General features: G+C 67.3%; 56 protein-coding genes, 1 tRNA gene and 4 pseudogenes (1 of these 61 running past the window's edge). 31 read left to right on the top strand and 30 right to left on the bottom strand.

Going from position 1 to position 55682, the window contains the following annotated elements; translation table 11 throughout:
- A protein-coding gene (gene mshD / locus E1286_RS09175) for a mycothiol synthase (protein ID WP_132610679.1) crosses the window boundary here: on the top strand, positions 1–93 show its final stretch. 789 nt of this gene lie to the left of the window's left edge; the window shows 93 of its 882 coding nt (coding positions 790–882); its start codon lies beyond the left edge, outside the window; the stop codon is at positions 91–93.
- Position 94: 1 nt separating this feature from the next.
- Here mshD and E1286_RS09170 read toward each other — a convergent pair whose 3' ends face one another.
- The 3 genes from E1286_RS09170 to dcd all read right to left on the bottom strand — a co-directional run bounded on the left by E1286_RS09170 (position 95) and on the right by dcd (position 2544).
- A complete protein-coding gene (locus E1286_RS09170) occupies positions 95–1099 on the bottom strand; it encodes an inorganic phosphate transporter (RefSeq protein WP_132610677.1) in 1005 nt (334 codons plus the stop codon).
- 4 nt (positions 1100–1103) lie between these two features.
- The gene (locus E1286_RS09165) at positions 1104–1721 is read right to left on the bottom strand and encodes a DUF47 domain-containing protein (protein ID WP_090770239.1); all 618 of its coding nucleotides are present in this window, start codon (positions 1719–1721) and stop codon (positions 1104–1106) included.
- A gap of 247 nt (positions 1722–1968) precedes the next feature.
- Positions 1969–2544 (bottom strand): dCTP deaminase, encoded by a 576-nt coding sequence (gene dcd / locus E1286_RS09160; RefSeq protein WP_132610739.1) that lies wholly within the window; start codon positions 2542–2544, stop codon positions 1969–1971.
- A 100-nt stretch (positions 2545–2644) separates the two neighbouring features.
- Here dcd and E1286_RS09155 point away from each other — a divergent pair.
- Positions 2645–2715: transfer RNA gene (locus E1286_RS09155), tRNA-Gly, on the top strand.
- A gap of 116 nt (positions 2716–2831) precedes the next feature.
- Here E1286_RS09155 and E1286_RS48800 read toward each other — a convergent pair.
- The 5 genes from E1286_RS48800 to E1286_RS09125 all read right to left on the bottom strand — a co-directional run bounded on the left by E1286_RS48800 (position 2832) and on the right by E1286_RS09125 (position 8036).
- Positions 2832–4154, bottom strand: a complete 1323-nt coding sequence (locus E1286_RS48800; protein WP_187368142.1) for a tyrosine-type recombinase/integrase — start codon at positions 4152–4154, stop codon at positions 2832–2834.
- Positions 4154–4360: a helix-turn-helix domain-containing protein gene (locus tag E1286_RS09140; RefSeq protein WP_246074613.1), complete on the bottom strand. Its 207-nt coding sequence runs from the start codon at positions 4358–4360 to the stop codon at positions 4154–4156. Before E1286_RS09140 ends, E1286_RS48800 begins: the two co-directional genes overlap by 1 nt.
- Before the next feature lie 12 nt (positions 4361–4372).
- A complete protein-coding gene (locus E1286_RS09135) occupies positions 4373–5908 on the bottom strand; it encodes a replication initiator (protein WP_132610735.1) in 1536 nt (511 codons plus the stop codon).
- A 178-nt stretch (positions 5909–6086) separates the two neighbouring features.
- Positions 6087–7496 (bottom strand): FtsK/SpoIIIE domain-containing protein, encoded by a 1410-nt coding sequence (locus E1286_RS09130; protein ID WP_132610673.1) that lies wholly within the window; start codon positions 7494–7496, stop codon positions 6087–6089.
- A 123-nt stretch (positions 7497–7619) separates the two neighbouring features.
- A complete protein-coding gene (locus E1286_RS09125; RefSeq protein ID WP_132610671.1) occupies positions 7620–8036 on the bottom strand; it encodes a plasmid replication, integration and excision activator in 417 nt (138 codons plus the stop codon).
- Positions 8037–8638: 602 nt separating this feature from the next.
- On the opposite strand from E1286_RS09125, the gene E1286_RS09120 reads away from it, so the two are divergent.
- Positions 8639–8980, top strand: a complete 342-nt coding sequence (locus tag E1286_RS09120) for a DUF5713 family protein (protein ID WP_132610669.1) — start codon at positions 8639–8641, stop codon at positions 8978–8980.
- A 142-nt stretch (positions 8981–9122) separates the two neighbouring features.
- Here the strand turns inward: E1286_RS09120 and E1286_RS50020 are convergent, their stop codons facing one another.
- Both E1286_RS50020 and E1286_RS50015 read right to left on the bottom strand, forming a co-directional pair.
- Entirely contained in the window at positions 9123–9572 is a 450-nt protein-coding gene (locus E1286_RS50020; protein WP_246074621.1) for a UTRA domain-containing protein, read from the bottom strand.
- A gap of 75 nt (positions 9573–9647) precedes the next feature.
- A pseudogene (locus E1286_RS50015) lies at positions 9648–9854 on the bottom strand (GntR family transcriptional regulator); the annotation flags it as partial.
- Between the two features lie 793 nt (positions 9855–10647).
- Between E1286_RS50015 and E1286_RS09110 the strand changes: the two are divergent.
- From E1286_RS09110 to E1286_RS09100, 3 genes are all read left to right on the top strand, one after another.
- Positions 10648–11517 (top strand): DUF5919 domain-containing protein, encoded by an 870-nt coding sequence (locus tag E1286_RS09110; protein ID WP_132610665.1) that lies wholly within the window; start codon positions 10648–10650, stop codon positions 11515–11517.
- Complete coding sequence (locus tag E1286_RS09105) at positions 11514–12338, top strand: inositol monophosphatase family protein (RefSeq protein ID WP_132610663.1); 825 nt, start codon at positions 11514–11516, stop codon at positions 12336–12338. The genes E1286_RS09110 and E1286_RS09105 overlap by 4 nt, the downstream gene beginning before the upstream one ends.
- Before the next feature lie 407 nt (positions 12339–12745).
- Complete coding sequence (locus tag E1286_RS09100) at positions 12746–13342, top strand: Imm21 family immunity protein (protein WP_132610661.1); 597 nt, start codon at positions 12746–12748, stop codon at positions 13340–13342.
- A gap of 273 nt (positions 13343–13615) precedes the next feature.
- Here the strand turns inward: E1286_RS09100 and E1286_RS09095 are convergent, their stop codons facing one another.
- The 3 genes from E1286_RS09095 to E1286_RS09085 all read right to left on the bottom strand — a co-directional run bounded on the left by E1286_RS09095 (position 13616) and on the right by E1286_RS09085 (position 17313).
- Entirely contained in the window at positions 13616–14104 is a 489-nt protein-coding gene (locus tag E1286_RS09095; RefSeq protein ID WP_132610659.1) for a hypothetical protein, read from the bottom strand.
- Between the two features lie 565 nt (positions 14105–14669).
- On the bottom strand, positions 14670–15443 hold the full coding sequence (locus E1286_RS09090) for an NAD(P)H-binding protein (protein WP_223189734.1): 774 nt from the start codon (positions 15441–15443) through the stop codon (positions 14670–14672).
- 985 nt (positions 15444–16428) lie between these two features.
- Positions 16429–17313: a helix-turn-helix domain-containing protein gene (locus tag E1286_RS09085; RefSeq protein WP_132610657.1), complete on the bottom strand. Its 885-nt coding sequence runs from the start codon at positions 17311–17313 to the stop codon at positions 16429–16431.
- 161 nt (positions 17314–17474) lie between these two features.
- Here E1286_RS09085 and E1286_RS09080 point away from each other — a divergent pair, with 161 nt between their 5' ends.
- Positions 17475–18515, top strand: a complete 1041-nt coding sequence (locus E1286_RS09080; protein ID WP_132610655.1) for an SDR family oxidoreductase — start codon at positions 17475–17477, stop codon at positions 18513–18515.
- Between the two features lie 345 nt (positions 18516–18860).
- On the opposite strand, the gene E1286_RS09075 is transcribed toward E1286_RS09080, so the two are convergent.
- Positions 18861–19058 (bottom strand): hypothetical protein, encoded by a 198-nt coding sequence (locus E1286_RS09075; protein ID WP_132610653.1) that lies wholly within the window; start codon positions 19056–19058, stop codon positions 18861–18863.
- Between the two features lie 409 nt (positions 19059–19467).
- Here E1286_RS09075 and E1286_RS09070 point away from each other — a divergent pair, with 409 nt between their 5' ends.
- Positions 19468–20232, top strand: coding sequence for a class I SAM-dependent methyltransferase (locus tag E1286_RS09070; protein ID WP_132610651.1), 765 nt, complete (start codon positions 19468–19470; stop codon positions 20230–20232).
- Positions 20233–20993: 761 nt separating this feature from the next.
- A complete protein-coding gene (locus E1286_RS09060; protein ID WP_132610649.1) occupies positions 20994–23366 on the top strand; it encodes a M28 family peptidase in 2373 nt (790 codons plus the stop codon).
- Positions 23367–23671: 305 nt separating this feature from the next.
- On the opposite strand, the gene E1286_RS09055 is transcribed toward E1286_RS09060, so the two are convergent.
- The 4 genes from E1286_RS09055 to E1286_RS09040 all read right to left on the bottom strand — a co-directional run bounded on the left by E1286_RS09055 (position 23672) and on the right by E1286_RS09040 (position 27052).
- Positions 23672–24085, bottom strand: coding sequence for a type II toxin-antitoxin system VapC family toxin (locus E1286_RS09055; RefSeq protein WP_132610647.1), 414 nt, complete (start codon positions 24083–24085; stop codon positions 23672–23674).
- Positions 24082–24342, bottom strand: coding sequence for a CopG family transcriptional regulator (locus E1286_RS09050; protein WP_132610645.1), 261 nt, complete (start codon positions 24340–24342; stop codon positions 24082–24084). Before E1286_RS09050 ends, E1286_RS09055 begins: the two co-directional genes overlap by 4 nt.
- 316 nt (positions 24343–24658) lie before the next feature.
- The gene (locus E1286_RS09045; protein ID WP_246074611.1) at positions 24659–25267 is read right to left on the bottom strand and encodes a F0F1 ATP synthase subunit B; all 609 of its coding nucleotides are present in this window, start codon (positions 25265–25267) and stop codon (positions 24659–24661) included.
- 309 nt (positions 25268–25576) lie between these two features.
- Entirely contained in the window at positions 25577–27052 is a 1476-nt protein-coding gene (locus tag E1286_RS09040) for a carboxylesterase/lipase family protein (RefSeq protein ID WP_132610643.1), read from the bottom strand.
- Positions 27053–27183: 131 nt separating this feature from the next.
- Between E1286_RS09040 and E1286_RS09035 the strand changes: the two genes are divergently transcribed.
- From E1286_RS09035 to E1286_RS09000, 8 genes are all read left to right on the top strand, one after another.
- Positions 27184–28443, top strand: a complete 1260-nt coding sequence (locus E1286_RS09035; RefSeq protein WP_165969658.1) for a glycosyltransferase — start codon at positions 27184–27186, stop codon at positions 28441–28443.
- A 78-nt stretch (positions 28444–28521) separates the two neighbouring features.
- A complete protein-coding gene (locus tag E1286_RS09030; protein WP_165969657.1) occupies positions 28522–29145 on the top strand; it encodes a TetR/AcrR family transcriptional regulator in 624 nt (207 codons plus the stop codon).
- 648 nt (positions 29146–29793) lie between these two features.
- Positions 29794–30648 (top strand): ABC transporter permease subunit, encoded by an 855-nt coding sequence (locus E1286_RS09025; protein WP_165969656.1) that lies wholly within the window; start codon positions 29794–29796, stop codon positions 30646–30648.
- Positions 30645–31937, top strand: a complete 1293-nt coding sequence (locus E1286_RS09020; protein WP_132610635.1) for an ABC transporter substrate-binding protein — start codon at positions 30645–30647, stop codon at positions 31935–31937. Before E1286_RS09025 ends, E1286_RS09020 begins: the two co-directional genes overlap by 4 nt.
- On the top strand, positions 31930–32940 hold the full coding sequence (locus E1286_RS09015; protein ID WP_132610633.1) for an ABC transporter ATP-binding protein: 1011 nt from the start codon (positions 31930–31932) through the stop codon (positions 32938–32940). The genes E1286_RS09020 and E1286_RS09015 overlap by 8 nt, the downstream gene beginning before the upstream one ends.
- Positions 32937–33818 (top strand): carbohydrate ABC transporter permease, encoded by an 882-nt coding sequence (locus E1286_RS09010; RefSeq protein WP_132610631.1) that lies wholly within the window; start codon positions 32937–32939, stop codon positions 33816–33818. The genes E1286_RS09015 and E1286_RS09010 overlap by 4 nt, the downstream gene beginning before the upstream one ends.
- An 18-nt stretch (positions 33819–33836) precedes the next feature.
- Positions 33837–34307 (top strand): hypothetical protein, encoded by a 471-nt coding sequence (locus E1286_RS09005; RefSeq protein WP_132610629.1) that lies wholly within the window; start codon positions 33837–33839, stop codon positions 34305–34307.
- Between the two features lie 227 nt (positions 34308–34534).
- Complete coding sequence (locus tag E1286_RS09000; protein WP_132610627.1) at positions 34535–36928, top strand: WD40/YVTN/BNR-like repeat-containing protein; 2394 nt, start codon at positions 34535–34537, stop codon at positions 36926–36928.
- A gap of 334 nt (positions 36929–37262) precedes the next feature.
- Here the strand turns inward: E1286_RS09000 and E1286_RS08995 are convergent, their stop codons facing one another.
- Entirely contained in the window at positions 37263–37502 is a 240-nt protein-coding gene (locus tag E1286_RS08995; RefSeq protein ID WP_132610625.1) for a site-specific integrase, read from the bottom strand.
- Positions 37503–37520: 18 nt separating this feature from the next.
- Positions 37521–38267, bottom strand: coding sequence for an SDR family oxidoreductase (locus tag E1286_RS08990; protein WP_132610623.1), 747 nt, complete (start codon positions 38265–38267; stop codon positions 37521–37523).
- A 217-nt stretch (positions 38268–38484) separates the two neighbouring features.
- Here E1286_RS08990 and E1286_RS08985 point away from each other — a divergent pair, with 217 nt between their 5' ends.
- Complete coding sequence (locus E1286_RS08985) at positions 38485–39156, top strand: DNA-3-methyladenine glycosylase family protein (RefSeq protein ID WP_246074619.1); 672 nt, start codon at positions 38485–38487, stop codon at positions 39154–39156.
- A 477-nt stretch (positions 39157–39633) separates the two neighbouring features.
- Positions 39634–40113: a DUF5919 domain-containing protein gene (locus E1286_RS08980; protein WP_132610619.1), complete on the top strand. Its 480-nt coding sequence runs from the start codon at positions 39634–39636 to the stop codon at positions 40111–40113.
- A gap of 288 nt (positions 40114–40401) precedes the next feature.
- On the opposite strand, the gene E1286_RS08975 is transcribed toward E1286_RS08980, so the two are convergent.
- From E1286_RS08975 to E1286_RS08950, 6 genes are all read right to left on the bottom strand, one after another.
- Positions 40402–40923 carry a GNAT family N-acetyltransferase gene (locus tag E1286_RS08975; RefSeq protein WP_223189733.1) on the bottom strand — a complete coding sequence of 174 codons (522 nt, stop codon included), beginning with the start codon at positions 40921–40923 and terminating at the stop codon, positions 40402–40404.
- Between the two features lie 23 nt (positions 40924–40946).
- The gene (locus E1286_RS51695) at positions 40947–41555 is read right to left on the bottom strand and encodes an LLM class flavin-dependent oxidoreductase (RefSeq protein ID WP_132610617.1); all 609 of its coding nucleotides are present in this window, start codon (positions 41553–41555) and stop codon (positions 40947–40949) included.
- Positions 41556–41577: 22 nt separating this feature from the next.
- Positions 41578–42804 carry an MFS transporter gene (locus E1286_RS08965; RefSeq protein WP_342776177.1) on the bottom strand — a complete coding sequence of 409 codons (1227 nt, stop codon included), beginning with the start codon at positions 42802–42804 and terminating at the stop codon, positions 41578–41580.
- Between the two features lie 160 nt (positions 42805–42964).
- Positions 42965–43294 (bottom strand): MafI2 family immunity protein, encoded by a 330-nt coding sequence (locus E1286_RS08960; RefSeq protein ID WP_132610613.1) that lies wholly within the window; start codon positions 43292–43294, stop codon positions 42965–42967.
- Between the two features lie 116 nt (positions 43295–43410).
- Positions 43411–44508, bottom strand: a complete 1098-nt coding sequence (locus E1286_RS08955; protein ID WP_132610611.1) for a hypothetical protein — start codon at positions 44506–44508, stop codon at positions 43411–43413.
- A gap of 182 nt (positions 44509–44690) precedes the next feature.
- Entirely contained in the window at positions 44691–45413 is a 723-nt protein-coding gene (locus tag E1286_RS08950) for a VOC family protein (RefSeq protein WP_132610609.1), read from the bottom strand.
- Between the two features lie 201 nt (positions 45414–45614).
- Between E1286_RS08950 and E1286_RS08945 the strand changes: the two genes are divergently transcribed.
- The 3 genes from E1286_RS08945 to E1286_RS08935 all read left to right on the top strand — a co-directional run bounded on the left by E1286_RS08945 (position 45615) and on the right by E1286_RS08935 (position 47438).
- Positions 45615–46073, top strand: a complete 459-nt coding sequence (locus E1286_RS08945; protein WP_132610607.1) for a hypothetical protein — start codon at positions 45615–45617, stop codon at positions 46071–46073.
- A gap of 49 nt (positions 46074–46122) precedes the next feature.
- On the top strand, positions 46123–46566 hold the full coding sequence (locus E1286_RS08940; protein ID WP_132610605.1) for a GNAT family N-acetyltransferase: 444 nt from the start codon (positions 46123–46125) through the stop codon (positions 46564–46566).
- Between the two features lie 293 nt (positions 46567–46859).
- Entirely contained in the window at positions 46860–47438 is a 579-nt protein-coding gene (locus tag E1286_RS08935) for a DUF6928 family protein (protein ID WP_132610603.1), read from the top strand.
- Between the two features lie 29 nt (positions 47439–47467).
- On the opposite strand, the gene E1286_RS08930 is transcribed toward E1286_RS08935, so the two are convergent.
- Positions 47468–47896: an ester cyclase gene (locus tag E1286_RS08930; protein ID WP_132610601.1), complete on the bottom strand. Its 429-nt coding sequence runs from the start codon at positions 47894–47896 to the stop codon at positions 47468–47470.
- Positions 47897–48145: 249 nt separating this feature from the next.
- Here E1286_RS08930 and E1286_RS08925 point away from each other — a divergent pair, with 249 nt between their 5' ends.
- Positions 48146–48889, top strand: a complete 744-nt coding sequence (locus E1286_RS08925; protein ID WP_132610599.1) for an SDR family oxidoreductase — start codon at positions 48146–48148, stop codon at positions 48887–48889.
- Between the two features lie 429 nt (positions 48890–49318).
- A complete protein-coding gene (locus tag E1286_RS08920) occupies positions 49319–50281 on the top strand; it encodes an SAM-dependent methyltransferase (protein WP_223189731.1) in 963 nt (320 codons plus the stop codon).
- Positions 50282–50348: 67 nt separating this feature from the next.
- Here E1286_RS08920 and E1286_RS08915 read toward each other — a convergent pair whose 3' ends face one another.
- Positions 50349–50810 carry a VOC family protein gene (locus E1286_RS08915; protein ID WP_132610595.1) on the bottom strand — a complete coding sequence of 154 codons (462 nt, stop codon included), beginning with the start codon at positions 50808–50810 and terminating at the stop codon, positions 50349–50351.
- Positions 50807–51382, bottom strand: coding sequence for a DinB family protein (locus E1286_RS08910; protein ID WP_132610593.1), 576 nt, complete (start codon positions 51380–51382; stop codon positions 50807–50809). Before E1286_RS08910 ends, E1286_RS08915 begins: the two co-directional genes overlap by 4 nt.
- 64 nt (positions 51383–51446) lie before the next feature.
- On the opposite strand from E1286_RS08910, the gene E1286_RS08905 reads away from it, so the two are divergent.
- Complete coding sequence (locus tag E1286_RS08905; RefSeq protein WP_132610591.1) at positions 51447–52406, top strand: helix-turn-helix transcriptional regulator; 960 nt, start codon at positions 51447–51449, stop codon at positions 52404–52406.
- Between the two features lie 86 nt (positions 52407–52492).
- On the opposite strand, the pseudogene E1286_RS51950 reads toward E1286_RS08905, so the two are convergent.
- Positions 52493–52642, bottom strand: a pseudogene (locus tag E1286_RS51950) (IclR family transcriptional regulator domain-containing protein); the annotation flags it as partial.
- Positions 52643–52659: 17 nt separating this feature from the next.
- Here E1286_RS51950 and E1286_RS08895 point away from each other — a divergent pair.
- From E1286_RS08895 to E1286_RS08875, 6 genes and pseudogenes are all read left to right on the top strand, one after another.
- Positions 52660–52887: pseudogene (locus E1286_RS08895) on the top strand (aldehyde dehydrogenase family protein); the annotation flags it as partial.
- A complete protein-coding gene (locus tag E1286_RS50010; protein ID WP_246074609.1) occupies positions 52775–53563 on the top strand; it encodes a zinc-binding dehydrogenase in 789 nt (262 codons plus the stop codon). The pseudogene E1286_RS08895 and the gene E1286_RS50010, both read left to right, overlap by 113 nt.
- 17 nt (positions 53564–53580) lie before the next feature.
- On the top strand, positions 53581–54282 hold the full coding sequence (locus E1286_RS08885) for an alpha/beta fold hydrolase (protein ID WP_223189730.1): 702 nt from the start codon (positions 53581–53583) through the stop codon (positions 54280–54282).
- A complete protein-coding gene (locus tag E1286_RS49110; RefSeq protein WP_223189729.1) occupies positions 54276–54464 on the top strand; it encodes an alpha/beta fold hydrolase in 189 nt (62 codons plus the stop codon). Before E1286_RS08885 ends, E1286_RS49110 begins: the two co-directional genes overlap by 7 nt.
- Positions 54461–55231 carry an enoyl-CoA hydratase/isomerase family protein gene (locus tag E1286_RS08880; RefSeq protein ID WP_132610587.1) on the top strand — a complete coding sequence of 257 codons (771 nt, stop codon included), beginning with the start codon at positions 54461–54463 and terminating at the stop codon, positions 55229–55231. Before E1286_RS49110 ends, E1286_RS08880 begins: the two co-directional genes overlap by 4 nt.
- A gap of 91 nt (positions 55232–55322) precedes the next feature.
- Positions 55323–55682: pseudogene (locus E1286_RS08875) on the top strand (hypothetical protein); the annotation flags it as partial.

The following is a 55682-nucleotide window of genomic DNA, read 5'->3' as shown; positions in this document are numbered from 1 at the left end:
GTGGACGAGGCCAACACGGCGGCCATCAGGCTGTACGAGTCACTCGGCTTCTCCCGCTGGGACGTCGACGTGATGTACGCCCCCACCGGCTGAACTATTCGATGATCGCGTGCATGATGAAGTACGAGATCGCGGCGACGAGGGCGGCGGCCGGGATGGTGAGGATCCACGCGGTCACGATGTTGCCCGCCACGCCCCACCGCACGGCGCTGAGCCGCTTGGTGGCGCCCACGCCCATGATCGCCGAGGTGATCGTGTGCGTGGTCGAGATGGGAGCGCCGAACCCGATGGCGGCCACGTACAGCACGGTCGCCGCCGCCGACTCCGCGGCGAAGCCCTGCGGCGGGTCCAGGGCGATGATGCGCCGCCCCAGCGTCCGCATGATGCGCCAGCCGCCCGCGTACGTGCCGAGGGAAATCGCCGCGGCGGCGGCCAGGATGACCCACTGCGGGATGGGGTCGCCCGGGTCGGCGAAGTCACCGACGACGAGGGCCAGGAAGATGACACCCATCGTCTTCTGGGCGTCCTGCAGGCCGTGCCCGAGCGCCATGGCGGCGGCCGAGACCGTCTGCGTGTAGCGGAAGCCGCGGTTGGTCTTGCCGGGCTGGCTGTTGCGGAAGATCCAGTAGATTGCGATCATGATCAACGCCGCGAGGGAGAACCCGACCAGCGGCGAGAGGATCATCGGGATGACGACCTTCTCGAGAACGCCGTCCCAGTGCACGACGCTGGCCGAGGCCAGCGCTGAGCCGACCAGGCCACCGATGAGCGCGTGACTGGAGGAGGAGGGCAACCCGAAATACCACGTGATCAGGTTCCAGACGATCGCGCCGATGAGCGCCGCGGCCACGATCACCAGGCCGTGCGAGCCGTTCGGCGCGTCGATGATGCCGCTGCCGACGGTCTGGGCGACCTGTGTGCCCAGGTGAGCGCCGATGAAGTTCATGGCCGCCGCCATGAACAACGCGGCCCTGGGCGTCAGTGCCCGGGTCGAGACGGAGGTCGCGATGGCGTTCGCCGCGTCGTGGAAGCCATTGGTGTAGTCGAAGACGAGCGCGATGACGACCACACCGATGACGAGGGCGAGCGTGAGGTCCACGGGCCTAGCTTTCCTTGACCGCGATCGACTCGACGGTGTTGGCGACGTGCTCGAAGGCGTCGGCCGCCTGTTCGAGGGCGTCGACGACCTCCTTCATCTTCATGACCGTGAGTGCGTCGTACTCGCCGCTGAACAACTTGGCCAGCAGCCTGCGGTAGACCTGGTCGGCCTGGTTCTCCAGGCGGTTGACCTCGATCCAGTACTCGTTGAGGTTCTTCATCGAACGCAGCCGTGGCATGGCCTCGGCGGTGAGCTCGGCGGCCCGCTCGAGCACCTCGACCTGACGGACGACGTCCTTCGGCAGGTGGTCGAGCTGGTAGAGCACGATCAGGTCGGAGGCGGCCTCCATCGCGTCCATCACGTCGTCGAGGTTGGAGGCGAGGCGGTAGATGTCCTCGCGGTCGAACGGCGTGATGAAGCTCTCGTTGAGCCGGTTCATGATGGCGTGGGTGCGTTCGTCGCCGGCGTGCTCGCAGGCGCGCATCTTCTCGGCCAGGGCTTCCCTGTCCGAGCCGTCACTGATGATCTCCACCAGCAGGCGGGATGCCGTGACCAGGTTGTTCGCCGAGTCGGCGAACAGGTCGTAGTAGCTGTCCTCACGTGGCGTGAGACGCAGGCGCACGTCGTTCTCCAGATGTGCGGGGATGGTCCGTGGAAGAGGGTATGGCCTACCAGGCGAAATGCGAACTTCACATCCCGTTCGCCTTCTGGCTACCCGACGTAGGTTGTGCAACACCGAGGATGTACGTACTTTTGGGGCTTTTTTGGCAGCTCGGACTGCCTTCGACGTCGTTCAGAAGAGTTGCTGGCAGTACGGAAACGAGACTTGGTTACCGCGACGTTCCTCGAACGTTCACCTGATGTTCATCTCAAACCTTCGTGCGGTGGAAGTTGCGGTACGACCGCGACGGGGTGGGGCCGCGCTGCCCCTGATAGCGCGAACCGTACTTGCTGGACCCGTACGGATGCTCGGCGGGGGAACTGAGCCTGAACACGCACAGCTGCCCGATCTTCATTCCCGGCCACAGCTTGATGGGCAGCGTCGCCACGTTCGACAACTCCAGCGTGACATGCCCGCTGAACCCCGGATCGATGAACCCGGCCGTCGAATGCGTCAGCAACCCCAGCCGGCCGAGCGAACTCTTGCCCTCCAGCCGCGAGGCCAGATCGTCCGGCAGCGAGACGACCTCGTACGTGGAGGCCAGCACGAACTCCCCCGGATGCAGGATGAACGGCTCATCCCCCTGGGGCTCGACCATCCGCGTCAGATCCGGCTGCTCCTCGGCTGGGTCGATGTGCGGGTAACGATGGTTTTCGAACACCCTGAAGAAGCGGTCGAGCCGGACGTCGATGCTGGACGGCTGGATCATCTCGGAATCGAACGGATCGAGCGAGAGCCGCCCGGCGTCGATCTCAGCAAGGATGTCACGGTCAGATAGCAGCACGGTGAGCAACTTACCGCCCGCCCGGAAACTCTGCGGGTCCGGGATTGCTGAAGAGCGCCAAGTTTCCGCTACAGTGGTGGACGGCGACCGCGAGTCGCACGCGGGTGTAGTTCAATGGCAGAACATCAGCTTCCCAAGCTGACAGCGCGGGTTCGATTCCCGTCACCCGCTCTCAGCACGAAAGCCCAGGTAGACCGATGGATTCGGTACCTGGGCTTTGATCTTGTCGGGGCCTGTTCGATCTTCACGGGCCATTAACGGGCCATTAGCGGGCCATTAGCGCGTGATCACCCTGCCGGGACCAGTTCATCTGCGTCGCCGTCATCGTCGCGCGTGCCGAGTTGCCGATCGATGGCGTCAGTGATCATTTCGTCGGCTCCTCTCACGGCGTGCTGGTAGATCATGGCCGCCCGGACGTTGTCATGTCCCATGCGCGCCATGAGGTCCTTGAGGCCCGCGCCGGACTCGGCGGCCAGCATGTTGCCCGTGTGCCTCAGGTCGTGGAAATGAAGCCCGGACAAGCCCATCTCGGTGACCACGTCCACCCAGCGTGTACGGCTGTTGAAGCCACTCCGGCGAAGTGGTCCGCCCTTGGCTCCCGGGAACATCAGCGCGCCCGGCTCGTCTCGGACGTAGGTGTCCATGTGCTCTTTGAGGATGGGGACGATGCTCTGCGGGATGCCGACCGTCCGGCGTCCGGCCTTCGACTTGGGTGGTCCCAGCACCAGCCCACCCGCAGAGCGTTCGACGAAGGCGACCCGGACACGGACCGTGCGCGCCTTGAGATCGACGTCCATCCGGCGTAGCGCGCTGACCTCACCCCAACGCAGGCTGGCGAAGGTGGCCAGAAGCACCATCGCGCGGAACCGCCGATCTTGAGTGGAGTCGGCCTTACCCTCCATGCCCATCTTCCACAGCGCCCGGTCGGCCTCCGCCCGCGTGAGAAAGCTCTCCGGATGCGTCCGCATCTCGCCGTGTCGTCGGAAGCGCAGCCGGTACGCGCCGTCCTTGACCTTGCGGACATTGCCGATCGGACGCAGCCCCACCCGGTCGGCCAGCTCGAACACCTGGGAGACGGCGAGCACCGGACGCTCTTCCGCGTGCTCGTCGCCGGCCCCACGGATCCGGCACGGGTTGTGCGGGATGATGCGGTCATCCTCGGCGGCGGTCATGAGTACGGCCCTCAGCAGCCGGTACGCCTTGGCCGTCATGCTCACCGATACGCCGTTGCCGAGCAGATCGGCCCGCCACTGCCGAACGGTTGATGTGCTGATCTTGGCTATCTGAACGTGGCCGAGATAGGGGGCGATGTGCTTCTTGAGCAACCAGCGATAGAGATCGACGGTCCGGGGTCGCAGGCCAGGGCGCTGGGCGATCCAGGTTTCGGCGTAGTCGCTCAGTTTGACCTTGCCGCGTTCTGGATCGTTCCATTCGCCCTTGATGATCTGCGCCTCGATCAACGACAGCGCCCGCTCAGCATCGGACTTGCGTTCGTAGGTCTCGGTGCCGGTCCGCATCCGGCCGTCCGGTCCGGGATAGCGGATCTGGTAGCGGCCGGACTCGCGCTTGCGGATGTTGCCGAAACGGCGGTGGTTGCCCTTGTTCGCCATCAGGCGGCCCTCCCGGATGCGTCGAAGGTCGTCATGGGAGCGACGGTGCCTGCGACGACGAAGGCGACCAGCGCGGACTCACGGATGCGGACGTGCCGCCCGACCTTCACGAACTCGATCCGGCGTTCGGCGATCAGTCGGCGGACGAAGCGAACCGAGGTGTGCAGCAGTTCGGCCGCTTCCGGGACGGTGAACAGTTGGTCCAAGATCTCCTCCTCTCAGGCTGCCTGCGGATTTGCCGAAAGTTCTTCGAGCTGTCTCAGGTGGGCTCGCCATCGCTGGCGTTCGGCGATGGATCGAAGGAGCCGGACGCCGATCGGTGCGAGATCGGGATCGCCCGGTCTGACCGGTTGCCAGACGTAGCGGTGCGGGTCGGGGCGCTCGTCGGGCTGGCCGAGAGCTTCCAGGACCCAGGTACGGCGGTCCTGCTTGTGTTCGGCGAGCGTCTTGTTGCTCCACTTGCGGGAGACGAGGACCCGGCGACCGGCGTAGCCGAGGTGTTCGGGCTTGTGAGCCTTGGACCTGCACCGGCCGGGCATCATGCCGTGCTTGGCGTTCTTGGGCTGCACGCCGTACCGCAGCCAGTTCGGGCAGGTCGGCGAGCACGGCTCGTAACGCAGGGCATCGACGAAGCGGGCCGCGTGCTCCCGCTGAGCCTGACCGTCCAGGGTCTCGCCGAGGCTCTTCGTCAGGTACTTGGACAGGTACCGGATGCACTGGTCGGCGTCCGGCGATCCGGCGAGCACGCCCTTGACGTCCACCTGATCGCCGAAGCGGATCACGTGCATGGGCTCGTCGCCGAGCTCGTCGAGAGCTTCGTCCCACGTGGGCAGGATCTCGCCCGTGGCAGGGTCCGCGTAGCCGATGCCGTCGTTCCAGACGGGCAGGTGGTCACCCTCGAAGCGGGCTTCATCCGCCTGAGGCCACCAGACCTGGTGATAGGTCGCCGCCGCAATCTGCTTCATCTCGGCGCGCGGCAGGGTGCCCCGGATGGCCATGTGAAGATGCGGAGCGAGCCGCTTCTGAGGCTCCACAGTGGCGAAGTACTGCACGTCATAGCCAGCGACGCGGCGAAGGTTCTGCACGAACCGGTCCACGAGCTTGGAGAAGTGCAGCGCGTCACGGGCTGCCCGAACGTAGCCGTACGTGTCCGGATCGACGGGCACGCCGTTCATGACCTTGCCGTAGCTCGGCAGGGTGAGGGTGACGAACAGAGAAGGCCGGTAGGTCCTGCCGTCCGCCGCCTCGAAGGTCCGGCCCAGGGTCGTGCTCGACATCTTCCGCTTGGGTAGGTCGGGCGCGTCCTGGCGGCGCTTGGTCGAGCGGACCCGCTTGGAGCCCGTGCGGCCCACCACGTTCCCGCGCATCCCGGCCTCGTTGATCTCGATGTCGAGCCCGGTGAGCACGGCGTCCAGGTCCGAGGTGTCGCCGCCGGCCTTTGCCTCCTCATCACACTTGGCCTGCATGTCGGCGCGGAACTCGACGAGCCAGCGCTGCCCGTCGGTCGGTTCGTCCGGTGTGATGATCGGCTCCTCGTCGAGGTGCCAGCCCTCGCGGCACTGTGCCATGCGGAGTTGCCGGTTGCGCTTGGCGCACGGAGGACACTTGCTCTCCAGCGGTGAGCCGCACGGGACATCGACGACCTCCGACTTGCCGGTCGTCATGTCGAGCCGCCTGAGTGCCACGGGCCGGATGCAGACGCCGTGAAGCTTGGCGATCTCCTTGGCCACGTCGCGGGCGAGCGGCTGGGCCATGCGGACAGCGCGCGGAGTCTTGCGGTCGGTCAACGGACCTCCTCTCCGACCTCGGGAAACGTGAGCGCGGTCTGTCCGCACTCAGAGCACTCGACCAGGCCACGCACCGTGTCGAGCCACAGGACGTTCAGCGCGCCGCACGAAGCGCAGCGGAGGCCGTCGAGGAAGTAAGCCAGCGTCATCGGACCTCACCGACCATCGCGCGGATGTCGTCGTCGGAGACGTACGCGGCGCGGACACGGATCGGATCGGGGCTGCTCTCCAGCCGCACGTATCCGACGCCAGCGCCACGCTCAGGACGAGGAGAGATGCGGTCGGCCAGCGCGCCGCGATCTCGTGCCCCGTCACCGAGCACCATGTCCACCTGCTCCGACTCGTCCAGCCGTAGAGCGATCTTGTCCGGGAAGAGGTTGCGAATGTTCATGACCTCCTTGCGAGGGTCCTGGAGTGCCGCCAGGACGCCGACGCCGACCGCGCGCCCTTGAGTGGTCAGCGTGGCCAGGGCAGCCGAGATGCGTTGCCTGAGCTGCCTGTCGGACTGGTAGGCGGTCAGGAACGCCACCTCGTCGACCACGACCAGGACGAAGGGATCATCGAGGGTGGGTGTGTGCGACCGCTGAACCCCGGCGAAGCGAGCCGCCCTCTTGTGCATGACGCTCACGGCCTCATCGAGCAGGTCAGCGCACTCAGCGGGATCGGCCGCGTACCGACCGCCGAAGAGAGCCCTGCCGTACGACAGCTCCATCAGCTTCGGGTCGAGCGCCCAGACCTCGACCAGGCCGGCACGCATCGCAGGCATCAGACCGCGAATCGCTGACCAGATGATCGAGCCCTTGCCCGCTCCAGTAGCACCGGCGACGAGGACATGAGTCCCGTGCAGCCGGAGGAGCCACGGTGAGCCGTCCTCTTGCCTACCGATCTCGACCGGCCCGACAGTCGGCGTATCCGGGACTGGAAGCGCTGCTGTCGGCGTAGCCAGTGGATCGTGACGTGGGAAGGTCAGCACGAGGTGACCGGCCTTGGCGACCGAGACGCGGCACGACTCCGACCCGAAGCCATGCGACAGGTTTTCGATCCGGTCGGACCAGTCCTTGACCGCCTGGCCGTCGAGCATGCGAACGGTGAGCCTGTCGGCCCAGGAGTCGGAGGTGACCCTGACCAGCCGCGGAATGTACTCCCGTCCGCGTATGTGCCGAGCGAGACCGGCGACGGCCATGACCGGTTGCCAGTGCCGCCGGTAGATCCAGAACCAGCGGGCGAAGGCGAGCAGCCGCCAGCCGATCCACCGCTTGAACGTCGGCCTGTCGAGCATCGCCCAGGCGCCCATGGCCACGAGAGCCGGAACGACGAGCAGCAGCGCGGCGCGCCAGCCGTACACGAGGCAGAGCCCAGCCGGAAGGGTGATTGCCGCCAGCGCGACTGGATGCCGCCAGACCAGACGGAAAAGACCGGCTACGAACCGGACGAGGAAGAGGACCAGAGTGATGATGGCCGGGGTCTGCACCACGGCCGGTTTGAAGACCACCGCCGTATCGGGGGTGGTGGAGACGATGCGGTGCGGCTCGTCGCCGGGCATCCTCTTGAACATTAGGGTGAAGTCCTTCCAAGCATGTCGCGTGTATGTGGAAGACCGAGGGGCCGCCGGAAGTTGCCGCTTCCTGCGGCCCCGCTGAGTGTCAGGCCGCCTCGTTGCGGGCCTTGAGCCGTCCCATCACGCCGCGTCCTTGGCAGCGGGCGTGGCGGCCTTACCGGTCGGGCGAGGAGCGCGCATCTCGCGAACCTTGATCGAGTACGCCAGCCTCCCGGCCTGGTTGACGTACGGCGTGGCGGTCATCTGGTCGAACTCGACGGGTGTGAACGGCAGCCCGGCCATCGGAGCCGGAGGAACCGGCTGAGTCGGGCTGAGCAGCTTGACGGAGACGGTCTTCTGAGCCGCCTTGAGAGTGGGGTCGGCGTCCATGACGCTGACCTGCCAAACAAGCTCTCCGCTCTGCTTGTCGCGGGTCTGGACGAAGCGCCCGTTGGTCGAAGCGTCGAAGTCCTTGACGGGCTCGACCTCGCCCACGATGTAGCAGCCGTGCGGGAAGACCATGTCGAACGTGACGGGGATGGGACCTTGCAGTGCCATGAGGCTTGCTCCTAGCTAGTTGTCTTGTCGCCAACTCGTCTTGTCGAGTTGTCATGAAGGTACCCGCAGATCAGGGACTCGACAACACGAGTTAGCGGGAATTCTTCAAGATCTTTTTCGGGGTCGCGACAAATACATCCATTAGCCATTGCGGCATTGAGGATGTATCGGTTGAAACGATGACCAACCTCACGGGTGAGAAGCGAGTCAGACGCGACGAGCCTTGGGGCCACCGCCAGGCGGGCCAGGTGGGCGATGTATCGAAGTCGCCAAGAACGAAGCACGCAATTGGCAACTTGCCATGTATAAGTTGACCCACGCGGGAGGAGAAAGCCGTGAGGCGAAGAATCGCCCCGTCTCGGACCGTGCGCTCGGAAAAGGAGCGCCGCCGAAATGGGCTTTTGGTGAGTCTAATGGGCCACTATCGGGGATGCCCTGTGTTGGACCGTTAGATAGGTGTTCGGCAACCGCGTGGCCATTCGGCCTGCGCACTCCACGCCGCCATCGTTCGTCGGATCGATGAGCAAGCCCTCGTTGTCGGAGGTTTGGTGCAGTATCAGCACACCGAATCACACCAAATCACGGCGAGACAGGAGATCAGGATGCCGCCCACCAACCAGCAGATAGCCGGCCACACCTTTCTCAAGGGCATGTATCAGGACGGCTACTACCCCGACCATGTCGTTGACAAGGGCAGGGAGATCCTCCTGCGGCTGTGCGAGCGCATCGAGGCCGATGGGCCATCGGATCTCGCGGCGCTGTACGCCCTTACCCATGCGGCGACGGAGGAGTTCAACGAGCTGGAGGCCGAATTCGAGGCGGCCGACAGCGAGATCGAGACCGTGGCTCGCGAGGTGATCGCCGAGGACTTCTGCTTTGTGGCGACGGCCTACGGGTTCGCGGACGCGGACGTAGAAGAGTTGATCGCGACCCGCGATTGGTGACGCGCCAGCCTCCGGCCAGGGCGGATTCAGGAGCGGACGCCGAGGGTCCGCAGGTCGGCGCGCACCTCCAGGCCCCACAGCCGAGGTCGAGCGCCGTTGCAGCAGCGCCGACCACGACTGCCACATATGGGACGACGCTGTTCTAGAGCGAATAAGAGTCCTCTAGCTCGTGAAGCTCGCCGGGCAGCACCAAGTCCACAACGAGCACAGGTCGCCCTCCGCCGTTGAACACGCTTGCCAGCACCCCAAGGACTGGCGTGGTCTTGCTGATGTCCATGAGCTTGGCCTCGTCAGCTGAAGGGTGCCTGGCACTCAGACGTTCGACGACATGTTGAAGCTTGAGGCCCTTGCTCGCACGAAGATGCTGCCTGATACCAGCGGTTAGCGGCCGCACCTCGCCGAGCTGCGTGCCCTCAGCCCGATGCGCAGGGCACCAGACCATGAACAGATCGGTTGGCCGCTCATCGTCGCGGAACAGGACGCGGCGCCGTACCACCGGAGACCCCTCCGGTATGTCGAGTAGCTTCGCAATCGGGGCGGGCACCGCCAGAGGCCCAGCGTCAATAACTGAGCAGTTCTCCTCGGCTTCCACGCGGTCTAGGACAGCCCGTCCAGGCCGAGCGCTCTGTTCTGCCGAGCCGGGTGGGGGCGCCTTCACAAAGGATCCCTTGCCATGCTCCCGCTCGATAATTCCGCGGAGCTGGAGGACTTGAAGCGCCCGAACGACTGTGGGACGGCTTACCCCGAACTCTCGAACAAGCTGAGTCTCAGAGGGCAGCAGGGAATTGGGAGGATAGGTCCCGTCCGCGATCTTCTGCCTGATCGCCTGCACGATCTGGGCGTACTTCGGTGGCGCGAACTCTTCAGAGGACATGACGACCATCCAACAACTCGACTTGTCGTAAAGACTAGTTCGAGTTGGGCATCCTGTCTTCCCCCTCAGCGAGGGGAAACGTACGAGCTGGTGGAGGAACCATCTGACTGCGCAACAGACAGCTCCTCCACCAGCACCAAGACGCGACCGAACGGCACCCCTGTATTCGCCGACCGCCGCGCCCGCCTATCGAGCCTCACCGTTGAGGAGAGCAATCCAGACGTCTTGCGCCTTCTTGGGCTGCCAGCGATAAGTCTCGTCAACCTGCTGCACCACCCCATCGAGACGCGTAGTCCGACGGATGTAGGCAAGGCCACCCTCGCGACACCGTTCGTAAACCGTGTCCTCGCACTCGCAGGTGTACTCGATCACGCGCGGTGGACCCTGCTCACGGGCCACCTCCCGCCAGAGCAGACGCATGTGGTCCGGCCGAGGCGGACTGACGTGAGGTGCGAAACAGCCGACGTAAATGTTCACAGCGCACCCGCCCGACCGGTCCCGTTGCACCGCCAGCAGTCATCGCGGTGTCGGTCATCGGGAGCGGCATCGCCTGAGTTGTTCTCGGCTACCACCACGGCCCGGCGGAGGCTGATGTATTTCCAGCCTTTCCCCGAGCAGGAGTTACACGGCGCAGTCATGCGACGAGAATTGCCCGAGGAACTGTCACGTCTCGATCGCTCCCGAGTACCTTCTGTGATCGGCTCGTCTCTTTTCGTCTCCTCTTGGTCTCGTCCGAGCCCGTCTCTGTCGCTAACCTGGGCCCTATATGGCACCCCAGCCCGAGGCGCGGATCATGACTGACCAGCCGATTCTGTTGAAGGCCCTCCTGACACAACGCCACTGGCAGACCTACAGCACGTTCTGTAAGGAGTACGACAAAGCCGCTAAGAAGGTGGACCCGTCGTTGCAGGGCGGTTGGCCGAGTCGAGCGCAGCTCCACCGATGGCTGAACGGGGAGCTCAAGGGCTTGCCGTACTCGGGCCACTGCCGTGTCTTGGAGGCAATGTTCCCGGGCAGGTCGGCGCATGACCTGTTCGCCGCGACCGCCGTCGAGATCCCCACGCAGAGATCAGATCCGGAGCCAGCCAGAAGCGCCGGCCCCGCGGCCGCCTGTGCCCTGCCACAGATGGCTGACGTGACTGCCGTCTTCAGTAGCCGCTCGGCCTTCTCCTCTGCTTACCCGGCCTCGTCGATGTTCGACGACGCGAAGGAGATCAACGCGGCAGGCCTCTCGCTCAACATCCTGTGCCAGAGCTACCCCGACCACCAGCTCAAGCGTCTGCTCGACTCCGGCACGCGCATCCGCTGCCTCTTCCTCGACCCGAAGGGCCAGGCGATCCGCGCCCGCGAAGCGGAAGAGGGCTACACCGACAGCACTCTGACGACCCTCACAGTGCTCAACATCAGCATCCTGACCAGGTTGCGCGATCGGCTCGACACCACATCGGCTCAGCGCCTTGAACTCCACGTCTACGACGAGACGATCCGGTTCAACTTGCTCTTCGTGGACCGGGCGTTGTGCGTGGTCCAGCCGTACCTGCCGCAGGCACGTGGGGTCGATTCACCTACCTTTGTGATCACGGACAACACCGCCGCAGAGGGGTTGTTCCCCGTCTTCGACCAGGTGTTCAGGGATATGTGGGAGCGGAGCAAACCTGTATGACCATCGACGCCCGGACTCTTCTCCCGATCGCTGAGCGCGCCGTGTCGATCGCCAGCGAGATCATCCGTACCAAGGCTCCCGGCGTCGTCACGGCCAAGGGTGACCGGGACATGGCGACAGAGGTGGACTACGCCGTTGAGCATGCCGTGCGGGAGTTCCTGTCCCGCGAGAGTCCTGAGATTGGATTTCTGGGCGAGGAAGAAGGCGTCAGCCACCTGGGCGACGGCCTGATGTGGGCGCTGGACCCCGTGGACGGAACAGCCAACTTCCTGCACGGCATCCCGCTCTGCGGCGTCTCTCTGGGTCTGCTCGACAAGGACACGCCCACACTCGGAGTGATCGACCTGCCCTTCCTCAACCTCCGCTACGCGGCGGCCGAAGGTGCCGGCGCTGTCGTCAACGGCTCAGAAATCCGGGTAAGCGATGCCCGCGAGCTGCAGACCGCGATCGTGGCGATCGGCGACTACGCCGTGGGGGAGAACGCTGACGAGCGCAACCGACCGCGGCTTGCCCTGACCGAAGAGCTCGCCGCTCGGGTGCAGCGCATCCGGATGTTCGGCTCGGCCGCGATCGATCTCGCATGGGTTGCGGACGGCAGGGTCGACGCGAACATCATGCTCAGCAACAACCCCTGGGACACCGCAGCCGGAGTCATCATCGCCCGAGAAGCCGGAGCGACGGTGGTCGATCTCGACGGCAGCCCGCACAGCATGACCGCGCACGCGACCATCGCAGCAAGCCCCAAGCTCATAGCCGATCTCGTGGAACTTATTGCCGAGGCCCGCAAGGTCATGGTGTTCGACCGGGAAGTTGCCGAATAGCTCTTGTAAGTATCAAGCGGCGGCGCGCCGCGCCGCCGTACAGCGGCCCGTCGCTTGCCCGCCGCCCGGGCATGCGGCCTGGGGGCCGGTCCCGGGCGGCAGCAGCACGGGCCGCCACGCCGACCGTGGCGCCCGCCGTACTGAGCAAGCTCACCGACCCCAGCGTCACGCCGCCGCACGAATGCAGCCCTACGATCGCCACGTGTGGGCCGGCCTCAGGTAGTGGCTGGGGGCGATCGACGATCCGGTGCTTCGTTCCTCAGCACCGGCTCACCGGATAGCGGTGTCCTCAGGTCGCGAAGCCAGGCATGTGGCCGCTGACTCGGTCATAGGTAGACAGCGGATCGTCTGTGCGCCCTTTCGGGATTTGGCTGCTGCCCATACTCTGTGCCCCAACGACAACGATCATGCATCGAAAGGGGTCATCAGTGCTGCATACCTGGGTCAGCACCGCAGGAGGTCCACTAATCGCCGTTCCCCAGTCCGAGCTAAATACGTGGGCGGGTGTGGACGACAACGATGGTCCCGTTGAGACCTGGGGAGACTACGGCCGCGCCTGTGCCGTTGAGGGCTACATCGGTACCGTCACCGTTGGTGCACAGCAGGCCCTTGTTCTCGGCGACGAACCCGCCATGACCACCTATCTGCCGACCGAACGCCTCTTCCTGCGCTGGGCCGCCGCATACTCCGAAGCCGAGCTGGTAACGGCAGCCAAGCGAGCTCTGGCGGCAGGGCCGGAATGGGACGATGACGAAGACCTGAATTGGGAGGTACGGGAGTCAGTTGTGCTCTTCGACTCCGCCATCCCCGGTGCTGAGCTGGAGCCTGACGACCGACTCATTATTGATCTCGAGTCTGGCCAGTACAGGGTTCGAGCGACCTACACGAAGGACGAGGACAACTGGATGATCCTCGTCCAACTCCAGCCGGCAACCCGGCGCTCCAACTCTGGGATGATCGCCGAGGGCGTGCCTACCATCGCGAGCCCATCAGTGGCTGAGTAAGGTCCCTGGCGCGCCTTGCGCGAGAAACACCAGGTCGCAGGCTGATCGCCGGGCCATTAGCGGGCCATTAAGAGGGGTAACGAGGGGTCAACCATGGTCACTCAGGACCGGCTCTCTGCCCAGCTCAGCGCCCTATCAGGCCGTGATCGATGCAGTTCCCAAGCTGACAGCGCGGGTTCGATTCCCGTCACCCGCTCCAACTGGTGAGGCGCAGGTAGGGACATTAATCCCGACCCTGGCCTCGATTGTCGTAGCCTGAGCGCAGTCCTGAAGCTAGCCCTTGTCCTGCGTGTCAGCGGTGAACGGGAACGCATCGTTGACTAGCAGTTCCGTCACCTTGAGCAGGCGGCGATGGTAGTCATAAGCGTCGTGGAAGGGGGATGGGTAGCCCAGGTGGCGCTCCAGATGCCTGCGGAGTTTGCGCAGGCACCTGAGGAGAGTGGCCTTATGTCCTGAGCCGGCCGTGCCGTTGTTGCGCAGGTAGGCCGATACGCAGTCGGCAAGAGCGGCGTTCAGTTCGACGAGGTCGTCCCTCTCTGAGCTCGGTACGTCAGGGAATGGGACGGGTACATGCTGCGCCCACAGGACCCCAATCTCTCGGACCATCACCCGATGACCTTCTGGCCCAGGCCATCTCCATCCATGCAGGTATCGCACCTCCAACGCCATCGGACTACGGCGATGCTTTCGCTTTTCGAGGCGGCGCCGGTCGGCGAAGGCGTCGATCTCCGCGAGCCAGGCGTTCCGGCTGAGTTCCAGCATGTCCAGCGCCCGGATCAGAGCCAACTCATCGCGTCGAAGGTTTCCTGCCGTGGTCAGGTATGACCAGGTCGCGTTGAAGCCGATCGGGTGGTAACAGCTGACTGCGCACCTCAGTGCGCGGAAGCGCCCTCCGTAAGGAAGATCACGGTCGCGAACGCGTCTGGCGTATGTCCCGAAGCCCACAGCACGATCATCTCTTACCCGAGGCCTTGGCACGCTTCCACTTCGGGTGGGTCGAGGGCAGACGGGATGATCTCAGACGGACGAGATGCGCGCGTCGCGTGAGAAACACCAGGTCGCGGGTTGATCGCCGGGCCATTAGCGGGCCATTAAGAGGGGTGACGAGGGGGCAACCACGGTCACTCAGGACCGACTCGTCGCCCAGCTCAGCGCCTCATCCGGCCGTTATCGATGCAGTTCCCAAGCTGACAGCGCGGGTTCGATTCCCGTCACCCGCTCTCATGGTGAAAGCCCAGGTAGGCCGGTGGATTCGGTACCTGGGATTTGATCTTGCCGGGCTCGGGTCCACGCACAGGTCGGTCACACGGAGTCGGAGCCCTCCTCGTTAGAGAATCTGCGGCGAATGACGGCCCAGGACATGAGAGATGACCGTCTCGGCGGGTCTTCCGAGCACTCGCTCCAAATCAGGGGTCTGCTGCTCCAGCGCGCCTGCGCGTACCTGGGCAGAGATCCAGCTCATGGGGCCCGGTCCGGCGTCCGGCACCTCGCGGTAGGTCACTCCCAGTGCCTCGGCCACCTCGGGATAGCTCCACAGGGGCCCAGTGAAGTCGTACGCCTTGCCCAAATGTCCCTCACCCGTCAGCACGTTCGCTGCCGCCTCGGCCAAGTCCGACCGGAACGCCGTGTTCAGGCTGCGGCCCCCGGTGCTGCTGGTGGTTTCTCCGCCGGAGACCTGCGGGACGAACGCGTCGCTGTAAAAGGGATGACGCAACAGCGTGTACGGCAGACCGCTGTCAAGGATGGCCTGTTCGGTGGCGTGATAGGCCTCAGTCATGCCGGTGGCGACGGTATCGGCTCCCAGGAAGCTGGTGAAGACGATGGCACCGACGCCGACGTCCTTGGCGGCGGTCACGGCGGCCAGGTGCTGCCTGATCCTGCGGGCGGAATCCAGTTCCGGGGAGGAGATCAGAAGGAGACGGCCGGCCCCGTCGAAGGCCTCACGCAGACTTGCCGGGTCGTCGTAGTCACCGCGCCGTACTGGAACGCCTTCGGGAGCCCGTTCGGGATCACGCACCACGGCCACCACCTCCGCCCGGGTACGCAGATTGCTGATGACGAGGCGGCCGAGTGCACCGGAAGCGGCTGAAATTGCGATCACTGAAAAGACTCCTTTTGTGAACAGTCGCACCAGTGAACTCCCGCCGAGTGACGCTGCGCCACTCATTTCCGGCCAGCCTCGGCTAGGCCAGGGGTGCTCAGCTCAGGAGCCCGCGAGAAGCCGGCCGTGCAGTTGGCCGCCGCTTCACAGAGGGCGACGCCCTCGCAGACTGCCCTCAGCTCCGTACCATTGTCGCCGAGTCTGTCGAGAAGAGCAGTTCAGGGTCCTGATCGTGGGCCATTAGCGGGCCATTGCCCAGGGTGACGAAGGGTCAACCACGGTCACTCACGACCGGCCCGACGCCCGGCTCAGCCGCCCTGGCTGGCGTACTCGATGTAGTTCCCAAGCTGACAGCGCGGGTTCGATTCCCGTCACCCGCTCTCGGAGAGCCCTGCTCGCCGCCCCTCCGGGTCGGCTTCGCGGGGCTCTTGTGCTTGTCGGGGGATGACCCGAGCCCCCGCGTGACACCCTCACCGTACGGTGCCACCATCGCAGGTCGCGCTTCTGCTCAGGCATTGGGAGTCATCGATTCGCCGTTCCTCGGACTGCTACTCGGCAGCCGAAGAGGTCGGCGCCCAAGTCAATGGTTCCGACAATCAGGTGAGCGACGCCCGCGAGCTGGACAGCACGCCGCACCGACCACCGGCACGCTGCCGCACTCAGCCCGCCGCTTGGCTGGACACTCTGTCCGACCGGGATCACGCCGCTGTCGAACGGCTCGCTGAATGCGGCGACCGGATGCCGTACGGTCATGCCCGCGACTTGGGTGACGGGTTGTGGGAGTTGCGTTTGATATAACACACCACTCGGTGCGCCTCACCTACTGGCTGGCCGAGGGTCGCCGGGCGGTGCTGCTGACCGCCTTCTACAAGACGCGAGATAGGCAGCCACGCGATGTGGAGCGCGCCCGCAAGGCGATGGCTGAGTGCATGGTCGGCGCTTGCCCCCTCGTCTTTGGAGACCTGGACGGATGCAGAGCGCGGGTTCAGGCAGAGCTTTCACCGTTCTGCGTGTCGTGCCTGTTGGCCGCGGCCGGGATGTGGGGGACCACGGGGGTCAGCATTGCGGAGCCGAGGATCGCCAGTTTGTCCGCGTCGTCCGTGCCGGGATCGGGGTGATAGACGACGAGCATGATGCCCTCCGTCCCGGCGATGAGAAGTTTCTCCCTGTTAAGAGTTATTTCGCCCACCTGGGGGTGGTTGAAGGGCACTGCCGCGCCGGCCCGGGGCCGCACGTCGTGGCGGGCCCACAGCTGCCGGAAGAGCGGACTGGCCAGGGAGAGCTCGCCGACGAGTTCGATGACGCGCGGATCGTGGGTGTCGGTGCCGACTGCCTCGCGGAAGCCGGCGACCAGCCCGGCGGCGGCTCCCTCCCAGTCGGGGAAGAGAGCCTGCTCGCCGGGGTCGAGGAACACGTCCCGCAGCCGGTTGGCACCCGCGACGAGGCGCGGCGAGAGGGCCGTGGCCAGCGGATTGGCGGCGAGGACGTCGAGGTAGCGCCCCTCGACGAACGCGGGCACGGGGAGCATCGCCACAAACTTGGCAGTGCTGGGCGGGACGGTCTCCCTCCGCTGGCGCTGCTGGCGGCGGGGCTTTTCGGCGGCGAGGCCGAGCAGGTACGCCCTCGTGTCGTCGTCGAGGCGCAGAACGCGGGCGAGAGATTCGAGGACCTGCAACGACGGGTTGCGGTCGCGACCACGTTCCAGGCGCAGGTAGTAGTCGGCGCTGATGCCGGCCAGCATGGCAACTTCCTCGCGGCGCAGGCCCGGTACGCGCCGCACGCCCAGGACGGGCACGCCCGCCTCTTCGGGGGTGACGAGCTCACGGCGAGCGCGGAGGAAGGCGCCCAGCAGGTTCGGCTCCTCGGTCATAATCCACACGGTAGGCCGCGAGGGACGCCCGTGTGGGGGCCCTGTCAGACCCCTGGCTCGCAGGGGCTCTGGCTCGGCTTGGTCGCCAGCCGGATCGTTGTCGACGGCGCTGACATGTCGCGAAGCCGCCTGACCATCCCAACGATCATCGGAGCGAGCAAATGATCACAAACAAGCAGCGCGTCCTCGTCACCGGCGGGTCCGGTTTCATCGCCGGCCACTGCATTCTCCAACTCCTCGAGCAGGGCTACCTCGTGCGCACGACTGTGCGGTCACTGAAGCGTGAAAGCGCAGTGCGGGCCGTGCTCGCTGACGCCGGCATGGTGAACGGCGACGCTCTGAGCTTCGTCGCAGCCGATCTCACGAGCGGCACGGGATGGGCCGAAGCCGTCAGCGGGTGCGACTTCGTGCTGCATGTCGCTTCTCCTGTGCACACCGAGAACGTCAAGAACGAGGATGACGTCATCGTCCCCGCTCGTAACGGCACTCTGCACGTGTTGCGAGCCGCCCGCGGCGCTGGCGTCAAGCGGGTCGTGCTCACCTCAGCATTCCACGCCGTCGGCTTCGGTCACCCCCACACCGACCACACCTTCACCGAGGACGACTGGTCCGTCCTCGACGGACCGGGCGTGGACGCTTACGGCAAGAGCAAGATCCTCGCCGAGCGCGCCGCATGGGATTTCATGTCGGCCGAAGGCGGTTCGATGGAGCTCACCACGATCCTGCCCGTCGCAGTCATGGGGCCCGTGATGGGCAAGGAGATCTCCGGCGCGAACCACATCGTGCAGCGAAGCCTTGACGGGCAGATGCCGGGCTACCCGAACATGTGGGTCCCGATCGTCGACGTGCGTGACGTGGCAAGTGCCCACGTGGCGGCTATGACGGTTCCCGGCGCCGCAGGGCAGCGATTCCTCATCACCGGCGGGCCCGCGATCGCGATGAAGCAGATCGGGGCGACCCTGAAGGCACATCTCGGTGACGCCGCCAGGCGGGTGCCGACCCGGACCATCCCGAACGTTGTCGTGCGGATCGCCGCCCTGTTCTCGCCGGAGTTCCGCTCCGTCGCGGCTGATCTCAACTACGTCAAGAAGGTCTCGAATGAGAAGGCCCGCCGCGTGCTGGGCTGGCAGCCGCGCAAGTCGGAGGACGCTATCATCGCCTCCGCCGAAAGCATGATCGCGAAGTCGCTCGTCAAGAACTGAGTCACCTCATCGGCCGCGGTCGCGGATGATTTGAGTACGACAAGGCGGCCAAGTAGGTGGCCCCCTTGTTCATTGCCGTGTGCCCGTTGCGTGCCCGTTCGTAGGGTGGCCGACGGGGAGTCACGGGTACTCACAGTCACTCGGCCAAAATCTGCCCAGTTCGGCGTTTCCCCTGTTCAGAGGCCATGATCTTGAAAGAGTTCCCAAGCTGACAGCGCGGGTTCGATTCCCGTCACCCGCTCTCAGTGTGAAGGCCCAGATGGGGACATGAATTCCGACCCGGGCCTTAGTTGTTTCCTGCCTGGTTCGATCTTCGCGGGCCATTGACGGGCCATTAGCTCTTGATCAGCCTGCTGGGACCAGTGCGCCCGCCGTGCCCTTGTCGTCGTCATCATCGCGTGCTTCGAGTTGCCGATCGATGGCGTTGGTGATCGCCTCGTCGGCTCCTCTGACCGCATGCTGGTAGATCAGATCTTTCTGGTTGTACCGGCCTAACCAGATGGCGCCGCAGGTCAGAAGCATGGAATCGATAGGAACGGTCACGCGCTGTAAACTGTAGGCCTTTCGTCGTGGCCCGGGGCGACATGCTCACGAAGCGCGAGGAGAGGCCGCTCGTCAGAGCCTGCGCGTCATCGGGGTCGTGCCGCCCACGCAGCTGCTACCTAGTTGCAGAGCTAGTTGCAATCCAGCGCCGTCCTGCTCTGTTCCAGGCAGACCGGACGGGCCTGTTTGATCCAGGTTGAACGGATCTGTACGGCCAAGATCCGAGCTGCTCATGCGGTTTGGGTGGAGGCTCTGGCGTCGTGCCTGTTGCGTGCTTGTTAGAAGGGTGATCGACTTCAGCGCAACGTAAGCAGACCATTACTAAACAGCGTGGCGATTTCGCCAATCGAAGCGCTCAATCACGGCAACCAGGCCGTACGCCTCCGCCGCCCGTGACCGATGGACCACAATGGCCCGCATGTCTGCTATGCCCAAGAAGCATGTTGAGGCCGCACCTTCGTCGCGATTCAACGACTACGACAGGATCGCCGAAGGGTACACGACTGAGAACGAGACCAGCCTCCTCAACGCGTACTACGAACGGCCCGCGATGCTGGATCTCGCCGGGGATGTGACCGGAAGGCGCATCCTCGACGCCGGCTGCGGCTCGGGTCCCCTGTTCTCCGCGCTGCGCGATCGAGGCGCCATCGTGACCGGCGTCGACGCGAGCGCCGGGATGCTGGAGATGGCCCGACGACGCCTGGGCACCGACGCGGATCTGCGGGTCGCCGACCTTGCCCGCCCCCTGCCCTTCCCCGACGACGCGTTCGACGACGTCATCGCGTCCCTGGTGCTGCACTACCTGGAAGACTGGGGACCGACACTGGCCGAGCTGCGACGCGTGCTGAGGCCTGGCGGCAGACTCCTCGTCTCGGTCGATCATCCATTCATGAGCACCCTCATGCTGCGCCTGGCCGGGGAAAAGCCCAAGTACTTCGAGATCCGTAGCCGGAACGAAGAATGGACCATGGGCGGGCAGACCGCCCAGATGAGCTTCTGGGACCGGCCGCTGCACGCGATGACCGAGGCCTTCACCGCGGCTGACTTTCGCATCAGCGTCATCAGCGAACCGCCGTTTGTGCCGGAAGCCCGCGAGGTGTTTCCTGAGGAGTTCCGCGAGATCACCGGCCCGAGGTTCCTGTGCTTCCTGTTCTTCGTTCTCGAAGCCGGTTAACGGCGCCTCGTAACGATCAATTGCGGTGACTGAGCGTTTCAGTGGGCGATTCCCGCCAACTGAAACGCTCAGTCACACCTTGCCGAGCGGGTCGGTCGTGTACATCTGTCCCGTGCTCACTACGCCTGAGACGCCCTCGTTGGAGCAGCCGCCCATCTGGACCCCTACCGGTGATCGGAGACCCACGGACCAGAAGGCCGCGTGCCCGTTGCGTGCCCGTTCGGACGGCGGTCAGCGGGGAGTCACGGGGACTCGGTGGCACTCAACTCACGTACGCCCAGGTCAGCGTTTTCCCCAGATCAGAGCGCATGATTTTGAAAGACTTCCCAAGCTGACAGCGCGGGTTCGATTCCCGTCACCTGCTCTCACTACGAAAAGCCAGGTCAGGGATGGATTTCTGACCTGGCTTTGATCGCTTCTAGGGCTATTCTCGATCTTCCGTGCGACTAACGAATGGTCCAGGCCAGAACGTACAGCAGGTTCAACTCGCCTCTGGAGGAGGTGAAGCCGGCCAGCGGCAGGATCACCTCGCTGGACAGGGGCGGGAAGAGATTTCCAGCGCGATCGCCAGACCCGCACCCGGCGCTCCGAGGATCTCCATCAGTTCGATCAGCCAATCCGTCATGCCTCAAAGGCTATGAATGATCATGGTGGGTCTGGAATGAGGCGCATGGCCGTTTCAGGAGTGCGGAAAACCACAGGTGCAATCGGTCGGGCGCCTCATTCCGCCGGGTAAGCGGCTCGGCCTACCGTTCCTGGCCATGATCGGAAAGTTCTTGGACGTCCCCCGGCGGATACTGGCCGGGCTGGCGGCCCTGCTCACCCTGGCCGCTGTGATCATGTTGTCCGCCATGGCCGACAGCACCATGCAACCCCTGTCGGCCACCGCCCCGGACGACCAGTTCAGCGCCGAGCGCGCGCTGGTTCACCTGAAGGAGTTCGCCGCCGAACCACGGCCCATCGGCAGCCCGGCCAGCGACCGGGCCCGGGACTACCTGGCCGGGCAACTGCGCGCGGCAGGGCTTCAGGTCGAGATCCAACGTTCGGTCGGCGCCCGGTCCGCGGCGGGGCTGGCGACGTTCGGCCAGGTCGACAACATCGTGGGCCGGTTGCAGGGAACGGGCTCGACCGGCACCGTGCTCATCGCCGCGCACTACGACTCCGCGGCCATGGGACCGGGCGCCTCCGACGACGGCGCCGCGGTGGCCGCGATGATCGAGACCGTCCGGGCGCTGCGCGCCGGTCCCGGCCTGCGTAACGACATCGTGCTGCTCATGTCGGACGGTGAGGAGGACGGCGTGCTCGGCGCCGAGGCCTTCGTCCGTGAGCACCGCCTGGGCAAGGCCGGCGGCGTGCTGCTGAACTGGGAGGCGCGCGGGGTCAGCGGCCCCTCGCTGATGTTCGAGACCTCCGCGAACAACGCCCGCCTGGTCGAGACATTCACAGGCGCCGTCCCCGCCCCGCGCGGCCACTCCGCCATGGTGGAGCTGTATCGGCTGCTGCCCAACAACACCGACTTCACCCCGCTGACCAAGGCCGGCTTCACCGGCATGAACTTCGCCTACATCCAGCGTTCCTCGCTGTATCACACCGCGGGCGACTCCATCGCCAACCTCAACCGGGGCAGCCTGCAACACCACGGCAGCAACATGCTGGCGCTGGCGCGCGCCCTCGGCGGAGCGGACCTGCGGACGCTGGCCTCCGATCACGACGTCACCTACTTCCGCGCGCTCGGCACCATGATCACGTATCCCGGTCAGCTCGTCTGGCCGCTGGCGGTGCTGGCCGTCGTCGCGGTGGCGGGTCTGGTGCTACTGGCGCGCGTCAGGCGGTTGCTGAGCCTGCCCCGGCTGATCGCGGCGACGGTCTCGGCCGTGGTGCCGTTGGTGGTGTCGGCCGCCTTGGCGCAGGGTTTGTGGGAACTGCTGGTGTCCTGGCGGCCGGCCTACGACCTGATGGGCGGGCTGCTGCACCGCCCGCGTCCGTACCAGGCGGCGATCGCGGTCCTGTGCGCGCTGGCGGTCCTCGGCTGGTACCTGGTGCTGCGGCGCAGGCTGGGCCCGGCGGCGCTGGCGGTCGGGGCGCTGATCTGGGTCGCCGGGCTGGGCGTGCTGTGCGCCCAGGTCGCTCCCGGGGCGTCTTTCCTGTTCGCTCTGCCGGCGCTGATGGGCGCGCTCGGCTGGCTGGCCGCAGTCCTGCTCCGCACGCCTGCCTGGGCGCGGACGGTCGTGGCGATGCTGGGCCCGGTCACGGCCGCCATGCTGCTGCCGTCCCTGGCCGGGAACGTCTTCGACGGGATGGGGCTGGCGCTCGGCGGGGTGAGCGCGCTGGTGCTGGCCTTGTTCGGGCTGATCGTCGTGCCGATCGCGGAGCTGTTCCTGCCCGATCTCGCCACCCGGCCGAAACGTGCCGCCGTCCTCGCAGTACCTTTGACGGCCCTTCTCCTCGCGGCGGGGCTGGTCGCTGCCGGGCTCGTGGTGGACGACTTCGACGCCGGCCGGCCGCAGCGCACGCATCTGGCGTACGTCATGGACGCCGACACCCGCACCGCCCACTGGGTCAGCGCCGACGCGGACCCGGCGCAGTGGACCAGGCAGTACGTGTCCGGCCACGACACCTCCGCGCTGCCCGCCGGGTACGCACGGGGCACGCTGTGGACCGGTCCCGCACCGGTGATCGCCGTCGGCGGTCCGCGAGTCGCCGTCCTGGCCCACAGCGGGGACACGCTCAAACTGCACGTGACCGTTGGGAAGGGCACGCGCTCGGTGACGCTACGGCTCGACCAGCCGATCACCCACGCCACCGCATCGGCCGGCCGGTTCGGGTCGGCGAGCGTGCCCGTCACCGGCACACGAGTCGGCACCTGGCCCTCGGAGATCCGCTTCCGCGGCGTCCCCGCCCGGGGAGTCCAGATCACCGTGCGCATACCGGAAAAGGACCGGATTCGCCTCACCGCCATCGCTGAGACCGACGGGCTCAGTGCGGTGCCGGGCTTCGTCTCCAGACCTCCCAACCTGGTCGCGGCCACCAGGGAGGACGGCGGCCTCATCGCGGTCACCCGCAGCTACACCCTGGCCAGGAACTCTCAGATCCCGGAACGCTTGCCGTCCAGCTCGGGCAAGCTCGCGGGATAGCTCTTGTTATCTGGCAGATAGCGATCACGTGATCACGACGTGCACGGTCCTGATGAGGAAGAAGTCACGACTTGCGACCTCACCGACTTCCCCTGCGACCAGCAATCCCCTGCTACAGGGATCGTGATCGGTGCAGTTCCCAAGCTGACAGCGCGGGTTCGATTCCCGTCACCCGCTCTCATAGTGAAAGCCCAGGTAGACCGATGGATTCGGAACCTGGGCTTTGATGTTTCCTGATGCTGTTGATCTCTGCGTGTCATCAGGGTCGTGATCACCCTGTTGGAACCAGCAGGACGGGACATAACTCAAATCTTGATGACAGTGACGCGTGCACCACACAGTCCGGCGAGGTCCTCGGGGTCGGAGGTGAGGACCGTGACGGGGCCTGGGGCGGCGAGGGCGGTGGCGCTGAGCATGGCATCGATGGCGTACGTGTGCCCGTGCAGGCCGGCGTTGGACAAGAGTGTGGCGGCGTGGCGGGCGATTGGTTCGGTAACCGGTTCGATGACAAGGCGGGACAACGTCCACTCCAGAGCCGGCCGGTTGATGCGAGGGTGGACCACCTCGACGAGGGTGGCGGCAGAGGTGATGACGCGGAGGTCGTCGGCACGGGCGAGAGCAAGCCATGCGGTGACCGTACGGTCGCGCAGGACGGCCTTGGCCAGTCCCTCGCTGTCGAGGACAAGGGTGCCGCCGGGAGTAGCGGGAGTACGGGTCACGCAGCCGCCCCGCCATTGGCCTGTCCCTGCCGGGCCTGGTGGAGTTGGTCGCGCAGTGCCTGGACCTCGTCGTCGGTGATGGGGCCATGCTCGGCCTCGGCTACCTGGATGAGTTCACTGAGGTTGTCGCGCTCGATCTGGCGGGCGACGGCGGCGGCGACGTAGGCGGACAGGCCGGAAGGGCCGCTCCGGGATCGGGCGGCCTCGGCGATGTCACGCGGCATGGTGATCGAATACTTTCCAGTAGGCTCACTCATGCCCTTTATCCTACCACTTATCCTCCGGCAGCATCCCGGCTGCCTTGTTAACGTTGGGAGGGCCGCCGTCGGTGGTTGCACATCGGCGAGAGTTAAGCGCTCTCCTTGCTTCCTCTTCGGGGGCGGGATGACGGCGGACGGGGTGATCAGGCGGCGGGGGTACGCGCGTTGCGCGAGAAACACCAGGTCGCGGGCTGTCGCCGGGCCATCAGTGGGCCGTTAAGAGGGAGGACGAGGGGGCAATCACGGTCACTCGGGACCGGCTTGCTACGAATGATCACGTGGCGAGATCTTGGCCGGCCGTCGGCCCGTTACCTCACGAGACCGTTCGGTTCTCCAGCTCGTCCAAGAATCGCTCCACGATGCCGGTACGCCGTACGTCCTCCTCCAATGACTCCCCGATGATGCGGTCCGCCAGGTCGGTCGACAGACGGCCGATCTCCGTGCGGATTTGGGCGAACGCCGCCTGTCTGTCGGCCTCGATCTGGGCGTGCGCCGTCTCGATGAGGTGGCGAGCCTCGGCCTGCGCCTGCGCGCGGAGCTCGGCCCTGATCTGCGCGCCCTGCTCGCGGGCCTCCTCCCGCAGCAGCGCCGCGCCGCGCCGCGCCTCTTCCAGCTGCTCGTGGTATTGCCGCTGCAGAATCCGGGCCTCGGCTTGGGCCTCCTCTGCCCTCATGATTCCGCCGTCAATCGCGTCGGCCCGCTCGGCCAGCGTCTTCTGGAAGCGCGGTACGAGCAGTTTGTCGATGATGAACAGAGTGATGAGGAATGTGGCAAGTCCGACAAGGGGCTCGTAATAGTTGTCCGGCAGGAGTGGGTTCACGAATGGACCTTTCGTCAGCAGGGTTGTCACAGGCCCCACGCGCAGGGAATTGCCGACGTACATCCAGGTGGATAGCGTTACGATCACGCCGTCTACATCCATGCACAGTTTTTTCGAAGAGACAGCGAGCGAAGGGGCTGGCCTGGAGCCGCTCAATATTTGGCAGTAATGCGTCGGAGATTGGCTGGGTTCAACCTATTCGTCGGCAGTATTGAACACTTGACCCGCGTTCCACGGATGTGCGTGAGCCTGGATCCACGGCAGTCGCAGCGTCGGCCGAGCATCCAACACATTTGCCGGTGGAATCGCCGATCGCGGAATATCCAACGAAGCTGAGGATGCGGAGCGCTGGGGAACGCGGCCCGGTTCATGGGACTTGTCTTCCTGAAGGTCCAGAACCTACGGCCGTGCTCATTTGGCGGGTTTCTCTTCGGTGGCGGCCGTGTGGCGGCCGTGTTGTTCCCAGATCGCCGCACAGGTCGCCGTCGGGTCTGTGCGCACCTTGGGCGGGGTGGCCCAGATGCGGGCCGGCCAGTCGTCGCGCTGATAGCGGGGCCAGCCTGGATCCCCGGTGGCGGCGAACGAAACCCAGGCGTCGCGCATCGCGGCGGACAGAATCTCGAACTCACTGGGCACCGCCGCCCCGAAGAGGTCCGCACTCAGCGGGCCGGTCGAGACCCCGAAGGTGAACGGCACGTCGAGGCCATGGCAGGCGCCCAGGGCGGGGTTCCCTGCCCAGGCGAACTCGTAGAGGTAGGTGCGTCCTCCGATGCCGGCGTGGGCCTGCGCACACCAGCGTGCGGGCATCCGGAACATCGCGTCGGAGACCATCAACATGGTCAGGTCGGCATCGGTGATGCCAGGGCGGGTCCGCCGATAGTCCTGCACCTTGGCGGCGTCCAAGCCCACGCTTTGGGCGGCTCGGACAGGATCTGCCTCAGCCGGATCCTGACCCACGGTGAAGAAGCGGGCCTCCTCGGCTGTGGAGCCGCAGATCAGATCGATCGACCGCCCTGTCCCGGTTCGGCGCATCGCCGCCCAAGGGCGCTCATCGAGCAGCTCACCGTCCAGGATGAATGCGTACGGGCTGTGCGGATGAGTCCAGGCGCCCGGCTCCGCGGACATGACCACCACCGGGTTCCACTGCACGGCGTGGATGGCCTTCGGCGGTACGGCCGCCAACGCCTCGGCCGTCGGGTCGATGCCGAGCTCGCCGGTGATCATCCCCGAAACGGTGCGTGCCTCTTCAAGGGGGACGAACACGTTGCCGGGACTCTGGGCGATCGCCCGGTGGAGCAGGCCGCTCGTTGTCTCGGCCGCGACCAGCGCGGCTATCGAGGTCGCCCCGGCGGACTGGCCGAACACTGTGACCGAGTCCGGGTTCCCGCCGAACGCAGCGATGTTGTCCTGCACCCAGCGCAGCGCGGCGATCTGGTCGAGCACGCCGCGGTTGCAGGGCGCGTCCTTCACCCAGCCGAAGCCCTCGTAACCGACGCGGTAGTTCACTGTCACCAGCACGACCCCGTCGCAGGCCAGGGCGGTTCCGTCGAAGTCGGGGCTGGTCGCGGATCCGGCCACGAACAAGCCGCCGTGGAACCACACCATGACCGGCAGGCCGCCGTCCCCGGGATGTGGGGTCCAGATGTTGAGGGTGAGGCACTCCGGATCAGCCCCGGCCGCAGGCGCCTGAGGATGCTCCGGCTGAGGAACAGACGCTCCGAAGGTCCGCGCATCCCGCACGCCCTCCCACGGCGATGGCTGGGCCGGTGCCTGGAACCGCAGGGGTCCGTGCAACGGCGCGGCGTAGGGGATGCCCCGGAACGCTGTGACGCCGTTCTCTGTGACACCTCGTACTGCACCGCATCTTGTCCGGACGGTCACGCCCATCCGCATCTCCTTCCTCGGTCAAGACCGGCCGATCGTTCTGCGCGGCCGTCGAGAACCTGCCGACATTCCGACTAGTCTAAGATTTGACCAGATGGTCAAAGACATGTCTAGTCGGTATGCGGGAGAGGGCAATGGGGCGAGTCGCGCTCATCACCAATGGCAGTTACGGCGATGTCGCCCCGTATGCGGGGCTTGGGCAGCAGCTGCGCACCGCCGGGCATGCGGTACGACTGGCCGCACTGAGCACGTACGAGAGTCCCGCCGTCGACGCGGAGATCGACTTCACGCCGCTGCCGAGCGAGGATCACTCGACGCTGCTGGAGTCCGAGCGTGCACAGCGTGCGAACAAGGGCGGTGCTGTCGGCGCCGCCGCGCTGCTCGGGCTCGGCGTGGAGGCCATGCGAGCCCAGCTGCCTGTGATGGTCGAAGCCGCCGCCGACGCTGACGTGGTGGCCTGTTCGATGTCGACGCTGCTGCTGGCCGGGCCGATCGCAGAGGCTCGCGGTGTTCCCCTTCTGGTGCTTCCGCTGCAGCCTGCGACGCCGACCCGGGAACATGGTCCACTGCCGTTGGGAGGGCGCGATCTCGGCCCGTGGATGAACCGCGTATCGGCTGAGGTGTTCGGCCGATTCGCGACACGCATGTTCGCTCCACTGGTCGCCGATCTCCGTGACTCCCTCGGCCTGCCACCGGCCGGCTCTCCGCGCCGGCGAGCCGGCTATGCGATCGAGGAACTGCCCGTGCTGTACGGGTTCAGCCCTGCAGTCGTGCCCCGGCCAACGGACTGGCCCAAGGCCGTCGACATCGCCGGTTACTGGTGGCCTCCCACCCCGGGCCGGTCGTGGGACCCGCCTGCCGAGCTGGTGGAGTTCCTCGCCGATGGGCCGCCCCCGGTCTTTCTCGGATTCGGCAGCATGCGGCACGTCCCGGTCCCGGTGATCGCCAAGGTCGTCACCGAGATGATCGTCCGCACCGGGCACCGCGTCATCGTGCAGCGCGGTTGGGCCCGGATCGACGTCGATTCACCCAACGCGCTGGTCATCGACCACGTACCTCACTCCTGGCTGTTCCCACAGGTCGCCGCAGTCGTACACCACGCAGGAGCAGGAACCACGGCAGCAGGACTACGAGCCGGGGTTCCCGCTGTACCGGTGCCGGTCGCACATGACCAGCCCTTCTGGGCGCGCCGACTCGTCACCCTCGGAGCGGCCCCCACCATCATCCCCCTCCGCCGGCTCTCCGGACCTCGGCTCGCCGACGCCATCGTCCGCGCCGTCGGCACCCCCGCCCATCGCCGGCGTGCCACCGCGATCGCAGACAGACTTCGCAACGAAGACGGCGCCGCACACGTGGAAGCCGCCGTGCGGCAACTCACTGCGGCAACTGCATGATGATGACACCTGCACACACCGCCCCCTCATCGGAAGGACCCACGCACACTCATGTGGAAGCAGCCGGACACCGAGAGCATGACTTTCACCGAACGCGGCCGACGTGCCCAGATCCTCCGCGGCGCGATCGACACCATCGTCGAGCTGGGCTGGGCGCAAAGCTCACTGGCGCGCATCGCCGAGCGGATCGGAGCCAGCAAAGGCACCATCCTGCACTACTTTCCCGACAAGGAAGCTCTCGTCGGGGCACTGGCCTTCGACATCCACACCCGGCTGGCCGACGCCGTCACCAACGCCCTCGCCGCCGAGTCCACCTCGATCGGCCGGATCCGCGCCTACATCCGTGCCAACATCGACTTCCTGGCCGACAACCCCTCGGACATCGCGGCCGTCATCGAACTCGGGGCCACCTACCGCAGCCGCGACCGCCGCCGCCTCAAGGAACTCATGGCGACCGCCGCCCCCGTACCGGAAGAACTCGCCTCGCTCGACCTGGCCGCCTTGCTCACCCGAGAACAACACGCCTCGAAACTCAGCGACTTCGACCCCGACACCCTGGCAATGGTCATCCGAGGCGCCATCGACGCCGCCGCCGAACGTCTCACCCGCGATCCCGGCTTCGACCCCCGTCCCTACGGCCACGAGCTCGCCGAAACAGTCGAACGCCGCATCCAGCCCTCCCCAGGCACTTCCAACGGATGACACGCAGTAGGTGATCAGTGGGTACGGCGGGGCCGGCTTCGGCAGTAGCAAGCTGTAGGCGCCATGCACGCCGACGGGCCATACCGTCCTCGCTCCAGGTCGCGGTTCATGTCGAGCCCGAAGCCCCGTACGCCTTACGAAGCCTGCTGAGGGCCGCTGTGGCATAGAACCGCCGGATACTCCGCTCTTCCACGCCGGCACGTCGAAGCGCCTCAGGCTCGTCAAGCCCACGAACAAAGGTCAGACACCAAATGCCAAGGAGCCCATAGCCATGGGCGATCCAAGCGACATTGTCATAGGCGAACTCCACGCGCCCACGCTCCCTGCCGTCCTTCGAACGGTGCTGCCAAAGTAGCGATCAACTCCGACAGCCACGTCGGTCCACTGGGCTGTACGGCCTTGCACACCATTTGCCTCCGGCGGGGGCACTCCGGCTGACCACGGGCCGCGACCATCCGATCGGGCACGGCCACGGCCGACGGCCTACGACAGGCGTAGGAGCGGCCGACGCGGGATTCCAACAAGTGACCGATGACCTGTTGGCCGCCCGGTCATAGGCTCAGCCGAACCACCGCCAGCCGGCCCCAGCCTGCCCGCGGTGTGAGACCCGGACGAGGAGCGCCAACCGGTTGGCGAGAAGGGCGGGACGTGCGGTCCTCGGGGCCCACCGCGATACCGCGGTTCATCGGGCGGTTCGTGCTTCCGGCGCTGTTCGCGGCGCTCTTCGCCGCCCCGCTGTGGTTCATGGTGGTCGGCTCGCTCCGGCCCGCCGGCTGGCCCCCGCCCCGCACCCTGGAGCTGCTTCCACCCGAGCCGTCCGTGGCCGCGTACGCCCGGCTGCCGGAGCTGATCCCGCTCTTCCGCTACCTGGCGAACTCCGCGATGGTCGTCGCGGTCGCCGTACCGGTGACGGTCGTCGTCGCCTCGCTGACCGGTTTCGGGCTGCGGCTGCTCACGCCGGCGGCCCGGCGGCGGGCGGTCCTCGGCCTGCTGGCGGTGCTGCTCGTGCCGGTCACCGCCGTGTGGGCCACCCGCTTCGAGCTGTTCCGGTTGGCCGGCGTGGTCGACACGTACGTCCCGCTGCTGGCCCCGGCGCTGCTCGCCGGCAGCCCCTTCCTGGTGCTGCTGTACACGTGGGCCTTCGGCGGCGTGCCGGACAGCCAACTCGGGGCCGCCCGGTTGGAGGGGGCCGGGTGGCTCACGATCTGGCGTCGGGTGGCCCTGCCGCAGGTGCGCCCGGCGACCCTGGCGGTGGCCGTGCTGGCCTTCACGTTCCACTGGTCCAACCTGATCGACCCGCTGCTGTACCTGCACAGCGGCGACCGTTACACGTACCCCCTGGGTCTGCAGTTCCTGCGACTGCTGAACCCGACCGACTGGCCGCTGCTGATGGCTGGCTGCGTCGTGGCGACCGTGCCATGCGTGGTGGTGTTCCTGCTGGCCCAACGGATCCTGCTGAACGACGATCCGCTGGCCGCTCTGAGATCTGGAGGTCGTAGGTGAGCCGATTCCGACGGTACGTCGCCCTGGTCACCACTGCGCTGCTGCTCGGCGTCGCTGGCTGCGGCGGCGGGAACCGCACGGAGGACCAGGACGGGATCACCGTCGTGCTCTTCGGCGACGCCGAGGAGATCGCCGGCTACCGCAGCCTGGTCGACGCGTTCACCGACGCCCACCCCGACGTGGCGGTCACGCTCTCCCCGGTCGCCAGCCAGGACGAGCTGATGGCCCGGCTGACGACCTCGTTCGCCGGCGGGCAGCCACCCGACGTGTTCCTGCTGAACTACCGCCGCTACGGCCAGTTCGCCGCCCAGCAGGCCATCGAGCCGGTGCAGTCCTACCTCGACCGCAGCACGGCGCTCGACGAGAGTGACTTCAGCCCGCGGGCGTTGGACGCCTTCCGGTTCGACGGGAAGGCCCTGACCTGCCTGCCGCAAAACATGTCCTCGCTGGTCGTCTACTACAACGCCGACCTCTTCACGGCCAAGGGCGTGCCGCTGCCGAAGGCCGGCTGGACCTGGGACGACTTCCTCTCCGCCGCCCGCGCCCTGACCGGCGACGGGAAGTACGGCGCCGGCGTCGAGCCGTCGATCGCGCGGCTCGCGCCGTTCGTCTGGTCCAACCGCGGCGAGTTCGTCGACGATCCGACCCGACCGACCGCCCTCACCCTCACCGGCGACCCGGCCACCCGCATGGCCGTCGACTGGTTCCTCGACCTGCAACTGAAGCACCACGTCGTGCCCCCGGACGCCGAGGAGCAGAGCGAGTCGAGCGAGGCCCGGTTCCTGCGCGGCACGCTCGGGATGTATCTCAACAGCCGGGTGGCCGTCCCCACGCTGCGCACCATCGACGGCTTCACCTGGGACGCGGCACCGCTGCCGGTGGCCCCGGGCGGCGTGCCCGCGTCGATCCTGCATAGCGACGCGTACTGCATGAGCGCCGGCCTGCCCGACCACGACGACGCCTGGCGGTTCATCGAGTTCGCGATGGGCGAGCAGGGCCAGCGGATCCTCGCCGACTCGGGGCGCACCGTGCCGTCGCGCCTCGACGTGGCCAACTCCCCCGCGTTCCTCGACCCGGCCAAGCCCCCGAAGTCGTCGCAGGTCTACCTCGACGCCGAGCCGCACCTGCGGGCCACCCCCCGCACCGGCACCTGGTCGCGAGTGGAGCGTGAGACGGACGCCCTGCTCGAGGAGGTCTTCTACGGCCGGGTCGGCCGCGAGGAGGGGCTGCGGAACCTGGAGGAGAAGATCCGCCCGCTCTTCACCCTGCCGGTGGGCGCGGATGGGTAACCGCGGCGCCATCCGGCTCGAGTCGCTGACCAGGTCGTACGGGCGGGTCGTCGCCCTCGACGACGTCGACCTCGAGGTGCGGGCCGGCGAGATGATAACCCTGGTCGGCCCGTCCGGCTCGGGAAAGTCGACGATCCTGCGGCTGATCGCCGGGCTGGACCGGCCGGACCAGGGCCGGATCGTCGTCGACGGGCAGGACGTGGTGCGGGTACCGCCGCACCGGCGGGCCGTGGCGATGGTCTTCCAGGACTACGCGCTCTACCCCCACCTCACCGTCCTGGGCAACCTGCTGTTCGGGCTACGCGTACGGCGGGTCCGACGCGCCGAGGCCGAGCGGCGGGCCCGGGCGGCCGCCGACCGGCTGGGGATCGCGGACCTGCTCGACCGCTACCCCGACCAGACCTCCGGCGGGCAGCGCCAGCGGATCGCCCTGGCCCGGGCGCTGCTGCGCGAGCCGACCGTCTACCTGCTCGACGAGCCGCTGGCCAGCCTGGACGCGCCGCTGCGCTTCGCCACCCGCGCTGACCTGCTCGCCCTACACCGGGAACTCGGCACCACGACCATCCACGTCACCCACGACCAGGCGGAGGCGATGACCCTCGGCGACCGGGTCGCCGTCCTCGACCGCGGCCGGGTCCGACAGATCGGGCCACCGCAGCAGGTGTACGACGAACCGGCGGACACCTTCGTGGCCGGCTTCCTGGGCAGCCCGCCGATGAACCTGGTGCCCGGCGGCGGCGTGCTCGGCGGCGCCGCCGGCCTGATCCTCGGGGTGCGGCCGGAAGACCTGGAACTCGACACCGACGGGCCGATCGAGGCCACGGTCGAGGCGGCGGAGGCGCTCGGCAGCGAGACCATCCTGCTGACCCGCTGCCCGGACGGCACCCGGTTGACGGTCCGCACCGGCCCGCGACCCGGCGTCCGGCCCGGCGAGGGGGTGCGGCTGCGACCCGACCCCGGCCGCCTGCACCGGTTCGACGCGGAAACCGGACGGCGGAGGTGACGTCCGGCCGGGCCCGCCCGCCGCTGACCGCATGGGCGTTCCTCGCCCCGTACGCGGTCGCGGTCGGGCTGCTGATCGTGCTGCCGGCCCTGCTCAACCTCGGCTACGCGTTCACCGACCACACCGGGCTGACCCGCGACCCCCAGTTCGTCGGCCTGGACAACGTGCGCCGGATGCTCTCCGACGGCTTCCTGCTCGACAGCGTGCAGGCGTCGGCGATCCACCTGGCGCTGGCCGTACCGCTGCGACTGCTGGCCGCCGTCGGGCTCGGCCTGCTGCTCGCCGCGCCGCGACCGGGCGGGCGTTGGTTCCGGGTCGCGGTGTACCTGCCGACGGTCGTGCCCGACGTGGCCCTCGCGGTGCTCTTCCTGTGGGTGCTCAATCCGCTGTACGGCCCGCTCAACCAACTGCTCGGGCTCTTCGGCCACCCCGGCTTCACCTGGCTCTCCGATCCCGGCACCGCACGGGTAGCGGTGGCGCTGATGCTGGTCTTCCCGATCGGGGAGGGCTTCCTGGTCGTCCTCGCCGCCCGGCGCCTGCTGGACGGCCGGCTCTACGAGGCGGCGGCCCTGGAGGGCTGCGGCCCGTTCGGCCAACTGCGCCGGCTCACCCTGCCGATGCTCGCACCCGTGCTCCTGCTGCTCGCCGTCCGCGACACGATCCTGACGCTGCAGGTCAACTTCGTGCCCGCGTACGTCCTCACCGACGGCCGGCCCGCCAACGCCACCCTCTACCTGCCGGTCTACATCTTCGACCAGGCCTTCGAGTTCTCCAGTTTCGCCTATGGCGCGCTGATCACAAGCGTCCTCATGGTGGTCACCGCGGTCGTCATCACCGCCCTGCTGCTCGTCGTACGGCGATGGCGCGTGCTGCGCTGAGCGTGCCATGCTGCGGCGGTGAGACTCCGCATGTTGACCGTCGTCGTCACGGTCCCGCTACTGCTGGCCGCCTGCGGCGGCACCGAGGCCGGGCAGCCCACCGGCCGCGAGTCGGGGATGCTGGCGAACCTGCCCAGCTGCGACCGGGTGCCATTGGACGCCGACGCCGAGGTGACCGCCGATGTTGCCGGCCTGATGCTGCCCGACGGCGCGCGGGTCACCTCGGTGGTCACGCAGGGCACACTGACGACGGTCGAGGCCACCGTCCGCATGACCCCGTTGGACGTGCGCGCCCACTACGAGCATCTCAGCGACATCGACCTGCTCCGCGCCGAGGACGAGGTCTTCGAGGCCGAGGTGCTGATGCGGGCACAGCAACGACGGACGTACCTGCGTGCCACCGCGGTCTGCGCGGATGCGACGACGCTGACCGCCGTGGTGGGACCGGACTCGGACGACGCGGGCCTACCCGAGTTCCAGAGTTACTGACCGCGATCCCGCGCCGCGGGCGCAACCCCGTGCCCATTCCGCGCTTGTCCACCGCCGCTGAACCCACCGACCCTGGCCAGCCGCGGACGATTGGGCGTCCGACAGGTGTCCTAAGCGAAGGGAGTTAATCCCAACAGATGCTCGGTGACGTGACTCACCTCGCTGTCTAACGTGCCGACTGGTGACCGCTTTCCCGGTCGCCACGACGTGTGGACAGGGAGATCCGAATGAACCTCACGCTCGTCCGACGGTATCGCGGCCTCGGCATCACAGCGGCGGTCGCGTTATTCGCCTCGGTCGCGCTGACCGCATCCTCGACACCTCGACCCGTCCAGGAGGTATCGTTAGCCACCAACACCCCCACCGGGCCGATGGAACTGCCCGACGAGTGGATGACCGCCCAGCGGATGAGCGACGGCAGCACCGAGCTGTCCACCGCGAAGTACACCAAGGCCCGCGGCGAGGCCAACCAGATCGCCGCACGCACCCTCAAAGCTTACCGCCCCCTGGCCGAGCAGAAGTGGGACTTCTTCGGCCCGAGCAACATCGGCGGGCGGGTCGTCGACATCGCCGTCGACCCGCAGGTGCCGGACCAGGTCTTCATCGCCGCCGCCTCCGGAGGCATCTGGAAATCCCGCGACGCCGGCGCGACGTTCGAAGCGGCGTGGCCGGACGACGGGACGCAGAGCATGGGCGCGGTCGCGATGACCAGCAAGGGCGTCCTCTTCGCCGGCACCGGCGAGCCCCAGCCGGGCGGCGGCTCGATCACCTTCGGCGGTGACGGCATCTACCGCTCGAAGGACCGCGGGAAGACCTGGCAGCACGTCGGCCTCAGGGACAGCCACGCCATCGCTCGCTTCGCCATCGACCCGAGCAACGAAGATCGCATCTTCGCCGCGGCCAGCGGCAACCTCTTCATGCCCGGCGGGGAGCGCGGCGTCTACCTCTCGGAGGATGGCGGGGACAGCTGGCAGCTCGTGCTCGCGCCGCCGAACCCCACCACCGGCGCCACCGAGGTCGTCATCGACCCGACCAACCCCCGCCGGATGTACGCAGCGATGTGGGACCACCTGCGCGAGCCGCACCAGCGCACCTACGGCGGCCCCGGCTCCAGCCTCTGGCGCTCCGACGACGGCGGCGCGACCTGGCAGCGGATGACCAACGGCCTGCCCACCGACGCGGACCAGGGTCGCTGGGGCATAGCCCTCGCCCCGAACAACCCGCAGCGCCTCTACGCGTACGTCGGCACCGCGCTCGGCCCGTTCCGCGCGTTCTACCGCTCCGACAACGGCGGCGACACCTGGACCCAGACCCCGGTCACCGCCGGCCAGGCGTCGCAGTCCACCTTCAGCTGGTGGTTCGGCAAGCTCTACGTCGACCCCACCAACGCCGACCACGTCTTCCTGACCGGCGTCAACCTGAGGCGCTCCACCGACGGCGCGCAGAGCTTCTCCTCCGTGGGCGGGGTGCACGCCGACCAGCACGCCATGCGCTGGGACCCCAAGGTGCCCGGCCGGGTCTACCTGGGCAACGACGGCGGCTTCTACCGATCGGAGGCCCACGGGGCCAGCGGCTGGGTCAAGTCCACGTACGAGCCGTACACCCAGTTCTACACCGTAGACGTCGCGGAGACCGACCCGGTGCTGAAGGTGGGCGGCGCCCAGGACAACGGCTGCAACCGCGGCTACACCGGCGTCGGCGGCGACTGGGACGACATCGGCTGCGGCGACGGCCTGCAGGTGATCATCCACCCGGAGCAGCCGAACATCGTCTTCGGGTGCAGCCAGTACGGCAGCTGCTACCGGTCGGAGAACTCCGGCGCAGCGCCGCGGCAGACCATCGGCTCCGGGCAGACGACGTCCCAACGGCGCAACTGGCAAACCCCGTTGCAGTTCGACCCGAGCGACCCGAACGTCATGTACTACGCCGGCAACATCGTCAACCGGTCCACCGACAACGGTCGCACCTGGACGCCGATCAGCCCCGACCTCACCGGCGGCGGCCCCAACGACCCGTCCGGCTACCCGTGGGGCACGATCACCACGATCGCGGCCGCGCCCACCGACGGCAACAAGCTCTACGTCGGCACCGACGACGGCCGGCTGTGGTGGACCGACGACCTGGGCGGCACCTGGAACCGGGTGGACCCGGCACAGGTGCCTGGCACCTGGGTGACCCGGGTGGCGGTGCACCCGACCGACAAGAACATCGCCTACGCGACGTTCTCCGGGTTCCGCTCCGGCAGCGACCGCGCGCACGTGATGATCACCCGTGACGGTGGCCGGACCTGGAGCGACATCGGCCAGGGTCTGCCGGACGCCCCGGTGAACTCCGTCGTCCCGACCGCCGACGGGCTGCTGCTGGTCGGCACCGACGTCGGGGCGTTCATGTCGGCGTGGAACGGCGGCGAGTGGGCCGCGCTCGGCACGAACCTGCCGCAGGCGCCGATCATGTACCTGCGCTACCACGAGCAGAGCCGGCAGCTCACCACGGCGACGTTCGGCCGCGGCGTCTACGACCTCACGGTCCCGAAGTGCCCGGCCGCGTCGACGAAGCTTCCCCTGAAGGACACCGGGAAGGGGGCGGTCGGCGTGCTCGCCTCCTGCCACGCGACCGCGTAGCCACCCAGCAGTTCCACTGAGGAAACCACTGGTTCGATAGACGTAGCACCAGGCAGGCCAGAGGCCGCCTCCCGGACCCGGGAGGTGGCCTCTGGCCATGCTCCCGCCTCGAGGCAGCCGGCCCGCTGGGTGCGAGGCCCAGCCATCGATGCCGGTCAAGTTGGTCGCGCAGTACCGCCAGGTGGGCCGACGTCATCGACCTCGCCCTGGTCGGTTGACCCAAGCGACAGCCAGAGCCGAACCGCGAACGAGGCAGAACAGTCGGACAGCCGCGGTCTCTCACAGTCACTCACGGGCAATGCTGTTCTCGATCTTCCGTGCAACTAACGTGCAATTAGCCCACGGGAGCCAACGCCCCTGATGAACCGTCATCGTCATCCTGCTTGAGCTGCTGATCGACGGCGTTCGTGATCACTTGATCGGCGCCCCTGACCGCGTGCTGGTAGATCATGGCCGCCCCGACGTTGTCGTGTCCCATCCGTGCCATCGGGTCTCTGAGCCCTGCCCCTGACATCGCGGCCGGCATGTTCCCCGTGTGACGGAGATCATGGAAGTGCAGGCCGGGCAGACCCATGCACGTCCACCCATCGCGTCAGATGGCCAAGCCTGCGCCCCCGGACACGACGATCTCTTGCCCGGTGACGTACGCAGCATCGTCCGAAGCCAGAAAAGCGACCGTCCCGGCGACGTCTTCTGGCGTCCCGAGGCGGCCGAACGGGTTGTGCTCGGCCATCGCCGTCATCGTCCCTGCGACGTCTTCGGTTTCCGTCCGGATCGAGGCCCGCGTCATCGGGGTGTCGGTCATCCCCGGGCTGACCGCGTTGATGCGGATGCGGCGCGGCGCGAGCTCGAGGGCCAGAGTCGGGATCATGGCCAGCATCGCGCCGTGGGACCCGGCAGCGACGCTGCTACCGGTCAGGCTGCGTGTTGCTCCGATCCCCACGGTGACGATGACCGAAGCACCGTCGGACAGCAGCGGCAACGCCTTGACCAGGGTGAAGAACACTCCTTTGGTGTTGACGGCGAACACTTCGTCGTACGCGGCTTCGTCCCAATCCTCCAGCGTCATCGGATGGTTCACGCCGGCGTTCAGGAACAGCGTGGTCAGATTGCCGAATTGCGCTCCGACTTCGGACACGACCCGGTCAGTGTCCGAGAGCGACCGTACGTCAGCTTGCAAGACCAGGACATCGTCGGGCAACTCCTCCCGCGCCCGAGCGACGCTCTCCTGACGCTGTCCGGTGACAGCGACGCGGTAACCGCGGTCGTGCAGAGTCCGCGCGGTCGCCTTCCCGATTCCGCTGGTGCCGCCCGTGATCAGGGCTGTACGTGCCGACATGACCATCACTCCATCTTCGTTGTTGGCTCGACTGGACAGCCCAATGGCATCGCGTTGGTGCCAGGCGTGCAGGAGAACTTGCCGGCAGTCACTGAGCTCGCAGCTGGCGAGACAGTTTCCTGCCCTCATCATGTACCAAGATGTCTAGCTGGTCCGTCCAGAGTATAAACCTCTACTGGACTATAGCGTCCAAGTTTGCGAGGCTGGTGCCGTGACCATGACGCGCACAGGGAAGCGTGCGACCAAGGAGCAGCATGCAGCTGCTGAGTACTTGGGCTCGCTCGACGACTCACTCGCGCGGTGGGTGCAGTCGACTGGACCGATCGATGCCTACGACGCGCATCTGCCCGTTGCGATGGACAGTCCGCTCGAATGGTTCTCCTTCGCTGTCACCTCGCGGCAGCTCAGCAGGGCATCCAGCTTGGCGATCTACCATCGACTGGTCGCGCAATTCGGTGGCGCCATCACTGCAGAGCGTGTCGTCTCGACCGACGAGCAGACCCTGCGCGATGTCGGGTTGTCTCACCAGAAAGCCAGGACGATCCGTGCACTCGCCGAACGCGTGGATGACGGTCTGCTGGAGATGGACAAACTTGTGACCATGACAGATGCCGAAATCCACGCCAACCTCGTGGCTGTACCCGGTATCGGTCCGTCGTCCGCGCAACGGTTCATGCTGCATTACCTGCGCAGACCGGACATCTTCCCGGCCGGCGATCTTACTGTGCGCGAAGCGATCACCGCACTCGATCAACTGGACGGCCTGATCACGCCGAAGGCCGCGGAGCAGCGGGGTGAGCCGTGGCAACCGTATCGATCGTATGCCACGTCGTACCTGTGGGGCTTCGTGTGGGAGCTGCACCCTGTCGTTCCTGGTGGTACGTCGTAGTGCTGCGTCATTTCACCGGCGCTGATGACGACGAGGAAATTCCTGTGCCTCGCTGACTTGGTGCGCGTTGCCGAGTCGATCTGACGCAGGGCGCCCCTTAATGGACTTCATAGTCCATATCTAGAGTCCGGCCTATCATCGGGTTCCCGCGTGTGTCGCGTAGGTTGACACCAGCGTTAAGGCGGCCAGGGCGCAGCGCTCTGGCTACCCACGGGTGATCGGACGGGGGAGGAGCGTGCGCGACCGCACGAACATGAGGGGGACCCCTCCTTGCAGGGTGGCTGGCCGAGCCGCGCGCAACTCCACCTCTGGTTGTCCGGAGAGCTCAAGGGTTTGCCGTACTCCGGCCACTGCCGTGTCCTGGAGGCGATGTTCCCCGGGAGGTCGGCCCACGAGCTGTTCTCTACGAGCACCGTCGAGGTCCCCACGCCCCGGACGGAACCGGAGACAACCCGATGCGCCGGCATTGAGACCGCGATGGATGCCGTGCCCCAGATGGCCGACGTGACCGCTGTGTTCAGCAGTCGCTCGGCTTTCACCTCTGCGTTTCCGGCATCGACGTTGTTCGACAGCGCGAAGGAGATCAACGCGGCGGGCCTGTCGCTCAACGTGCTCTGCCAGAGCTATCCCGATCATCAGCTCAAGCGCCTTCTGGACACCGGCACCAAGATCCGGTGCCTCTTCCTCGATCCGCAGGGGAAGGCGATCCGAGCCCGTGAAGCGGAAGAGGGCTACACCGACAGCAGGCTGACGACTCTTACGGCGCTCAACATCACCATGTTGACCAGGCTGCGTGATCGACTCGACACCACCTCAGCACAGCGCCTCGAACTGCACGTCTACGACGAGACCATCCGGTTCAACCTGTTGATCGTCGATCGAGCCCTCTGCGTAGTGCAGCCGTGCCTACCGCAGGCCCGCGGAGTCGACTCGCCAACGAGCGGCGATCAGCGGTGAATCAGGGGGCTCACGGTCACTCGGCCTGCTTTGACCTGCACCCCCATCTTCTCGACTCAGCCCGGCAAGATTCCCGATGACAGTTCGGGTTCGATTCCCGTCACCCGCTCCAACTGTGAAAGCCGGATCAGGGTGGGCCCTCCCTCGCTTGATCGTTTCTGGGGCTGTTCTCGGTTCGAGGACGAAGACCGGCGGGGGTCTCCGCCGCCGAGGCCGGGAAGCATGTCCGCGACCGAACTCGTGATGAGCGGGTTCGATTTCCGCGCGCTGAAGGGGCTGGTCTGATCGTTACAGGTCAGGGCCGGGCATGGCTCGTTCAAGCTCGATCAGGGCTACAGCAGGGCCCTCGCCGAAGTCGTGGTCGTGTCTCCTGCCGGTCTCGGTGAAGCCGTTCTTGGTGTAGAAGCGGCGAGCCTGAGCTGAGTCCCGGAGCGTCCACAGATGCACGCGGTCATATCCGGCGTCCCGCAGCTGGTCCAGGGTGGCGGTCAGCAAGACCGCCGAGAGGCCGCTGCCCCAGACGTCCGGGTGGGCAAAGAAGGTGTGGATCTCCGCCAGGCCGAAGCGGGAAGAGGAGTCTCCGAAGCGGGCGAAGGCGCCGGGGCGACCGTCCAGGAGCGCGAGCAGGATCGTGTTGTTGCCCTCGTCCGGGATGGCGTGCCACTTGGTGCGTCGCTCCTGGATCCCGGCGGCGGCCACTTTGGGCGTGCACAACGGGCCGTGCGAGATGCCCCAGGAGGTCGCGTGGATCTCGCCGAGAACGTCCCCGTCGCCGGGTCTCGCCTCGCGAATCGTGACCATGCCGCGCATGGAGTAGACCCTATCTACTTGCCCTACCTGCCATTCGCCGCAGTCTGCCAGTGCGAACGAGTCATGCCTCGGGCCGGGGCGCTGCGGCTCCGGGGTGATCGCCGTGCTAGGGCCACCGCAAGATCACGAGTCATAGCTGGGGCACTGCTAATAGTTCTTGTGGGTATCAAGCGGCGGCGCGCCGCGCCGCCGTACCCCGGCTCCGCCCGTTCGCCGTCCGGGCGTGCGGCCGGGGGCCGGCCGTCGGTGAGCCGGTATGTGTCGGCCACGTCCCGGGCGAGGTAGGCGGGGCTCACCACGACGGCGTTGAGCACGTACGTCGCCAGCCGCATGCTGGTCACATCGGCAGCAGCCACCAGCGCCGGGAACGGCGCCACCATGCCGAGGTGGTCGGGCACCTGCAGGACGTCGTACCCCAAATCCTCGACCTCCCGGACTCGCGCACGCCAGGCCGATCGTGAAGAACCGACGCTGAGCAGACTGACCCCCGGGTGTGTCAAGCGTAGTGACGGCCGTGTACTGCTCGGTGGGAGGTGCTCGATCACCGAGTGCAGGCCGGGTGGTGGCGACCCGTGCGTCCCACCCGCCGGTGGCCCTGCGCGCCTGATGGCTCGTCGGGCTTCAAATCGCATTCAAGCCTCGCGCCGGGCGCGTCTAGCCATCGGCGTATCGGACTCGTCCCGCCAGCACGCTGAGCAGCAACACCGCGATGACGATGGATGCCAAGGCGAGGCGGAGCCCGATCGCGCCGCTCAAGGCGCCGATCATCGCCGGCGCAGCGATCGCGGCTCCCGGCATCTGACCGATCTCCACCATCGAGACCCCCTCGCTCGACGACAGACCCTCCTGGCTCCCGGCAAGCGTGTAGACGCTCGGATTCACGCAGGACATCCCGACCGCGAGCAGGACGAACCCGGTGACCGCCGCCACGGGACTGCTGATCACGAGACAGACACCGAATCCCGCCGCCGCGAACAGCGTGGACATCCGGACGACGCGGACAATGCCGAGGCGTGCCGTGGCTCGGTCCACGGCCAGCAACGCCACGGTGCCGGCGGTGGCGGCGGCGGTGTAGGACATCCCTCCGGCGACTGAGCCCGCACCCATGGTGTCGGACACATAGATGGCGTTCCAGAGGATCGCCGACTCGGACACGTACCCGGACAGGAACGCCATGGCGGTGATCGGGAGCATCCGGCGGTTGAACCTTTTCCGCAGCGACATCCGGAGCGTCCCGTTTCCCTTGCTGCTGTCCTCAGGCAGCCATCGAGCCACCGCCGCCAAGCACAGTGCAAGCGCTCCGCTTGTGACGGCGAACTGCATCCACGGCCGCACGTCCAGGGCTGCCGAGAACGTCCCGGCGACTCCGCCGATCAGCGTCCCCGCTCCGAAACAGGCATCGAAACCGCCCATGAGAGGCCTGCGGTAGCGGCGTTGGACTTCGAGCGCGAGTGCGCCCATGGGGATGTCCATGATGTGGGCGACCAAGGCCCACGTCGTCAGGCCGAGCACCACTGAGGGAAAGCTGGTCGACAAGGCCATCAAAGGCACGGTCAGAAGGACGAGGCCGGCTCCCGCAACGGCGAGCAGCCGGCTACGGACGCGCCCAGCCAGCAGGACGATCGCGCAGAGCCCGATGATGTTGCCGGCGCTCGGGATGGTGTTGGCCAATCCCCAGAGAGCGTCGTCCGCGCCCACCTGTCGGCGTACGTCGGGGACTCGGGCAGCCCATCCGCCGATGGGCATGCTCATGATCACATAAAGCAGGGCTACGGCTAGGCGTGCCTGCCGATTTCCGCGCTGTTCTCCAGTTCGTTGTAGGCTTCCTGAGGCGTCAATAAGACTGTCCTCGCCGGTGTCGCGTCGGCATGGTTCTGGCATGTGCGGGGAATATCCGTGGCCGGCACGGTCGCATTGGAAATGCTTGGGCACGTCGGCGGGATTACGTAAGAAACGCTACGAACGGACCATGGGTCCCGTCAATCCCCGCAGGCATCATTGTGGCGTGACCGATCGCCGGCCTTGATCCTGGACGGGCGGGCTACAGGCGGCACGGTCTTGCTTGGCACTTCGCCCAATAGATCATCCGACCGTACGAACGCAGCATGGTCGGATCAGGCGGCCCATCATGGATTCGTGACTCGATGAGTGGACCTTCTCCAGAGAGAAGAGCATCAAGCTCGAAAATCGCATCTGCGATGTCCTCGTCGAGTTCGCTGGTACGGCGCCGAACCCAGAAGCGCAATTCAATGCGATCCCTCTCCACGCGGACTGCCACGGCGATGACCTCAGGAGAAATGAGACCCAATAATGCCTGAACCGCATCCAGAACTATCGCGTTCTCTCGCTCGAGTTCCGCTGAACTGGTCATGGCGCGCTCCAGTTGGGTTGACCGGCGTGACCACAGCGTACGAGGTGCTCATGCCGGATCGTGGTCCGCAGCCTCAGCCCCGCAAGCCCATGCCACCGTGCTTGTCCGCCCGTCATTCACGGCGTTTCGGAGGCTGTCGGGGCGGTCATCACGAAGACGCCCGAAGCCTTGCCGATCCGTCCGGTGGCCAGGAGCGGGCCGCCGGGGACGGCCGACAGCGAGGTCAGTTCGCCTCCGGCCGGAACCCTGGTCCAGTGACCGTAGAGGTCGCGGTGGGCGAGGGCCGAATCGGAACCGTTGAGATCGGTGGAGCCGAGAAACCAGTGGCGGCCCCTGCCGTCAGGGACCGGCGGGACGCCACGGACCATGCGGCCGGCCGTCGCGGAGGTGTGCTCGCTACGCCAACCAGAGCCGGTCCGGTACAGCAGGAACGACGACATCCCGATCTCCCCGGTGATCCAGATGCCGGACGGATCGGCGTTGACGGCGGTCAGCCGGGGGACGAGCGGGCCGGGCGGGACCTCGTCGGACGGAGGCGGCGCCTTCGGGAGCACCCGGGTCACGTCGTCTCGGGTCCAGACCCCGCCGTCGAAATGGTGCACGCACCGGGTGATGCCGTCGAGGGCCCAGATGTCGGAGGCGGAGCGGGCGCTGACCCGGAAGGGGCAGAAGGACAGGCTCTGTTCCGTCCACGTGGCGCCGTCGTAGTGCCAGGCCTTGTAGCGGCCGAAGATCCACACGTCGTCGTCAGCGGTGACCGCGAGGATCCCGCCCGCACCGTGCGGCTTATGAACGATCGTCCAGGCGCTTCCGTCCCAACGCAGGAGGTAGCTGCTGTCCTGATCACTGGCCGATGCCCACACGTTGGAAGGAGCAGACGCGGCAACCGAGCCGAGGCTGCCGACGCCAACCGGGAAGTCGCTTTTCTCCCACCGCTCGCCGTCCCAGTGAAAAGCTGTGATGCGGTGTGGGCCGTCGACGACGGGGAGCCAGGCGGCGATGCCGAGGATGTCCCAGCCGAAGGCCCAGGCATCGTTCTCACCGGTGGCGATGACCTTTCCGTAGGTGACGGACGACTGGCGGGCCACCAGTTTCCAGCGGTCGTTGCCGGCCGCGCGGACGGCCCGCCACAGCCGGAGGCCGGCGATGGCTGCGGCCGCGGCGGCGGCTGCCCACACGAACCACAGGCCGGTGGCGGCCAACTTCGACAACATGATCGAAGCCTAGGAAGGCCACCAGAACGGCGCATGAGTATGCGTACTCAGGCGGATGCTGGTGAGTCGGCGCGGCGGCGGCGACCCGTACGCCGGAGCCGAGCGCCCATGGGTCCCGAACGAAGATCAGGCACCGGGCACGGAGACGATGCGCTTGCCGGGCTGCTCGGACTCCGTTCCTGCTATCGCGGGGACAGAACGCAGAACTCGTGGCCGTCGGGATCGGCCATGACCACCCAGCTGACGTCGCCCTGGCCGATGTCGATGCGCGTCGCCCCCAGGGAGACGAGACGCTCGACCTCCGCCTGCTGATCACCGCCGGCGGGTGGAGCGAGATCGAAATGCAGCCGGTACTTCCCGGTCTTCGGCATCAGTGGCGGACCGCCCCAGGTGACCTTGGGGCCGCCGTGTGGCGAGCGAATCGCGGTCTCTTGGTTCTGATCCCACACCAACGGCCAGCCCAGCGCTTCGCTCCAGAAGTACCCGACCTCCTGCGAACCGTCGCACGCGAGCGCTCCGATGAATCCGCAGTCGGCGAGGAAGTTGTTGCCCGGCTCGATGACGCAGAACTCGTTGCCTTCAGGGTCTGCGAGCACGACATGACCCTCCTCCGGGCGTTGACCGATGTCGATGTGCCGGGCACCGAGCCCGAGCGCCCTCGCCACCGTCTGCTGCTGGTCATCGAGGGACGTGCTCGTCAGATCGAAGTGCATCTGGTTCTGGCCGGTCTTCTGCTCCTGGGTCGGAAGGAATCGGATCCGGAACCCGGTGTCATCGCTCGGCAGGAGCGCGACGCCGTCCTGGGGGTCGTCGGCCGTCTCCCAGCCCAGGACGCCGGCCCAGAAGCGCGCGAGACGTGGCGGGTCGTGCGCATCGAAGCAGAGCGCTTGGAGCTGACAAGTCATTCCGCTCCGCACCTCCGATCTGCTGATTCAAAGCCGCGGACAGGCACCGTGCCCATGGAGAAAGATAACGGCAGGCGCCCGGGGCCGGGCAGGTGTCCTGAAGGCCGGCGGCGCAGGCCCGGCGGCAGCCGGAACGTGGTGCATCCCCGAGCCCCGCTCTGTGCATTACGCCAGTAAACATCCCTGGCACACTCTCCCCTCGTGGGAGTTCTGTATGACTACTTCAGCGCAGCCACGGACGAGGAGGCTGCCGCCGTTGTCGACTGGGTCGGCGGGCCGGCGTTTCCGCCACCGGGCGCAGAGCAGAAGGACAACATCGATCTCAAGGGCATCGACCCGTCCGTGATGCTGGGCAAGCTGGAAGCATTGCTGGTCGGCCAGTCCTATGACGAAATCGCTGAGCGCCAGGGTGTTTTTGCTGTGAGGTTCGAGGAGTCCGGGGAGAAGGGCGTGGTCACCATCGCCGACGAGTTCACCGCGGTTCTCGCGGCAGCTACCGATGAGCGGCTCATTGCCGTGGCTGAGCCTTGGTCACAGATGGAAGAGTTCCGTGGTTTGGCCGATCCCCGCCTTCTCCACCAACCACTTCATGACTTGCGCGACCTGGCAGCGCGGACCAGGCGGCGGGGGCACCGTCTCTATTGCTGGATGTCCATCTGACCACGGGGGAGCGGACGGCGGGCCGATCCTGGGGGATAGCATCCCAATCGTGGCGGACTGGGGGCTTCGGGCGGCTTCGGTGGCGGATGTTGAGGCGGTGGCCGAGTTGCGCGCCGTGGTACTGAGGTCGGATCTTGAGCGGCTCGGGCGGTACGACGAGCAGCGGGTGCGGCAGCGGCTGCGGGACGGGTTCGCGCCGGAGCACACGTGGATGATCGAGGTGGATGGCGCCTTGGCCGGGTGTGTGGCGCTGCGGCCGGCGGAGCACGCCTGTTGGCTGGAGCATTTCTATCTGGAGCCGTCCTGGCAGGGCAGGGGGATCGGTTCTGCCGTGCTGAGCAGGTTGTTGGAAGGGTGCGACCGCGAGGACGCCGTGGTTCGGCTGAACGTGTTGCAGGGCAGTTCGGCGCGCCGGTTGTACGAGCGGTATGGATTCACGGTGGAGACCGAGGACGAGGTGGACGTATTCATGGTGCGCCGGCCGTCTTCGTAGGGCGGGCGGGTCAGCTTGGCGTGAAGCGGGCCCGGTGCGGTTCCCTCGTCGATTCATGAATCTCCGCCAGGCGGCAGGCTCCTGGTCCGTGCTCGGGCTGCGCACAAATGTCCCGTGATGAGCGGTTGCTTTGTCATCGGCCAGGACATCCGTGCTGATGGCGAAGGCGTGACGTTGGCTCTGATCGGTATTGGTTTCATGATCGCCTCGCACTGAAGGTGATTCCGCCACGTTCTGTCGGTGGCGGGTTCTAGGGTGCCGTCGGCGGGATGTCGTGGTCGAGAGGGGTGCCGATGGGGGTCAAGGCCTGGATGCTGATGTACGCGGAGGGCGACCCTCGGCCGATCCTGGCGGCTGCGCCGCCGCTTGATCGGGAGGCGACCGGTGCGCTCGTCCGGCGGCTGCATCCTGGGCGGCGGATCAGTGAGACAGGGGACGGCACCTTGCTCCATCAGGCCTCGCCCGAACAAGGCCGGGTGTACGCGGCGTGCCTGCCCGGCCTCGCCATCGTGTGCACCGAGGAAGCGTTCCTCGTGGAGCCGTCCGGACTTGACCGGCGTTTCCTGAACGAGGCCGCGGGCCGGACGACCTACCTGGTCGCGACGCACAGCGGGGGTGACTGGTTCGCGTACGCGATCTGGGACGGCGACGGTGGTTTGCGGCGCTCGTTCAGCGCCTCCGGCAGTGACGGGGTGTCCGAACTCGTCGGCGAACCGCTGCCCTTCGAGGCTCCGTACCTGGATGCCGACGGTGAGCCCGACCCGTACGAGGCGACGAGCCTCGGGGACGATGCGATGCGTGAGCTGTTCGGCGTCACCTTCGGCGACGTCGCGTTGGAGAAGATCTCACTTGCGGGGTTCGAGGTGACCTAGGAGCTCCGCCGCGTTGGCGATCTCGCTGCCTATGGCGTACCGAGCAGGCCGAGTTGGCGCATCTGCGCGGCGACGTCGACGACGCCCCAGACCTCGGCGAGGCGGCCGTCCGCGAAGCGGACGATGAAGATCTCGCTGTACGTGATCGACTTGCCGGTTGGCGGGAGGCCCATGTAGTCGCCCAGGTGGGTCCCCGTGACCGTGTTGCGGCACACGATTTTGTCCCCCTCGGTGATCACATCTTCGACCGTGACGTGAATGTCGGGGAACGCGCGCAGGAGCATCGTCCATACCTGCTTGAGGGCCTGTGCTCCGCTTGCGCCGGCCGGCACCGGCGCGTGGAAGATCAGGTTCGGGTCGGCGACCTCGTCGATCGTCTTCGCGATGAGCTCAGCGTCGCCGCTGTTCGTCGCGTCATGCAGGCGGCTCAACGCCGCTCTGTCGCGGGCTGTCGGCATGGTTCGTCCTCCTCGAAGCTCCTGATCCCTGGATCCCGTACACCGGACGACAGAGCCGGCCGATTTGTGACATCGAGGGGCCCTATCACAAATCGCCGAGGAGAAGACTGCGGGCGCGCCTTCGCCGTGGGGAGAGGGTGACGATCGCCTCGTGGCGTGGGGCTGCTTCGGCCCGAGTCGTTGACCGGCTGACACGTGAGGCCGCTCACACCCCCTCACATTCGAGCCCGCCACATCGTCTTGAAGGGCATGACGAATTCGGAACAGACCTCGGTGCTGATCACCGGAGGAAACAAGGGGCTCGGTTTCGAGGCGGCCCGGCGGCTCGGGGAAATGGGCTGGACGGTCTTTCTCGGCTCGCGCGACGAAGGCCGGGGACGCGCGGCTGCCGAGAAACTGACCGCCGATGGCGTCAACGTGGTGACGGTCCCGCTGGACGTGACCTCGGACAAGTCGGTGACCGACGCCGTACGGCTCGTTCAGGAGCACACCGATCGACTCGATGCGCTCATCAACAACGCCGGCGCGCCGGGAAAGGGTGTTGCGCCGGCGGCGGCGACGGCCGACGAAATTCACTCCGTCTACGACACCAACGTGTACGGGCCGATCAGGGTCACGCATGCGTTCCTGCCCCTGCTGCAGGCGGCGGACCATCCGCGGGTGGTCATGGTGTCCAGCGCAGGCGGTTCGTTCACGGTCGTGACCGATCCCGAGCAGCCCTTCTCGCAATTCCACGAGCTCGCCTACAGCTCGTCGAAAGCGGCGCTCAACATGATCACCGTCCGGTACGCCCAGGCGCTGCCGAAAATCAAATTCAACATCGCCACTCCCGGAGAAGTCGCGAATCGCAAATTCGCCGCGACCGACATGAACAATCACACCGGCGAGCTGACGGTCACCGAGGGCACCGATTCGATCGTCAGGCTCGCGACGATCGACGCGGACGGGCCGACCGGGATCTTCATCGATCGTCTCGGCCCCGTCGCGTGGTGAGCCGAGCCTGATCAGGGCAGTCGACCTGCGCGACGGTGCGCGTCCGGGATGACCGATGCAGTGCCGGCCGGGAGTGACCAGGCGCAGCGTGCCGGTGATTCCTCCGGTGCGAACGTCGCGCTCCAGCGCGTGCTTTTCAGGCCAGTTCGAGGACGGGCGGTTCCGTCGCGCGATGCCGCGTGGATGCGGGCCCCCAACTCGTCGGACTGCATGATGCTGTGTCGCCTGTTGTGTGATCCCCGGCAACGGGCATGATCTGTGCGGATGGTCGGAGGCGCGGCGAGGCGGCGTTTCGGTGCGGGCTACAGTGCCGCTCAGCGCTTGGCATCGCGCCTGCGTACTGCAGAAACACCGTTGATTGTCGGGGGACGAACGATGACTGACGACGCATTGGGGCGTCTCGCACTGGCCCGTACGGCGCAGAGCCGCGTGGAGGAGCTCGCGACCGGCGCGCAGGCCCTGGCCCTGCTGACCTTGGTGCACGAGCGGGGATGGACAGGCTTTCTCGCGGAGCCGCGCGGCCTGGACCAGTTGGCCGCCTTTTCCCGCCTGCCGGTCGACAGGGTCGCGAACGTGGTAGGCGCTCTGGAAGCCCTGGGCTTCGTCGAGCAGCACGACGGACAGGTCCGGCTGAGCCCGGCCTACGCGGAGTTGTCGGCCGACGATGCCATGACGGACCTCGGCAACGTGCTCGACAGGGCGGAGCTGATGATCCGGCTGGTGCGTGAGGCGGCCGAGGATGAGGGTGACGTGAGGCTCGGCGACGCCGAAGCGCTGACCATCGCCAAGGTGGTCGGCGGGCGGCCCACGCCGGTCACCCAGGCGGTCTTCCAGCATCTGTACGCCGAAGTCCCGGAGTACGCCGACGCGGTCCGCGATGGCCGGCTGCTCGACGTCGGTTGCGGGGTGGCCGGCGCGACGCTGGCCTCGGCCTCGATGTTCCCGAATATGCGGGCGGTGGCGATCGAGCTCGTGCCCGCAGTCGCGGCCGAGGCGGAGAACCGCGCCAAGAACCTCGGGGTGGCGGACCGCGTGGAGGTGCGCTGCATGGACGCGCGGGATTTCGACGAGCGGGACGCCTTCGACGCCTGCTTCTGGGCTCAGCCGTTCTTCCCGGAGCCTTTCCGGGCCGGGACGCTGCGCATGATCTGGGGAGCTCTGAAGCCGGGAGCGCTGCTGATGATCCAGGAAATGGAGAGCGAGCCGCAGGACGAAGCCCAGCGGGTCCCCTTCGCTCTGCGCCGCCTGGTCTACGAGGGGCAACGGGTGCCGTTCGCCCCGACCGCCGAGCAGCTGGTCGCCGAGGCTGAGGCCGCCGGTCTGGTGCCGCACCGTATGGTCCCCACCAATTTCGGGCGGATCGTGCTCATGCGCCGGCCGGAGGAGGGCTGACCCAGAGCGTGATCGGACGGACCGGACGACGGCCTTATTAGGCCGGCACGCCGAGCAGCAGCCACCCTCAGTCGAGGCAGAACTCGTTGCCCTCGGGGTCGGTCATCACGATGAAGCCGGCGCTCATCGGCGGAGCGGGTTCGTGGCGGCGTACCCGCGTCGCTCCCAGCGCGACGAGCCGGTCGCACTCGGCCTCCAGCGCCGCCATCCGCTCCGCTCCCTCCAGCCCGGGAGCCGCGCGGACGTCGAGGTGGACGCGGTTCTTGGCGGTTTTGTCCTCCGGCACCTGCTGGAAGAACAGCCGCGGGCCGTGCCCGTCCGGGTCCTCGACGGCCGAGGCCGTGTTGCGCCGGTCCTCCGGCACGCCCGCCCGCGCGAGGAAGTCGTCCCACGCGGCCAGCGGGTCGGCGCCCTCGGGCAGGTCGACGCCGGGCGGGCCGGGGTGGACGTAGCCGAGCACGTCGCGCCAGAAGGACGACAGCGCCCGAGGGTCGTGGGCGTCGAAGGTGACCTGGATGTGGCGGCTCATCGGGCGCTCCCGTTCGTGTGCAGGTAGAGGTCGCGCAGCAGGCAGACCTCGGACAGGTGGTGGATCAGCTCGCGGTGGATGTGCAGCACCAGGTCGGCCATGGGCGCCTCGGGGTACGGCTCCTTCTCGCCGACCGGGACCCGGAGCCCGGCCTCGCCGAGGTCACGCACCCCGGCCAGCCAGGCGTCGAGCTGGGTCTCGAGCTGGTCGAGCGCGCCGGCCGCGGTGCCGGCGTACTCCCAGGTCTCGTACGACGCCGGCGGCGCGCCGAAGTGCGCCGCGTTGCGCGCGGCGAGCACGCCGACGATGACGTGACCGAGTCGCCAAGCGATCGTGGTGAAGGGCGTGGGGACCGGCTCGGGGAAGGCGTAGTCGATCGTGAAGTCACCGGAGCCGGCCTGCATGGGTGCCGTCGAGCTGCCGCGCGGCCACACGTTCCAGGAGTCCGGCACCGGCGACCAGAAGTACTCGTCGTCGGTGAGGCCGTCGAGCCGGGGCCGGAGCTGATGGTTCCAGTGGAACTGGATCTGCTCACGCAGCGTCCGGTTCCAGTCGAGTTCGTCTGCGTTCATGGAGGCACTCTGGCACTCCTGGCGGACAGGATCGGTCCGCTATCGTCTGGCAGGCTGGAGTGTCATGAACGGTGTGGAGCGCGGTACGACGGAGCGGGTGCTCACCCTGCTGGGGCTGCTGCAGCAGCGCCAGGTCTGGACCGGTCCCGACCTCGCCGACCGGCTGGGGGTCACGCCGCGCACCGTACGGCGTGATGTCGAGCGGCTGCGTGCGCTCGGCTATCCGGTGCACGCCACCCAGGGTGTCGGAGGCGGCTACCAGCTCGGCCCCGGGCACGACCTGCCGCCGCTGCTCCTCGACGACGAGGAGGCGATCGCCACCGTGGTCTCGCTGCTGGCCGGCGCGAGCGGCGCGGTGGCCGGCGACGCCGCGCTGCGGGCGCTGACCAAGCTCGACCGGGTGCTGCCCACCCGGCTGCGGCACGAGGTGCGGGCGCTCTCCGGCTCGGTGGACTCCTTCGGCGCAGGGCGTACGCCGGTCGACCCCGAGGTGCTCATGACGCTGGCCAGAGCCTGCCGCGACGAGGTCGAGGCCGGTTTCGACTACCCCTCAGGGAACGAGGTGCGACGGCGGCGGGTCGAGCCGTACCGACTGGTCACCTCCGACCGGCGCTGGTACCTGCTCGCCTACGACCTCGACCGCGACGACTGGCGCAGTTTCCGCGTCGACCGGATGACCGATGTGTCGGCGCGGACCTGGCGTTTCCGCCCGCGCCCGGCGCCCGACGCGGCGACGTACGTGCAGGAGGGCGTGGCGAGCCGGGTCTACCCGCACCAGGCGCGTTTCCTCGTGCACGCGCCGGCCGAGACGGTGCGCGCGCAGGTTTCGGCGTCGGCCGCCGTCGTACGGCCGCGGGGCAGCGAGCGCTGCGAGGTGCTCAGCGGCGGCGCGAATCTCGACTTCGTGCTCATGCACGTGCTCGTGCTGGGGCACGACTTCGAGGTGCTCGACCCTCCGGAGCTCGGGACACGCTGCCGCTTGCTGGCCGAGAGGCTGCTGTCGGCCTCAGTCGGCGGTGAATGACCTGCTGATCTGCCTGGTGCTCTGCTTGGCGCGCTCGCCCAGTTCGGCGCCGCCGTCGGCCGGGCGGCGGTGCGGGGGAGGAACACGCTCAGGGAGGCGACCGGCGTGCGGCCGGAGAAGATCGGCACGGCCACGGAGAAGATGTCGTCGCGCAGCTCGCGGTCGGCCACGGCGTAACCGCGCGTCCGCACGACCTCCAGCTCGGCCTCGAGCGCGTCGCGGTCGGTGATCGTCGCCTCCGTGTACTCGGGGAGAAGAGATCTTCGGCCCCGTGCTGAGCATCCTCGGCTACGACGACGACGCCCTGCGCATCGAGGCCGCCACCGACTACGGCCTGGCCGGAGCCGTGTGGAGCGCGTCGAAGTATCGTGCGGTGGCCTTCGCCAGGAACATGCGGACCGGACAGGTCGACATCAACGGCGGCCGGTTCAACTCGCTGGCGCCGTTCGGGGGCTACAAGCAGTCCGGGAACGGCCGCGAGTGGCCCACCTCTGCGAGCACGCCGCCGACCGCAGCACGCGGCCACACGGCTCGGACGCCGACGGGACCGACCTGTTCCCCGGGTTGTCCACCGGGGCGTTCGCCCAGGAGACCGTGCTGCCCGCCGCCGCCACCCGGCTCGTGCCGGACGGCCTGTCTTCAGCCAGGCCGCCGTACAAGGGGCACGGCCGGCGGGAGCCGGCTCCATCATCGCTGTCGACCGGGAGGCGGGCACGTTCGACCTCGCCCGCTCCCTGGGGGCGATCGAGACGCTCGAGGCGGGGCCCGACGTGCGCAAGCGGGTGCGCGCGCTCACCGGCGGCCGGGGCGCCGACCACGCCCTCGACTGCGTCGGGCTGGCGGCGACCATCCGGGACGCCTACGGCATGACCCGCCGCGGCGGCCGGGTGACGATCGTGGGCATCGGGGGCAAGGACCAGAAGGTGGAGTTCTCGGCGCTGGAGTTGTTCCATTTCGCGCGTACGATCACCGGCTGCGTGGCCGGCTCGCTCGATCCCGACCGGGACCTGCCCCGCCTGTACGAGCACGCCGTCGACGGCACTGTGGACCTGGCGTCGCTCATCAGCCGGGAGACGGACCTGCACGGCATCGACGCGGCGTTCGACGACATGGCGGCAGGTCGGGTCGCGCGCGTGCTCGTCCGCCCCGACGCGTGACCGGAGGGACAGCAGACATGGTCATGGTCCGAACGCCTGACGGCATCGAGCTCTACGCGGAGGAACACGGCACCGGCGCGGCCGTGCTGTTCATCCACGAGTTCGCCGGCGACCACCGTAGCTGGACGCCGCAGGTCAGCGCCCTGTCCCGGCGGTACCGCTGCATCACGTACAACGCCCGCGGCTACCCTCCGTCCGATGTGCCGGAGGATCCGGCCGACTACAGCCAGCGGCACGCCGTCGCGGACGCGATCGCTGTGCTCGACGCGCTGGAGGTCGAGCGGGCCTACGTGGCGGGGCTCTCGATGGGCGGGTTCTGCGCGCTGCACCTGGGGCTGGACCACCCGGAGCGCGTACGTTCCATGGTGGTGGCGGCCTGCGGATGGGGCCCGCTTCCCGATCGGCGCGGCGAGTTCCGCGCGGAATGCGAGCACCTCGCGCAGTCGCTGCGCGGCGAGGGCATGGCGGCGGTGGCCGAACGTCACGCGCGCGGGCCCACTCGCGTGCAGCTGGCGAACAAGGACCCGCTTTGCTGGCGCGAATTCGCCGGCCACCGGGCGGAGCACTCCGCGACCGGCTCGGCGAACACCCGGCTGAGCGTGCGACGCGAGCGCCCGCCGCTCTACGAGCTCGCCGACAGACTGGCCGGGGTCGACATCCCCGCCCTGATCATCGGGGCGACGAGGACGAGGGCTGCCTGGAGCCGGACCTCATGCTGAAGCGCACCATGCCGAGCGCGGGCCTGCTGGTGCTGCCCAAGACCGGGCGCACCGTCAACCTGGAGGAGCCGGACACGTTCAACCGGGCCGTCCTCGACTTCCTCGCCGCCGTCGAGCTCGACCGGTGGGACAGACGCGACCCGCGGGCGCGCGGGCTCAGCTCCACCGGGCTCGAACGATGACCCCTCACCTGCGGCTGGACACCCGCGGGCCGATCGCCACGCTGACGATCGACCGGCCGGCCAAACGCAACGCCATGAACGTGGAGATGTGGTCGGCGCTCCCCTCCCTGGTCCGGGAGGTGGCCGCCGACGACGGTGTCCGCGTGCTCGTCGTACGCGGAAACGAGCACTTCTCCGCGGGCGCGGACATCGGCGAGTTCGAGACGCACCGGCGCGGAGCGGCGGCGGCGCGCCGCTACAGCGAGATCGTGCACACCGCAGAACGCGCGCTCGCCACCCTGCGCAAGCCCACGATCGCCGCCGTGGCCGGGTTCTGCCTGGGGGGCGGCTGCGAGCTGGCGCTCGCCTGCGACCTGCGCGTCGCCTCGGAAGACGCCCGATTCGGGATCACTCCGGCCAAACTCGGCATCGTCTACAGCCTGACGTCCACCAAACAGCTGGTCGACGCCGTCGGGCCGGCGTGGGCCCGGCAGATCCTCTACACCGGCGACCACCTCGACGCGGCCACGGCGTTGCGGATCGGCCTGGTCAACGAGGTGCACCCGGCGGAGCGGCTGCTCGCGCGGGCGTACGAGCTGGCGGAGATCACCGCGAGCCGGGCCCAGGTGTCGGTGCGCGGCAGCAAAGAGATCATCGACCGCATCCTGAACGGTCAGCACGCGGACGACGACGCGGTCCTGGCACTGTACGACGCCTCCTACGCCAGCCCCGAATACGCCGAAGGCGTCGAGGCCTTCCTCGAGAAACGGCCGCCCCGTTTCCTGTGATCGTTCGTCTTTCCACGGCGGGCGGCGGCTCGGCGCGGGTCGCCGCCTCGTCAGTGGGTTCTTTGTCGGTGGCTTCTGCGACTATCGGCGCGTGATCGATCACTATCGCCGGCTCTTCCAGCAGCAGCAGTGGTTCGAGGACGCGCTCTGCTGGATCGTCGTGCGGCCACTCGACGAAGAGACCACAGCGGACGATCTCCTGTGGCGGCTCAACGGCGGCCGTGACCCCGAAGAGCGGGTCATGACGTACCCCCGGGAGGAGGCCTTCGAGGAAGAGCAGCCCGTGTTCTTCGTCTACGAGGGCGAAGGGGCCTACGGTTTCCTGGTGCTTTCCAGCGGTGGTTGCGAATCACCTGGTAGAGGCCTGTGTGATCCATGTTCTCATGGCCTCGGCCGGAGTGCGGTCGCCAAGGACGAGGCGAGGGCGGTGGTTGAGTTCCCGGGCGATCTG

This window comes from Nonomuraea terrae, assembly GCF_004348995.1.
Lineage (GTDB): Bacteria > Actinomycetota > Actinomycetes > Streptosporangiales > Streptosporangiaceae > Nonomuraea > Nonomuraea terrae.
Note: the sequence above shows the minus strand (reverse complement) of the source record. Positions and strands in the feature narration are given on the sequence as shown.

What these genes read in the sequence shown, in the direction of transcription:
- E1286_RS48800 (WP_187368142.1), bottom strand. Translation starts at nt 4,154, where the DNA reads ATGGCGAACAAGGGCAACCACCGCCGTTTCGGCAACATCCGCAAGCGC.
- E1286_RS09135 (WP_132610735.1), bottom strand. Translation starts at nt 5,908, where the DNA reads ATGGCCCAGCCGCTCGCCCGCGACGTGGCCAAGGAGATCGCCAAGCTT.
- E1286_RS09130 (WP_132610673.1), bottom strand. Translation starts at nt 7,496, where the DNA reads ATGTTCAAGAGGATGCCCGGCGACGAGCCGCACCGCATCGTCTCCACC.
- E1286_RS09125 (WP_132610671.1), bottom strand. Translation starts at nt 8,036, where the DNA reads ATGGCACTGCAAGGTCCCATCCCCGTCACGTTCGACATGGTCTTCCCG.
- E1286_RS09120 (WP_132610669.1), top strand. Translation starts at nt 8,639, where the DNA reads ATGCCGCCCACCAACCAGCAGATAGCCGGCCACACCTTTCTCAAGGGC.
- E1286_RS09110 (WP_132610665.1), top strand. Translation starts at nt 10,648, where the DNA reads ATGACTGACCAGCCGATTCTGTTGAAGGCCCTCCTGACACAACGCCAC.
- E1286_RS09105 (WP_132610663.1), top strand. Translation starts at nt 11,514, where the DNA reads ATGACCATCGACGCCCGGACTCTTCTCCCGATCGCTGAGCGCGCCGTG.
- E1286_RS09100 (WP_132610661.1), top strand. Translation starts at nt 12,746, where the DNA reads ATGCATCGAAAGGGGTCATCAGTGCTGCATACCTGGGTCAGCACCGCA.
- E1286_RS09095 (WP_132610659.1), bottom strand. Translation starts at nt 14,104, where the DNA reads ATGCTGGAACTCAGCCGGAACGCCTGGCTCGCGGAGATCGACGCCTTC.
- E1286_RS09085 (WP_132610657.1), bottom strand. Translation starts at nt 17,313, where the DNA reads ATGACCGAGGAGCCGAACCTGCTGGGCGCCTTCCTCCGCGCTCGCCGT.
- E1286_RS09080 (WP_132610655.1), top strand. Translation starts at nt 17,475, where the DNA reads ATGATCACAAACAAGCAGCGCGTCCTCGTCACCGGCGGGTCCGGTTTC.
- E1286_RS09070 (WP_132610651.1), top strand. Translation starts at nt 19,468, where the DNA reads ATGGCCCGCATGTCTGCTATGCCCAAGAAGCATGTTGAGGCCGCACCT.
- E1286_RS09060 (WP_132610649.1), top strand. Translation starts at nt 20,994, where the DNA reads ATGATCGGAAAGTTCTTGGACGTCCCCCGGCGGATACTGGCCGGGCTG.
- E1286_RS09050 (WP_132610645.1), bottom strand. Translation starts at nt 24,342, where the DNA reads ATGAGTGAGCCTACTGGAAAGTATTCGATCACCATGCCGCGTGACATC.
- E1286_RS09045 (WP_246074611.1), bottom strand. Translation starts at nt 25,267, where the DNA reads ATGGATGTAGACGGCGTGATCGTAACGCTATCCACCTGGATGTACGTC.
- E1286_RS09040 (WP_132610643.1), bottom strand. Translation starts at nt 27,052, where the DNA reads ATGGGCGTGACCGTCCGGACAAGATGCGGTGCAGTACGAGGTGTCACA.
- E1286_RS09035 (WP_165969658.1), top strand. Translation starts at nt 27,184, where the DNA reads ATGGGGCGAGTCGCGCTCATCACCAATGGCAGTTACGGCGATGTCGCC.
- E1286_RS09030 (WP_165969657.1), top strand. Translation starts at nt 28,522, where the DNA reads ATGACTTTCACCGAACGCGGCCGACGTGCCCAGATCCTCCGCGGCGCG.
- E1286_RS09015 (WP_132610633.1), top strand. Translation starts at nt 31,930, where the DNA reads ATGGGTAACCGCGGCGCCATCCGGCTCGAGTCGCTGACCAGGTCGTAC.
- E1286_RS09000 (WP_132610627.1), top strand. Translation starts at nt 34,535, where the DNA reads ATGAACCTCACGCTCGTCCGACGGTATCGCGGCCTCGGCATCACAGCG.
- E1286_RS08995 (WP_132610625.1), bottom strand. Translation starts at nt 37,502, where the DNA reads ATGGGTCTGCCCGGCCTGCACTTCCATGATCTCCGTCACACGGGGAAC.
- E1286_RS08990 (WP_132610623.1), bottom strand. Translation starts at nt 38,267, where the DNA reads ATGTCGGCACGTACAGCCCTGATCACGGGCGGCACCAGCGGAATCGGG.
- E1286_RS08985 (WP_246074619.1), top strand. Translation starts at nt 38,485, where the DNA reads ATGACGCGCACAGGGAAGCGTGCGACCAAGGAGCAGCATGCAGCTGCT.
- E1286_RS08980 (WP_132610619.1), top strand. Translation starts at nt 39,634, where the DNA reads ATGGATGCCGTGCCCCAGATGGCCGACGTGACCGCTGTGTTCAGCAGT.
- E1286_RS08975 (WP_223189733.1), bottom strand. Translation starts at nt 40,923, where the DNA reads ATGCGCGGCATGGTCACGATTCGCGAGGCGAGACCCGGCGACGGGGAC.
- E1286_RS51695 (WP_132610617.1), bottom strand. Translation starts at nt 41,555, where the DNA reads ATGCGATTTGAAGCCCGACGAGCCATCAGGCGCGCAGGGCCACCGGCG.
- E1286_RS08965 (WP_342776177.1), bottom strand. Translation starts at nt 42,804, where the DNA reads ATGCCAGAACCATGCCGACGCGACACCGGCGAGGACAGTCTTATTGAC.
- E1286_RS08960 (WP_132610613.1), bottom strand. Translation starts at nt 43,294, where the DNA reads ATGACCAGTTCAGCGGAACTCGAGCGAGAGAACGCGATAGTTCTGGAT.
- E1286_RS08955 (WP_132610611.1), bottom strand. Translation starts at nt 44,508, where the DNA reads ATGTTGTCGAAGTTGGCCGCCACCGGCCTGTGGTTCGTGTGGGCAGCC.
- E1286_RS08950 (WP_132610609.1), bottom strand. Translation starts at nt 45,413, where the DNA reads ATGACTTGTCAGCTCCAAGCGCTCTGCTTCGATGCGCACGACCCGCCA.
- E1286_RS08935 (WP_132610603.1), top strand. Translation starts at nt 46,860, where the DNA reads ATGGGGGTCAAGGCCTGGATGCTGATGTACGCGGAGGGCGACCCTCGG.
- E1286_RS08930 (WP_132610601.1), bottom strand. Translation starts at nt 47,896, where the DNA reads ATGCCGACAGCCCGCGACAGAGCGGCGTTGAGCCGCCTGCATGACGCG.
- E1286_RS08925 (WP_132610599.1), top strand. Translation starts at nt 48,146, where the DNA reads ATGACGAATTCGGAACAGACCTCGGTGCTGATCACCGGAGGAAACAAG.
- E1286_RS08915 (WP_132610595.1), bottom strand. Translation starts at nt 50,810, where the DNA reads ATGAGCCGCCACATCCAGGTCACCTTCGACGCCCACGACCCTCGGGCG.
- E1286_RS08910 (WP_132610593.1), bottom strand. Translation starts at nt 51,382, where the DNA reads ATGAACGCAGACGAACTCGACTGGAACCGGACGCTGCGTGAGCAGATC.
- E1286_RS08905 (WP_132610591.1), top strand. Translation starts at nt 51,447, where the DNA reads ATGAACGGTGTGGAGCGCGGTACGACGGAGCGGGTGCTCACCCTGCTG.
- E1286_RS08885 (WP_223189730.1), top strand. Translation starts at nt 53,581, where the DNA reads ATGGTCATGGTCCGAACGCCTGACGGCATCGAGCTCTACGCGGAGGAA.
- E1286_RS49110 (WP_223189729.1), top strand. Translation starts at nt 54,276, where the DNA reads ATGCTGAAGCGCACCATGCCGAGCGCGGGCCTGCTGGTGCTGCCCAAG.
- E1286_RS08880 (WP_132610587.1), top strand. Translation starts at nt 54,461, where the DNA reads ATGACCCCTCACCTGCGGCTGGACACCCGCGGGCCGATCGCCACGCTG.